Origin of the sequence: Neobacillus sp. GCM10027624, from assembly GCF_042675345.1 — a bacterium.
Classification (GTDB): domain Bacteria; phylum Bacillota; class Bacilli; order Bacillales; family Cytobacillaceae; genus Neobacillus; species Neobacillus cucumis_D.
The window spans coordinates 173015-230685 of sequence record NZ_JBHTHD010000023.1 but is presented as its reverse complement, the minus strand read 5'-3'; the positions used below and the strand labels follow the sequence as shown (position 1 = coordinate 230685).

60 protein-coding genes (2 of these 60 running past the window's edge) are annotated in these 57671 nt (G+C 37.3%); 45 read left to right on the top strand and 15 right to left on the bottom strand.

The annotated features are described in order from the left end of the window. The 3 genes in view from ACFQZ9_RS28090 to ACFQZ9_RS28080 are tightly spaced (at most 56 nt apart) and all read left to right on the top strand, a layout consistent with a single transcriptional unit that may run on beyond the window. Nucleotides 1-197: the final stretch of a glutaminase gene (locus ACFQZ9_RS28090; RefSeq protein ID WP_498946650.1), read on the top strand. It extends 841 nt beyond the left edge of the window; 197 of the gene's 1038 nt are visible here — the last part of the coding sequence; its start codon lies beyond the left edge, outside the window; its stop codon occupies nucleotides 195-197. 30 nt (nucleotides 198-227) lie between these two features. Then, nucleotides 228-1865 carry a glutamate/serine transporter AimA gene (aimA, locus tag ACFQZ9_RS28085; protein WP_498946649.1) on the top strand — a complete coding sequence of 546 codons (1638 nt, stop codon included), beginning with the start codon at nucleotides 228-230 and terminating at the stop codon, nucleotides 1863-1865. A gap of 56 nt (nucleotides 1866-1921) precedes the next feature. Further along, a complete protein-coding gene (locus tag ACFQZ9_RS28080) occupies nucleotides 1922-2071 on the top strand; it encodes a hypothetical protein (protein WP_198311825.1) in 150 nt (49 codons plus the stop codon). A gap of 77 nt (nucleotides 2072-2148) precedes the next feature. Here the strand turns inward: ACFQZ9_RS28080 and ACFQZ9_RS28075 are convergent, their stop codons facing one another. Then, the gene (locus ACFQZ9_RS28075) at nucleotides 2149-2772 is read right to left on the bottom strand and encodes a TetR/AcrR family transcriptional regulator (RefSeq protein ID WP_498946755.1); all 624 of its coding nucleotides are present in this window, start codon (nucleotides 2770-2772) and stop codon (nucleotides 2149-2151) included. Nucleotides 2773-2981: 209 nt separating this feature from the next. Here ACFQZ9_RS28075 and ACFQZ9_RS28070 point away from each other — a divergent pair, with 209 nt between their 5' ends. The 4 genes from ACFQZ9_RS28070 to ACFQZ9_RS28055 all read left to right on the top strand — a co-directional run bounded on the left by ACFQZ9_RS28070 (nucleotide 2982) and on the right by ACFQZ9_RS28055 (nucleotide 6539). Continuing rightward, nucleotides 2982-3422 carry a MarR family winged helix-turn-helix transcriptional regulator gene (locus ACFQZ9_RS28070; RefSeq protein WP_498946648.1) on the top strand — a complete coding sequence of 147 codons (441 nt, stop codon included), beginning with the start codon at nucleotides 2982-2984 and terminating at the stop codon, nucleotides 3420-3422. Nucleotides 3423-3427: 5 nt separating this feature from the next. Further along, nucleotides 3428-4081: an HlyD family secretion protein gene (locus ACFQZ9_RS28065; RefSeq protein ID WP_498946647.1), complete on the top strand. Its 654-nt coding sequence runs from the start codon at nucleotides 3428-3430 to the stop codon at nucleotides 4079-4081. 389 nt (nucleotides 4082-4470) lie between these two features. Continuing rightward, complete coding sequence (locus ACFQZ9_RS28060; RefSeq protein WP_498946754.1) at nucleotides 4471-5952, top strand: DHA2 family efflux MFS transporter permease subunit; 1482 nt, start codon at nucleotides 4471-4473, stop codon at nucleotides 5950-5952. Between the two features lie 188 nt (nucleotides 5953-6140). Then, complete coding sequence (locus tag ACFQZ9_RS28055) at nucleotides 6141-6539, top strand: DoxX family protein (protein WP_498946646.1); 399 nt, start codon at nucleotides 6141-6143, stop codon at nucleotides 6537-6539. A gap of 837 nt (nucleotides 6540-7376) precedes the next feature. Here the strand turns inward: ACFQZ9_RS28055 and ACFQZ9_RS28050 are convergent. After that, on the bottom strand, nucleotides 7377-7781 hold the full coding sequence (locus ACFQZ9_RS28050) for an HAD family hydrolase (protein WP_498946645.1): 405 nt from the start codon (nucleotides 7779-7781) through the stop codon (nucleotides 7377-7379). 54 nt (nucleotides 7782-7835) lie between these two features. Between ACFQZ9_RS28050 and ACFQZ9_RS28045 the strand changes: the two genes are divergently transcribed. Then, nucleotides 7836-8393, top strand: a complete 558-nt coding sequence (locus tag ACFQZ9_RS28045; protein ID WP_498946643.1) for a type 2 periplasmic-binding domain-containing protein — start codon at nucleotides 7836-7838, stop codon at nucleotides 8391-8393. Between the two features lie 197 nt (nucleotides 8394-8590). On the opposite strand, the gene ACFQZ9_RS28040 is transcribed toward ACFQZ9_RS28045, so the two are convergent. Continuing rightward, a complete protein-coding gene (locus ACFQZ9_RS28040) occupies nucleotides 8591-9253 on the bottom strand; it encodes a GntR family transcriptional regulator (protein ID WP_026576149.1) in 663 nt (220 codons plus the stop codon). Nucleotides 9254-9840: 587 nt separating this feature from the next. Here ACFQZ9_RS28040 and ACFQZ9_RS28035 point away from each other — a divergent pair. The 7 genes from ACFQZ9_RS28035 (at nucleotide 9841) to ACFQZ9_RS28005 (ending at nucleotide 18923) form a co-directional block, all read left to right on the top strand. Then, nucleotides 9841-11283, top strand: coding sequence for an aldehyde dehydrogenase family protein (locus tag ACFQZ9_RS28035; protein ID WP_498946642.1), 1443 nt, complete (start codon nucleotides 9841-9843; stop codon nucleotides 11281-11283). Nucleotides 11284-11302: 19 nt separating this feature from the next. Next, entirely contained in the window at nucleotides 11303-12505 is a 1203-nt protein-coding gene (locus tag ACFQZ9_RS28030) for a hydroxyacid-oxoacid transhydrogenase (RefSeq protein ID WP_498946641.1), read from the top strand. Nucleotides 12506-12555: 50 nt separating this feature from the next. Continuing rightward, complete coding sequence (locus ACFQZ9_RS28025) at nucleotides 12556-13734, top strand: iron-containing alcohol dehydrogenase (RefSeq protein WP_498946640.1); 1179 nt, start codon at nucleotides 12556-12558, stop codon at nucleotides 13732-13734. A gap of 174 nt (nucleotides 13735-13908) precedes the next feature. After that, entirely contained in the window at nucleotides 13909-15204 is a 1296-nt protein-coding gene (locus ACFQZ9_RS28020; RefSeq protein ID WP_498946639.1) for an MFS transporter, read from the top strand. Nucleotides 15205-15269: 65 nt separating this feature from the next. Continuing rightward, nucleotides 15270-16733 carry an NAD-dependent succinate-semialdehyde dehydrogenase gene (locus ACFQZ9_RS28015; RefSeq protein ID WP_498946638.1) on the top strand — a complete coding sequence of 488 codons (1464 nt, stop codon included), beginning with the start codon at nucleotides 15270-15272 and terminating at the stop codon, nucleotides 16731-16733. Between the two features lie 691 nt (nucleotides 16734-17424). After that, entirely contained in the window at nucleotides 17425-17625 is a 201-nt protein-coding gene (gene yhfH, locus ACFQZ9_RS28010) for a protein YhfH (protein WP_498946637.1), read from the top strand. An 89-nt stretch (nucleotides 17626-17714) separates the two neighbouring features. Then, nucleotides 17715-18923, top strand: coding sequence for an acetate kinase (locus tag ACFQZ9_RS28005; protein ID WP_498946636.1), 1209 nt, complete (start codon nucleotides 17715-17717; stop codon nucleotides 18921-18923). Nucleotides 18924-19228: 305 nt separating this feature from the next. Here ACFQZ9_RS28005 and ACFQZ9_RS28000 read toward each other — a convergent pair whose 3' ends face one another. Then, nucleotides 19229-19894 (bottom strand): benzoate/H(+) symporter BenE family transporter, encoded by a 666-nt coding sequence (locus ACFQZ9_RS28000; RefSeq protein WP_498946753.1) that lies wholly within the window; start codon nucleotides 19892-19894, stop codon nucleotides 19229-19231. Continuing rightward, the gene (locus ACFQZ9_RS27995) at nucleotides 19882-20457 is read right to left on the bottom strand and encodes a benzoate/H(+) symporter BenE family transporter (protein ID WP_498946635.1); all 576 of its coding nucleotides are present in this window, start codon (nucleotides 20455-20457) and stop codon (nucleotides 19882-19884) included. The genes ACFQZ9_RS28000 and ACFQZ9_RS27995 overlap by 13 nt, the downstream gene beginning before the upstream one ends. Before the next feature lie 92 nt (nucleotides 20458-20549). Between ACFQZ9_RS27995 and ACFQZ9_RS27990 the strand changes: the two genes are divergently transcribed. Together ACFQZ9_RS27990 and ACFQZ9_RS27985 are read left to right on the top strand one after the other, a co-directional pair. Further along, on the top strand, nucleotides 20550-21125 hold the full coding sequence (locus ACFQZ9_RS27990) for a helix-turn-helix domain-containing protein (RefSeq protein ID WP_498946634.1): 576 nt from the start codon (nucleotides 20550-20552) through the stop codon (nucleotides 21123-21125). 712 nt (nucleotides 21126-21837) lie between these two features. After that, complete coding sequence (locus ACFQZ9_RS27985) at nucleotides 21838-22932, top strand: L-dopachrome tautomerase-related protein (protein ID WP_498946633.1); 1095 nt, start codon at nucleotides 21838-21840, stop codon at nucleotides 22930-22932. Nucleotides 22933-23118: 186 nt separating this feature from the next. On the opposite strand, the gene ACFQZ9_RS27980 is transcribed toward ACFQZ9_RS27985, so the two are convergent. From ACFQZ9_RS27980 to ACFQZ9_RS27945, 8 genes are all read right to left on the bottom strand, one after another. Further along, nucleotides 23119-23418, bottom strand: coding sequence for a spore coat protein (locus tag ACFQZ9_RS27980; protein ID WP_498946632.1), 300 nt, complete (start codon nucleotides 23416-23418; stop codon nucleotides 23119-23121). Nucleotides 23419-23436: 18 nt separating this feature from the next. Further along, nucleotides 23437-23631 carry a hypothetical protein gene (locus ACFQZ9_RS27975; protein ID WP_026576189.1) on the bottom strand — a complete coding sequence of 65 codons (195 nt, stop codon included), beginning with the start codon at nucleotides 23629-23631 and terminating at the stop codon, nucleotides 23437-23439. Nucleotides 23632-23647: 16 nt separating this feature from the next. Then, a complete protein-coding gene (locus ACFQZ9_RS27970; protein ID WP_498946631.1) occupies nucleotides 23648-24784 on the bottom strand; it encodes a zinc-dependent alcohol dehydrogenase in 1137 nt (378 codons plus the stop codon). Nucleotides 24785-24802: 18 nt separating this feature from the next. Further along, on the bottom strand, nucleotides 24803-25171 hold the full coding sequence (locus tag ACFQZ9_RS27965) for a spore coat protein (protein WP_098576282.1): 369 nt from the start codon (nucleotides 25169-25171) through the stop codon (nucleotides 24803-24805). Between the two features lie 16 nt (nucleotides 25172-25187). Beyond that, on the bottom strand, nucleotides 25188-25433 hold the full coding sequence (locus ACFQZ9_RS27960; RefSeq protein WP_026576192.1) for a hypothetical protein: 246 nt from the start codon (nucleotides 25431-25433) through the stop codon (nucleotides 25188-25190). Nucleotides 25434-25668: 235 nt separating this feature from the next. After that, nucleotides 25669-26655 (bottom strand): YvdQ family spore coat protein, encoded by a 987-nt coding sequence (locus ACFQZ9_RS27955; RefSeq protein ID WP_498946630.1) that lies wholly within the window; start codon nucleotides 26653-26655, stop codon nucleotides 25669-25671. A gap of 1149 nt (nucleotides 26656-27804) precedes the next feature. Further along, complete coding sequence (locus ACFQZ9_RS27950; protein ID WP_498946751.1) at nucleotides 27805-28050, bottom strand: hypothetical protein; 246 nt, start codon at nucleotides 28048-28050, stop codon at nucleotides 27805-27807. Between the two features lie 1299 nt (nucleotides 28051-29349). After that, the gene (locus ACFQZ9_RS27945) at nucleotides 29350-30015 is read right to left on the bottom strand and encodes a hypothetical protein (protein ID WP_498946629.1); all 666 of its coding nucleotides are present in this window, start codon (nucleotides 30013-30015) and stop codon (nucleotides 29350-29352) included. Between the two features lie 352 nt (nucleotides 30016-30367). Between ACFQZ9_RS27945 and ACFQZ9_RS27940 the strand changes: the two genes are divergently transcribed. The 3 genes from ACFQZ9_RS27940 (at nucleotide 30368) to ACFQZ9_RS27930 (ending at nucleotide 33403) form a co-directional block, all read left to right on the top strand. Further along, nucleotides 30368-31540, top strand: coding sequence for a sulfite reductase subunit alpha (locus tag ACFQZ9_RS27940; protein ID WP_198311818.1), 1173 nt, complete (start codon nucleotides 30368-30370; stop codon nucleotides 31538-31540). A 149-nt stretch (nucleotides 31541-31689) separates the two neighbouring features. Continuing rightward, entirely contained in the window at nucleotides 31690-32526 is an 837-nt protein-coding gene (locus ACFQZ9_RS27935) for a GNAT family N-acetyltransferase (protein ID WP_498946628.1), read from the top strand. A 301-nt stretch (nucleotides 32527-32827) separates the two neighbouring features. Then, the gene (locus tag ACFQZ9_RS27930; RefSeq protein ID WP_498946627.1) at nucleotides 32828-33403 is read left to right on the top strand and encodes a hypothetical protein; all 576 of its coding nucleotides are present in this window, start codon (nucleotides 32828-32830) and stop codon (nucleotides 33401-33403) included. A 45-nt stretch (nucleotides 33404-33448) separates the two neighbouring features. Here ACFQZ9_RS27930 and ACFQZ9_RS27925 read toward each other — a convergent pair whose 3' ends face one another. Continuing rightward, nucleotides 33449-33628 (bottom strand): DUF3896 family protein, encoded by a 180-nt coding sequence (locus ACFQZ9_RS27925; protein WP_498946626.1) that lies wholly within the window; start codon nucleotides 33626-33628, stop codon nucleotides 33449-33451. Nucleotides 33629-33956: 328 nt separating this feature from the next. On the opposite strand from ACFQZ9_RS27925, the gene ACFQZ9_RS27920 reads away from it, so the two are divergent. The 9 genes from ACFQZ9_RS27920 (at nucleotide 33957) to ACFQZ9_RS27880 (ending at nucleotide 42693) form a co-directional block, all read left to right on the top strand. Beyond that, entirely contained in the window at nucleotides 33957-34496 is a 540-nt protein-coding gene (locus ACFQZ9_RS27920) for a CcdC protein domain-containing protein (protein WP_498946625.1), read from the top strand. 18 nt (nucleotides 34497-34514) lie between these two features. Then, entirely contained in the window at nucleotides 34515-35690 is a 1176-nt protein-coding gene (locus tag ACFQZ9_RS27915; protein ID WP_498946624.1) for a sensor histidine kinase, read from the top strand. A 2-nt stretch (nucleotides 35691-35692) separates the two neighbouring features. Continuing rightward, the gene (locus tag ACFQZ9_RS27910; RefSeq protein ID WP_498946623.1) at nucleotides 35693-36364 is read left to right on the top strand and encodes a transcriptional regulator; all 672 of its coding nucleotides are present in this window, start codon (nucleotides 35693-35695) and stop codon (nucleotides 36362-36364) included. Between the two features lie 157 nt (nucleotides 36365-36521). Then, a complete protein-coding gene (locus ACFQZ9_RS27905; protein WP_498946622.1) occupies nucleotides 36522-37013 on the top strand; it encodes a CarD family transcriptional regulator in 492 nt (163 codons plus the stop codon). A gap of 406 nt (nucleotides 37014-37419) precedes the next feature. Further along, nucleotides 37420-37620: a cold-shock protein gene (locus ACFQZ9_RS27900; RefSeq protein WP_026576199.1), complete on the top strand. Its 201-nt coding sequence runs from the start codon at nucleotides 37420-37422 to the stop codon at nucleotides 37618-37620. A gap of 559 nt (nucleotides 37621-38179) precedes the next feature. After that, complete coding sequence (locus tag ACFQZ9_RS27895; protein ID WP_498946621.1) at nucleotides 38180-39652, top strand: L,D-transpeptidase family protein; 1473 nt, start codon at nucleotides 38180-38182, stop codon at nucleotides 39650-39652. A gap of 351 nt (nucleotides 39653-40003) precedes the next feature. Continuing rightward, nucleotides 40004-40420 carry a helical membrane plugin domain-containing protein gene (locus ACFQZ9_RS27890; RefSeq protein WP_498946620.1) on the top strand — a complete coding sequence of 139 codons (417 nt, stop codon included), beginning with the start codon at nucleotides 40004-40006 and terminating at the stop codon, nucleotides 40418-40420. A 31-nt stretch (nucleotides 40421-40451) separates the two neighbouring features. Continuing rightward, entirely contained in the window at nucleotides 40452-41630 is a 1179-nt protein-coding gene (locus tag ACFQZ9_RS27885; RefSeq protein WP_498946619.1) for an NAD(P)/FAD-dependent oxidoreductase, read from the top strand. 382 nt (nucleotides 41631-42012) lie between these two features. Continuing rightward, nucleotides 42013-42693, top strand: a complete 681-nt coding sequence (locus tag ACFQZ9_RS27880; RefSeq protein ID WP_498946618.1) for a hypothetical protein — start codon at nucleotides 42013-42015, stop codon at nucleotides 42691-42693. Between the two features lie 40 nt (nucleotides 42694-42733). Here ACFQZ9_RS27880 and ACFQZ9_RS27875 read toward each other — a convergent pair whose 3' ends face one another. Continuing rightward, nucleotides 42734-44740, bottom strand: coding sequence for a glycoside hydrolase family 27 protein (locus ACFQZ9_RS27875; RefSeq protein WP_498946617.1), 2007 nt, complete (start codon nucleotides 44738-44740; stop codon nucleotides 42734-42736). A 209-nt stretch (nucleotides 44741-44949) separates the two neighbouring features. Between ACFQZ9_RS27875 and ACFQZ9_RS27870 the strand changes: the two genes are divergently transcribed. The 16 genes from ACFQZ9_RS27870 to ACFQZ9_RS27795 all read left to right on the top strand — a co-directional run. Then, nucleotides 44950-45870: a DUF1835 domain-containing protein gene (locus ACFQZ9_RS27870; protein WP_498946616.1), complete on the top strand. Its 921-nt coding sequence runs from the start codon at nucleotides 44950-44952 to the stop codon at nucleotides 45868-45870. Between the two features lie 131 nt (nucleotides 45871-46001). Beyond that, a complete protein-coding gene (locus tag ACFQZ9_RS27865; protein ID WP_498946615.1) occupies nucleotides 46002-46841 on the top strand; it encodes an aldo/keto reductase in 840 nt (279 codons plus the stop codon). A 230-nt stretch (nucleotides 46842-47071) separates the two neighbouring features. Then, nucleotides 47072-47971 carry a LysR family transcriptional regulator gene (locus ACFQZ9_RS27860; protein ID WP_498946614.1) on the top strand — a complete coding sequence of 300 codons (900 nt, stop codon included), beginning with the start codon at nucleotides 47072-47074 and terminating at the stop codon, nucleotides 47969-47971. 175 nt (nucleotides 47972-48146) lie between these two features. Continuing rightward, complete coding sequence (locus ACFQZ9_RS27855; RefSeq protein ID WP_498946613.1) at nucleotides 48147-48482, top strand: hypothetical protein; 336 nt, start codon at nucleotides 48147-48149, stop codon at nucleotides 48480-48482. Between the two features lie 179 nt (nucleotides 48483-48661). Beyond that, complete coding sequence (locus ACFQZ9_RS27850) at nucleotides 48662-49678, top strand: LLM class flavin-dependent oxidoreductase (RefSeq protein ID WP_498946611.1); 1017 nt, start codon at nucleotides 48662-48664, stop codon at nucleotides 49676-49678. A 98-nt stretch (nucleotides 49679-49776) separates the two neighbouring features. Beyond that, nucleotides 49777-51114, top strand: a complete 1338-nt coding sequence (locus ACFQZ9_RS27845) for an LLM class flavin-dependent oxidoreductase (RefSeq protein ID WP_498946610.1) — start codon at nucleotides 49777-49779, stop codon at nucleotides 51112-51114. Nucleotides 51115-51233: 119 nt separating this feature from the next. Continuing rightward, nucleotides 51234-51992 carry an alpha/beta hydrolase gene (locus tag ACFQZ9_RS27840; protein ID WP_498946609.1) on the top strand — a complete coding sequence of 253 codons (759 nt, stop codon included), beginning with the start codon at nucleotides 51234-51236 and terminating at the stop codon, nucleotides 51990-51992. Nucleotides 51993-52301: 309 nt separating this feature from the next. Beyond that, complete coding sequence (locus ACFQZ9_RS27835) at nucleotides 52302-52580, top strand: glutaredoxin family protein (protein ID WP_498946607.1); 279 nt, start codon at nucleotides 52302-52304, stop codon at nucleotides 52578-52580. A gap of 112 nt (nucleotides 52581-52692) precedes the next feature. Continuing rightward, nucleotides 52693-53508, top strand: a complete 816-nt coding sequence (locus ACFQZ9_RS27830) for a transporter substrate-binding domain-containing protein (protein ID WP_498946605.1) — start codon at nucleotides 52693-52695, stop codon at nucleotides 53506-53508. A 35-nt stretch (nucleotides 53509-53543) separates the two neighbouring features. Next, nucleotides 53544-54251: an amino acid ABC transporter permease gene (locus tag ACFQZ9_RS27825; protein ID WP_498946603.1), complete on the top strand. Its 708-nt coding sequence runs from the start codon at nucleotides 53544-53546 to the stop codon at nucleotides 54249-54251. Nucleotides 54252-54267: 16 nt separating this feature from the next. Then, the gene (locus tag ACFQZ9_RS27820) at nucleotides 54268-54978 is read left to right on the top strand and encodes an amino acid ABC transporter permease (RefSeq protein WP_498946601.1); all 711 of its coding nucleotides are present in this window, start codon (nucleotides 54268-54270) and stop codon (nucleotides 54976-54978) included. Then, nucleotides 54975-55745 (top strand): amino acid ABC transporter ATP-binding protein, encoded by a 771-nt coding sequence (locus tag ACFQZ9_RS27815; protein WP_498946599.1) that lies wholly within the window; start codon nucleotides 54975-54977, stop codon nucleotides 55743-55745. The genes ACFQZ9_RS27820 and ACFQZ9_RS27815 overlap by 4 nt, the downstream gene beginning before the upstream one ends. A gap of 29 nt (nucleotides 55746-55774) precedes the next feature. Further along, the gene (locus tag ACFQZ9_RS27810) at nucleotides 55775-56284 is read left to right on the top strand and encodes a GNAT family N-acetyltransferase (RefSeq protein ID WP_498946597.1); all 510 of its coding nucleotides are present in this window, start codon (nucleotides 55775-55777) and stop codon (nucleotides 56282-56284) included. A gap of 63 nt (nucleotides 56285-56347) precedes the next feature. Further along, complete coding sequence (locus ACFQZ9_RS27805) at nucleotides 56348-56569, top strand: Fur-regulated basic protein FbpA (protein WP_327838862.1); 222 nt, start codon at nucleotides 56348-56350, stop codon at nucleotides 56567-56569. A 23-nt stretch (nucleotides 56570-56592) separates the two neighbouring features. Next, on the top strand, nucleotides 56593-57153 hold the full coding sequence (gene ssuE, locus ACFQZ9_RS27800; RefSeq protein WP_498946595.1) for an NADPH-dependent FMN reductase: 561 nt from the start codon (nucleotides 56593-56595) through the stop codon (nucleotides 57151-57153). A gap of 239 nt (nucleotides 57154-57392) precedes the next feature. After that, on the top strand, nucleotides 57393-57671 hold the beginning of the coding sequence (locus ACFQZ9_RS27795; protein WP_198311789.1) for a hypothetical protein. 348 nt of this gene lie beyond the right edge of the window; only the first 279 of its 627 coding nucleotides appear in the window; it begins with the start codon at nucleotides 57393-57395; its stop codon lies beyond the right edge, outside the window.

Genomic DNA, 57671 nt, shown 5'->3' with positions numbered 1-57671 from the left:
TCGGGCTCCCGGCAAAAAGCGGGGTATCCGGAGGGATTCTGGCCTTAGTTCCGCCAAATAAAAATAGAGATCATCCCTTTCAAGACGGTTGTGGAATCGGCATTTATGGACCGGCAATTGATGAATATGGGAATAGCCTGACAGGTGTTAGATTATTAAAACATTTGGCTCAGGAATGGGATCTCTGTATTTTTTAAAGTTATCTAAACAAGAAAGAGGTTGTATGGATGAACAATCAATTACAAAGAAGGATGGGAACGTTTGCCTTAACAATGGTAGGGATAGGTTCGATGATCGGATCTGGCTGGTTATTTGGGGCCTGGAGAGCCGCACAAATCGCCGGTCCTGCAGCGATTTTTTCCTGGCTCATTGGAATGGCGGTTATTTTATTTATTGCTCTTTCTTATTGTGAATTAGGCTCGATGTTCCCTGAAGCAGGGGGAATGGTGAAATATACGCAATATTCTCATGGGTCGTTTATTGGGTTTCTCGCCGGTTGGTCCAATTGGATTGCCATTGTTTCTGTTATTCCCGTTGAAGCCATAGCTTCTGTTCAATATATGAGTTCGTTGCCTTGGAAATGGGCACAGTGGACACATCACCTGGTATTAAATGGTAGTCTTACTCTGAAAGGCTTATCGATTGCTTCTATATTATTACTTATTTATTTTCTCATAAATTACTGGACTGTTAGCTTATTTGCAAAAGCGAACTCTCTAATCACGGTTTTTAAAATCATTATCCCTGGACTGACGATTGGCTCCCTCTTATTTGTAGATTTTCATGGCGAGAATTTTACGTTGAACTCAGGAGGCGAAAGTCATAGTTTATCAAGTGTCTTTACAGCTGTCGCGACATCAGGTATAATTTTTGCATTCAATGGTTTTCAAAGCCCAATCAATATGGCAGGAGAGGCTAAGAATCCCGGGCGTTCCATCCCAATCGCAGTTGTGGGTTCGGTCCTGATTGCAACGATGATCTATGTTCTATTGCAAGTTGCATTTATTGGGTCTGTCGATCCTTCCTTACTTGTCCATGGCTGGAATCTGTTAAATTTTAATTCTCCTTTTGCTGATTTGGCTATTGCACTAAACCTGAACTGGCTCGTCATCATACTCTATTCTGATGCTTTTATTTCTCCTTCAGGAACAGCTATTACGTATACCGCCACAACAGCGAGGATGATCTATGGGATGCAAAAGAATAAGTATTTTCCGGCAGTGTTTGGAAAAATTCATCCGTTGTATGGCGTACCACGTCCGGCAATGTTCTTAAACCTGGCTGTATCGTTTCTATTTTTATTCTTGTTTAGAGGCTGGGGGAAACTGGCGGAAGTCATTTCTGTTGCGACGTTAATTTCTTATATTACAGGACCTGTTACCGTCATGACATTAAGAAGGACAGGGGAACGTTTGTATCGGCCAATTAAGTTAAAAGGACTGAGTATTATTGCACCATGCGGGTTTGTTTTTGCTTCTTTAACCCTATATTGGGCATGTTGGCCGTTAACCGGACAGGTCTTATTATTCATTATGATTGGTCTTCCGATTTATTTTTACTATCAAATAAAAGTGAAATGGAAGGGGTTCCGCCGGAATTTTCTCGCTGGTCTATGGATGGTTGTCTACCTATTATGTATGATGTGTGTATCCTATTTAGGAAGTAACAAGTTTGGCGGAAAGGACATTATCCCATACGGCTGGGATATGCTCTTAATTGCCGGTTTATCCCTAGTATTTTATGTTTGGGGCTTTAAAAGTGGGTATGAGACGGAATATCTGCAAGAGGCGTACAAAGTGAATGAAGAAATTAGGGCAAATAAGGAAACAAATCCCTTGGAAATCAAGAAAGAAACAGCAGTATAGCAAATTTGTTTAGTTAAATCATTTCTATTAATCTATGAAAAGAGGAATATATTTTTATGTGGATTATCACAGTCTATTCAAAAAACAATGTTAACATGTTTGAATTTGACACAGAAAAAGAAGCAAAAGAGGCATTTAAAAAAATTCAAGGCCCGAAATTTCTTACAGAAATGATTTACTTTAATGATGAGCGTTTTATTGTATAATTTATAGAAATAATAAGTGCCAAAAAATAAGTGCCAGGCACCGATCCCGTATACGGGAGGGGCCTGGCACTTATTTTTTATTTCTTATAGAACCCTCTTTTAAGTAAATCCAGCTCCAAAGAAAAGGCCTTCATTGCATCATTTGTATGAATTTCCCTCGCAAAGACAGAAACGAGATTTCGAATCATTACGGCCGTCATGATTTTAAAGATATGGTGTAATTCTTCTTCATTTTGTACATTTAAATTTTCCGAGTTGATCGAGTGAATGATTCCCATGAATCTGCTTTTTGCTTTTTCTTCATAAATATTCTGTGTTATCGCTTTTTCGATTCGATAATTCATGTTTAAAAAGGTATTTTTAAAATATTGGCGATTTTCCTGTTCTTCAAAGGTGATGAGAATGGATTTAAACCAATCGATAAAGGACTGAAATAAATCTCCTTCATTCATTTTTAAGATGGAAATGAAGCGCTCATTATTCCGAGTAGAATGCTCATCTAATAAAAAATAGAACACATCTTCCTTATCCTCAAAATATTGATAAAAGCTCCCCCTGGGTATGCCAGCATCCTTAATGATATTTGAAATGGATGCTTCATTTAATGGAACCCGCGAAAATTCCTTCTTCGCAGCTTTCAATAATCCTTCTTGTTTTTCTTTTGATAAATTTAAAAACGTTGGTTTTGGCAACGATTTCACTCCTTGCATCATATGACAATTTGTCACAATTTATCCTACATATATGATAATAGGCCTATAATTTAATGTCAATGTACATATGACAATGTGTCATTTTTTATATTGACACTTAAATGTCCACTGATTATAATGTATTTCTGTAAAGATTATTTCGCATACGAAATATTCCAGTGGGAAGATTTAGAAGAATAAGAGAAAGGAGTGCAGCGATGGCCGTACTAAATAATGAGATCTATGAATCATATTTAGCGATCAATAAAGCCATCAAAAGACTGATTAAATTTGATGCGGATAAATTAGGACTCACAACAGTCCAATTAAAGGCAATCTACAAGCTTGCGACGAATCCCAATATAAGTTTAGGAGAACTTGCTGAAAAATTAAGAATGACGAACAGTACTGCAAGTAATGTGATTGAACGATTAGTTCAAATGGGCTTAGTCGAAAGAGTAATTCCCCCTGAAAATAGAAGGGTGGTCTCTATTCATTTAACAGAAAAAGGGAAAATAATCTTAGATCAGTTTCATTCTTCGGACTCCCTTTTTATCAATAAAATGAACGATGTCCTTGATTTACCGGAGGAGGATGTCTCGGAGCTGTTACGGTTGCAAAAGATTGTCTTACAGAAGCTAACATTAGAGGAGGAATAAGGTTAATGAGTGCAAAACGTTTACTTTTAATCAACATTATTATGTTACTTGTTCTAGTAGGGGGAGGTTTTGGAATTTATGCCTATTACAATAAATCAGTAAATTATTTAACAACAGACAATGCCCAAATTGCTGGACAACAGGTGACAATTGCTGCAACGGCAAACGGAAAATTAACAAATTGGAATGCCAATGTTGGCAACCGTTTTTCAAAAGATGATAAAGTTGGAACCATTACTACTACGGGTGCGGATGGAAAGCCTGTCAAAATGAATGTGACGCTTCCAACGGATGGAACGATTGTGCAAAGTAATGCCGTTCAAGATTCGTTTGTTGCCGCAGGGACACCGCTTGCCCAAGTCTATAATCTGGATAAATTATGGGTAACAGCGAATATTGAGGAAACAAGTATTGATGAAATCGCAGTAGGACAGGATGTCGATATTTATGTGGATGCTTTCCCCAATAGCGAATTAAAGGGAACAGTAAAACAAATTGGTTTAGCAACTTCAGGGACATTCTCTTTATTGCCTAGTACAAATACCACAGGTAATTACACAAAAGTTACACAGGTTGTTCCTGTAAAAGTATCCATTGATGATAATAAAGGTGTTGCAATTGTCCCTGGTATGAACGTAACCGTGCGAATTCATAAGTAGGTGATAAAATGTCCATATATATCACGGGTTATGTTATTTTAGCCATATTGGTTTTACTTATTATAAATTTTATGATGATCAAACAAAGAAAGCGGAACATGCTTCAAACAAAAGTGATGGATCAAGAGAGTATGGAAAATCCTGTCCAAACGAAAATCAATGATGATGAATTAAAGGAAAAAAGTTTGGAAACCGAAGAGGTTCCGGCGAATACCCAGCAGGATTTATCCCATCAAGTGGAAGAAATGCAGGAAGATTCGGCGATTGCTGAACCGGCCTTGGAATATGTTGCGGATGTACAACAAGAAGAAGTTAGCAAGAAGCGGGAAAAAGAAAAGGCTGCTGACGAAAAGGAGAATTCAGGAACAGGAAAAGTTCTTGTCGCATTAATGCTCGGTGCCTTTGTAGCCATTTTGAATCAAACCTTATTAAATGTAGCGATCCCGCATATTATGAATGATTTAGGTGTTTCGGCGAATACGGTCCAATGGCTCTCGACAGGTTATATGCTGGTAAACGGAATTGCGATTCCTGTTACAGCCTTCCTTATTGAGAAGTTTGGGACTAGGAAACTATTTATCTCTGCTATCCTTCTCTTCACACTAGGATCGTTGGTTTGTTCCTTGTCAGCCAATTTTAGTATGCTGATGATCGGAAGGATTATCCAAGCCAGTGGAGCGGGTATTATTATGCCACTATTGATGACCGTGTTTTTCGCCTTATTTCCTCCGGAAAAACGGGGAAAGGCAATGGGGATCATGGGAATTGTCATGATCTTTGCTCCTGCAATTGGACCAACCCTGTCAGGGTGGCTAATCGGACATTATTCATGGAGATTATTGTTCGACATTGTCATTCCAATCGGTGTACTTGATTTAATTCTAAGCTTCATGTGGATGAAGGACGTAACGAAGGTAACCAATCCGAAATTTGATTTTCCAGGATTTTTATTTTCAACCTTAGGTTTCGGCTTCCTATTGTATGGCTTTAGCGAAGCTGGAAATGATGGCTGGGACAGCGGTACGGTTATCGTTTCCTTAGCAGTCGGTATTATTTCATTAGTTGCTTTCGTCTGGCGTGAATTAACAGCAGATAAGCCGATGCTTGATTTACGAGTTTTTAAATATGATATTTTCGCTTTAACGACGATTATTAGTATGATCGTGAATATGGCGATGTTTGGTGCCATGATCCTGCTTCCGATTTATTTGCAAAATATTCGCGGCTATACGGCATTGGAATCAGGATTATTGATGCTTCCTGGTGCCATCGTGATGGGGATTATGTCACCTATCTCAGGTGCACTTTTTGATAAAATTGGTGCAAGATGGCTGGCGGTTATCGGCTTAGCGATTACGGTCATAACCACATGGCAGTTTACAAGTCTTAGTATGACAACCAGCTATGGTCATATCTTATTTCTATATGTCATGCGGATGTTTGGGATGTCCTTTATTATGATGACAGTTATGACAGAGGGACTTAACCAATTGCCACGTCATCTTGGTGCGCACGGGACAGCGGCCTCTAATACGGCCAGACAGGTTGCAGGTAGTATTGGGACGGCACTTCTTGTAACGGTCATGTCGACAAGGCAAGGGGCTCATTATGGTGATTTTACCAATACTGTTACAAGTTCGAATCCTTTTATTGCTGATAAATTTTCGCAGCTTACACAGGTCTTATCGGGTTATGCCCACATTCCGGCTGCAGCAGGAAAACAACTGACAACCTATTTGGTTTATGGGCAATCGATGCAGCAAGCGACCATTGACGGGATTAATGATGCGTTTATTGTTGCAACGGGTATTGCATTTGCCGCTTTTATTTTAGCGTTCTTTATTAAACGTGCGAAGGTAAAAGAACAGTAAGTGGAAAGAATAACTAGAAAAGGCTCTTCAAAGGGCCTTCTCTAGTTGTTTTTATTTTAGAAAAATTATTTCAAATAAATTTATCTGCGATTCTGGAGCATTTATCTGCGTTGCTAAGGAAAAGGAACAATCTTTTAGAAGTGAGTCAATATTAATGATCTACACTTAAAGAAAGGAGAGGTATGGGAATGGTTAATATGGGCCTTTTGATTATACGTTTGGCTATCGGTCTTACGTTTGTAGGGCATGGAACCCAAAAATTGTTTGGATGGTTTGGGGGACCAGGGGTAGTAAAGTTCGGTGAATTTTTAGGTACGATTGGAATTAAGACAGGCGGAAGAACTTGGGCAATCCTTGCCGGAATATTTGAACTTATAGGAGGTCTCCTTTTTTCCGCCGGCATCCTCACCTGGTTAGGGGCAGTCCTAATCATTATTGTGATGATTGATGCAATCATCACTGTCCATGGTAAAAATGGTTTTTGGCTAACTGATGGAGGATATGAATATAATTTTATTTTAATTGCTGTTGTTCTTGGCGTGGCCCTAACTGGACCTGGTGATTATGTTTTAATTTATAAGCCATAATATGGGGAAATTTAAAATGTTCCTCACCTTTACGGTTTTAAAATGTACAAAGAGATTTTTAAAGAAATGAACAAAAAGAGACAAAACGAGAAACCTTTCTTGTTTTGTCTTTTTTTAAGGCTTTGTTAAAGAACAATATTTATTTTTAAACAGTGTTGATTGGAGCGGAAGGTGCGAGTATCCTGGAGCGGAAATCAACAACCAAGTTTGACACAGCTTTTTTAAAATAATTTCTCAACCGGATTTTTGGAGAAATCATACGATTGGTTTCTTAATATCAGTAACTGTTCTGCCAATGTATGGTTGGGCAAAAGGAATTTTGTTAGGGTTGTTAATTAGCCTCCCAGACGCACTGATTACAAAAGCCTATTTACCAATCATTGGCTTAGGAGTAATCGGAGGAGCTATTATTGGAGGCTTTATTGGCTAAGGTGTTGGAAGAGGCGTATGCAATTGGGGTTGTTTATGTTAGGTGGTTAGGGAAAAATCACCCTTAACTTTTACAAACAACTAATTTGTCCGATGAGAATAATGATAACTCAAGTATCTTAATTTAATTTCCACTATGAATCTTTGACACACCTACATTCTCTTTAAAGTTTAAACAATTTCTTTTTAAATTTGCTGTATGTGTTACTAGGCGAAATACAACAAAAAGGCATCCGAATGGTTTTTTCGGATGCCTTTTGTCTACAATCTGAGACCTGGCGATTTTATCGGAGTCATCCGTTATTCTCCCCATTGTGAAAGATGATTTTGTATTCTACGACTTTTCCGTAACTATCGGCTTTTTGAGATGTAAATTATTCCTAGTGTGAAAATCCTTCTAGAAAAAAACTAAGAAATAAACGAACTGTGAAGGTTAAAGACCTTATTTAATGCCAAAATTACCCCATCGTGGTTATTATCTTCCGTTACAAAATCAGCACTTTCCTTCACACATTCAGGTGCATTCCCCATGGCAATGCCTAAGCCTGCCGCTTCTAACATCCCAATGTCGTTAGTACAGTTGCCAATGGTCACTACTTCTTCAGGGGAAATTCCCAAATGGGTGATGACAGGCAAAATCCCTGTCCATTTAGTTCCCTTCGGAAAAACCTCCAACCGATCGCCTTCATCAAAACTCGCCGCACCGGTTATTTTTTCTTGAAGCATGGAGCGTTGATGTTGATCGAGATATAGGACCAAGCGATGGGCATCCAGATCTGTTTCTGTTAAATTCGACATTTTCGCTGCTGGCAATAAGTACTCAATACCTTGTGCAGGTCGATTAGAGCTGAATGCCCTATACGCAAAATGAGAGGTGCCAGCAATCGTTTGGAAGTGCTTAAAACGAGGCGTTATGATTTTGCGATCGTTTCAAAATTAGCTGCTGAAGAAGGAATCAAATTACACAAAGGCTTAGATATTGTTAAATCTTTTGAATTAGGATCTTATGTTTCGTGCCATAAGGTTTTCTTGGCTGACCCAACGAAAGCAAAAATTGAGCCAGGAATGAGAGTTGGGATTGATCGCTCGTCACCAGACCAAACAAACATAACCATACTTGAATGTGAAGGGTTGGACGTTCAATTGGTCGATTTGAACTATATGCAGCTTTTTGAAATGTTAAAAGAAAATAAAATTGATGCAGCTGTTTGGAATTCTGACGAGGTTCGATCAGTTGAGACTTTTCATACCGTAGACTTTCAATCAGAAAAAGCAAAAAAGTTAACAAAGAAAACTTCAGAAGCGACAATTGTTGTCGACGCAAGTAGAACTGAAGTGAAGAAACAAATCTCTTTACTGAACACAGAAATTGTTCTACATGCACAAAAGATGGTGGAAGCAGGCGAGAGGTTTCCCCAATATTAATCTGAAAATCAATCTAGATAAATGGTAATAAGTATGGAAAATGGAAAGTCATCACCTTTAAGAATCATTTCATACAAACGGAAATGCTAAAAGATCTTGAAGAAGTAAAATTAAAAAACATAATGAGGCTTCTATTTCTTAATAAAGAAGCCTTTTTTGTAGAATTTTAAGTACTTGTCGACCACTCAACCGGATGATTACTTTTTCCGATCTAATAAACGCATTAAGGAATCATTAATATGATGGAAAATAGCCTTTTCAGCTCTATATACGTCACGTGTACGAATCGCTTCAATTATTTCTTGATGTTCCGCTGGTGCCTCTTTTTGGTCGACCTCACCTTTAACATGGTAAAAACGGGCAATGTGAAGATGACAATGCATGCCCTGATATGCTTCGGAAAGGAAGGGGTTTCCCCCTGCATTCATGATAGAATAGTGAAATTGCTGATCTAGATGGGTGAAAATAATTACTTTTTTATTTGTAGACCCCATATTTGTTGAAATCATCATCTTGTTTAATCTGGACATTTCTTCAATAACACTTATTTTATTGAACTGGATAATATTTCGCACTGCATGGGTTTCCATTAAAAAACGAGCTTCTAACATTTTTTTCATATCGTCATCATTTAAAATTTTGCTAACATGATAACCTTTGTTTGGTTGTAAAACTACGAGCTTTTCTGAGTGAAGGCGTGATAGAGCCTCTCTAAGTGGAATTGGGCTAGTGTTAATTTCCTTTGCTAACAGTCTGATATTAATTTTTTCCCCAGGAGCTAACGTCCATTCGAATATTCTTTCTTTAAGTAAATTGTAGACATACTCCGTAGTCTCTCCTCTTTCTTTTTCCTTTATCATCCTATTGCCCCTATCTAAAAAATGTATGAAATATTGTGGGTTTTCTTAAGAAATAGTCTGTAACCGATTATACACGATAAAATCAACTTCTTCTTATTGTAAATATACCTTCCAAAAATAGAACAAATCAAGAAATTTAGGATAATACAAAACTTTTTCATTAAAAATAATATATCACTTTTAATGATTTATTGAAAATAATATATTAAAATATTTAGAAATTAAATCATTAATTTTTTCAGGAAACCTATTAAAACAAAGATTTTTTCTTATTTTAATAGGTTTTCTAGATAAATTGTTAGATTTTAATTTTTAAAAATATTTACAAAATTATATATTATGTGGTATATTTTCTATAAAATAATATATTATTTTTTGGGGATGTTCTTAAAACGAAGAGGAGGATGATAGAGGAGAATTGTTTCTAATCCAAAACTAGTCAATTTCTTGAGCAGGAGAATTAATAAAAATGTAAACGCTTTATAGGATATTTCATTTGAAGTCGTATGAGGAAAGAAAAATTAACTAATGTCAAATATTTACGGCCTTTTAATGTCGGATTTTGATTGTCAGAGGGGGAAAATGTTATGAGCACTGTTGCACTTGAAAATAAGATAAATTATGGACATTTTATAAATGGACAATGGATTCTGGATCAAAATACCATCCCTGTTGTAAACAAATATACGGGAGAAGAAATTTCAAGGGTCGGCAATGCTTCTAGAAGGATCGTTTCTGAGGCAGTAACCAATGCGTTTGAAACATTTCAAACCAAAAAGCTAAGTACCATTCAACGCTATGAGATCTTAATGCGTGCAGCTGAAATTGCCAAAGAAAGAAAAGAAGAGCTTGCTATGATTCTAGTTCATGAAGTGGGCAAAGTATTGAAAGATGCTCGGGGGGAAATTGATCGAGGAATTCAAACCTTGATTGCTTCAGCCGAAGAAGCAAAGCGAATCGCTGGGACAGGTGTTCCACTGGGACAGCCTGGAAATGAGAACAAAATGGCGTTTACCGTCCGCGTTCCGGTAGGAGTTATTGGTGCGATTACTCCGTTTAATTTTCCATTTAATCTCACCATACATAAGGTAGCTCCTGCAATAGCTGCAGGAAATACAGTCGTGTTGAAACCAGCTGAAGTAACCCCTCTTATTGCATGCAAGATTGCAGAAATCTTGTCCGAAGCAGGGTTACCAGCAGGGTTTCTTAACGTGGTGAACGGATTGGGTCAGGAAACAGGTCAATATCTATTAGAGGATGAACGGATTTCGATGTTCACCTTTACAGGCAGCCCAGGAGTAGGGCGGCATATTAAGAATAATACGGGGATTCGCAAGGTTGTCCTAGAATTAGGAAATAACTCCCCAAACATCATTCACAAGGATGTTTCTGATTTGGATAGGGCTGTTGAGCTGTGTGTGACGCGCGGTTATGTGAATGCAGGACAAGCCTGTATCTCTGTACAGCGTGTTTATGTTCACCGAGACATCTACGATTTGTTTGTTGAAAAGTCGGTTAAAGTCGCACAAAGTTTGAAAGTCGGTGACCCAACAGACCCAGCGACAGATATTGGACCGATGATATCTGAGAAAGAAGCGAAACGTGCAGAAGAATGGATCCAGGATTCATTAAGGGATGGGGCAGTTTTGGCACATGGAGGTAAACGGAATGGATCAATCCTTGAACCTACTATTTTAATAGATGTTAAGCCAACAATGAAGGTCGTTTGCCAAGAAGTGTTTGCTCCCATTATCAATATACTTCCGTTTGATGATATTGATGAGGCGTTCATTCAAGCAAATGATACGAAATACGGATTACAGGCTGGTTTGTTTACATCCGATATTAATCTCGTCATGCGGGCAGCGCAGGAACTCCGATTTGGCGGTGTCATCATCAATGATGTCTCAACCTATCGTGCAGATGTTATGCCATATGGAGGCGTGAAGGATAGCGGGATTGGTAAGGAAGGACCACATTATGCTATTCAAGAAATGACCGATGAAAAACTTGTCGTCATCAATTTATAACTGCGGAGGTCAGAAAGATATGAGAAACACATGGGATTTTTTTTCAACGGAGAGAATTGTCTTTGGAAATGGTGCGATTCAGCAATTGGACTCTATCCTGCAACGTTTAAAAGCAAAAAATATACTGTTGGTTACTGACCCTGGAATCAAAAATGCTGGTATTTTAGACAGAGTCCTATCTTTGTTGGAACAAGCCAACTACCATACGGTTGTCTATGACCTGGTCGTACCGGAGCCGCCTGTAGAATCCGCCTTTGCTTGCTATGAGTTTGCTAAATCACAAATGGATATCGATGCAGTCATTGGCCTTGGTGGAGGAAGCAGCATTGATATGGCGAAGATTTCCGCTTTGTTGGTTGCCCATGGCGGACATCCGCTTGATTATGGCGGAGAAAACCAAGTTCCTGGTCCGATTGCCCCTCTGATTGCGATACCAACGACAGCAGGAACTGGCTCGGAAGTGACTTCAGTTGCCGTATTGACAGATGTAGAGAATAACCTAAAAGTCGGCATTTCGGATAATTATCTGCGGCCGACTGTGGCCCTTCTTGATCCAGAGCTGACAATAGGGCTTCCTGCATACGTAACAGCCTGTTCTGGAATTGATGCGTTGGCACATGCGATTGAAGCTTATACCGCTAAACCGTCACCTTATATTCAAGCGGAGGGAAATATCTTATTTCAAGGTTCGATGCCGATCAGTGATGCGCTTGCATACCGTGCGATTGAACTGATTGCTAAAAACCTGCCGCTTGCTGTGCTGCAAGGAAGCAATGTTGGGGCCCGCTCCAATATGCTTTTGGGAAGCCTACTTGCGGGAATGTCTTTTTCAAATGCGGGAACAGCTGCAGCCCACGCGTTAGCATACCCAATTGGCGGTCTTGTTAAGGCACCGCATGGAGAGGTCACAGGTCTCTTGCTTCCATATGTTATGGAGTATAATGCTTCCGTAGAAACAGAAAAAATGATCAACATATCCAAAGCGTTTGATATAGATACTGAAAGACTTTCCGATAAGGAAGCAGCTTTGGCAGCTTCAAAAGCAGTATTGGAATTGCTTCAAGAGATTGGGCTGCCAACACATCTTTCAGATATTGGGATTAAAGAAGACGATATTCCTGAGATCGCAGAGAAGACACTTCAAATTGATCGTCTTATTCGCAATAACCCAAGAGTACCAACGCAAAGTAGTTTAGAAGAATTACTTCGAAAAGCCTTGTAAGAGTCAGGGCATAAACTCTATGAAAATACTATTAAAAGGGGAGAATCTGAATGTCACTAATGCCGTTTACATATTTTATGCCGACACGAGTGGAAAGCGGTAATGGAGTTTCTGAAAAAACGGGAGAAATCGTTAAAGAATTAGGGGTAACGAACGTTTTAATTGTAACGGATCGAGGAGTTAGAGGAGCCAATCTTTTGGAAGGAATAGAAAGATCCCTCCAAGCGGTTAATCTAGATTATCAAATATTCGATGAGGTAGAACCAAATCCTTCGGCTGAAACCATTCATAGAGGAACAGAGTTTCTTAAGGAGCATCGCTGTGAAGCTGTCCTTGCTGTAGGTGGCGGCAGCAGTATTGATACGGCAAAAGGAATTGCCATAATGGCAGTCAATCCAGGCCATATCTTGGATTATGAAGGGGTGGGAAAGATTACGATTCCACCACTCCCGATCATTGCGATTCCGACTACTTCTGGAACAGGAAGTGAAACAACGAATTCAACCGTTATTACGAATAAAGAAACGTCCTTTAAGTTAGGTGTTCTTAGTTCCCATTTGTTTTCAGATGTAGCGATCCTGGATCCTGCCCTTACATTAAGACTGCCTCAGGAAATTACGGCAGCAACAGGTATGGATGCTTTGACCCATGCGATTGAATCCTATACATCCAAGACGGCTAATCCTGTCAGCCAGGCATTTGCGATGCAGGCGATTAAAATGATTGGAGAAAACTTAAAAAAAGCTTACTTTGTGGGAACGGATATTGAAAGCAGGGAAAATATGCTTATTGCCTCTATGATAGCCGGAGTAGCGTTTTCGCAGTCCCGTTTGGGAAATGTACATGCCATTTCTCATACTTTTGGAGGGGTTTTTAATATTCCGCATGGAATTGCAAATGCTGCTCTCTTGCCGTTTGTGATGAAATTTAATTTGCCCGCGTGTGCCGATCGGTATAAGGATATAGCCATCGCTTTAGGGAAAGGTGTCAGCGGATTAACGACTATCCAAGCTGCTGAAAAAGCCATTGAAACGGTTATTGAAATGAATCAAGCGATGAAAATTCCCCTTAATATTAAGGATTTGGGAGTCTCATTAGATCTATTGCCGAAGTTAGTGGAAGATTCGATGAGGAGCGGAAACGTTTTTGTTAATCCTAGATTAACCAAAGCTTCTGATATTGAAAAGATTATTGAAAAGGCTTATTACGGGGATTTGGAAGATTTTTAGCATTATGATAGTAGCAGCCTATACACCTTACAGCTTCGAATTTCTTTCGATACTCATCTTAGAATCTAACAGGATATGAAATTATTGATGTTATGAAAATATTACTAATACACTAGTTAACAACATGTACACGGGGAAATGCAGGGAATATTAATATCAAAGATGGGGTGCCTTATGAAAAAAACAAATGGAAGATGGTTAGTTGTCGTTCTGCTTTTCATTGCAACAACAACAAATTATATGGACAGGGCAATTCTGGGGATTGCAGGACCTTCCATGATGAAGGACCTTTCGATTTCGGTAGTTGAATTTGGAGTTTTGGGATCGGCATTCTTTTGGTCCTATGCCTTGATGCAGATTCCGGTCGGGGTGATCGTGGATAAACTGGGCGCCCGATTAACGTATTCTATCGCAATTGTCTGGTGGTCACTTTGTACATTACTTACAGGATTTGGCAGAACGATTGGAGCACTCATTGGTATTCGCGTTTTAATGGGGATTGGAGAAGCGCCGGCGTTTCCAACCAATACTCGTGTTATTTCAGATTGGCTGCCTTCACACGAACGGGGGATGGCAAACGGGATCTTTAATTCTGGAACGGCAATTGGCATTGGAATAACCACACCTATCCTCGCATGGATTATCGAAAATTGGGGATGGCATGCCTCATTCGTTGTCATTGGATCTGTAGGATTTGTCTGGCTTGCTTTCTGGTTATTTTATTTCAAAAACCACCCAAGCCAAAGCCGTATCGCAAATGAAGCGGAAGTAGCTTATATAGAGGCTGGACAAGAGAAAAAAGAAAGTATACCGAAATTAAACATTTCTCCATTTAAATTTTTCAAACATAGAAATGTTTACCCAATGTTATATGGCTTGTTTGCGCATAACTATCTTACTTACTTAATGATGACTTGGCTCCCTACTTATCTAGTCACTGAACGGCATATGACACTTATAAAAGCCGGATTTTTCACGATGCTTCCTTGGATTATGTCTTTTCTAGGAAATATACTTGGGGGCATTTTATCGGATAGCTTAATTAGAAGAGGCTGGAATTCAATCAAAGCAAGAAAAACGATTTTAGCGATCGGAATGTTATTTCCATTTGCGATTATTCCGACCATTTATACAGAAAATGCTATGACAGCCCTTTTGTTAATTTCTTTAGCCATCGGTGGTGAAGGCTTGGCAGCGGGTATTCTATGGGCAACGGTTTCTGATGTAGCTCCAAAGGGTGCGGAAGGAAAGCTTGCTGGACTGCAAAATCTTTTCGGGAACCTGTCAGGATGGCTTGCTCCGGTTGTTACAGGGGTATTAGTTGCTAAGCTTCATAATTTCACCCTAGCGTTGATTATCCCTGTCGTTATTTGTGCTATTGCTTCGTTTGGATATGCCTTTCTACTTAAAAATGAAAGGATTTCACTTAAAGAGGATCCTACCAATGGAAGTAACGTATCTGGATTTTAACGATCATTCCATATTTATTAAATCCGCAATCTACTTGAGTAAAAAGGAATAAAGGAGATTTAATTATGTTTAAAACACTTGAATTAGTTGATTTAACTGAATTAAAAATGTATGTAAATGGAGAATGGATCCATTCACAGGGTGGAAAAACGTTTCCAGTTAAAAATCCATCTACAGGAAAAGTTGTTGCACTTGTTCCAAACGGCGGACGATTAGAAACAAACCAAGCAATCACTGCTGCTGAAAAAGCCTTTAAATCCTGGTCAAAATTAACCGCAGCCGAGCGTGCTAAATATTTATTAAAATTACATTCACTTATGCATGAGTATAAAGATCAATTAGCTGAAATCATGAGTTTGGAAATGGGTAAACCTTTTACGGAAGCGCAAGGCGAAGTTGTTTTTGCAGCTAGTTATCTAGAATGGTTTGCAGAAGAAGGACGCCGAATTTATGGTGAGACGATCCCTGCATCTGCTCCTAACAAAAGACTGATGGTCATCCGCCAGCCAATCGGAGTTGTTGCTGCTATTACTCCTTGGAATTTTCCTTTAGCCATGATGACTCGGAAAATAGGGGCTGCATTGGCAGCAGGGTGTACTGGAATTGTGAAGCCTGCAAGCCAATCTCCAATCAGTGCAATCGCGTTTGGGAAATTGGTTGAAATGGCTGGAATTCCTCACGGTGTAGTAAGTGTGGTTACAGGTCAATCGGGTCCCATCTCAGATGAAATTTTTGAAAATCCGGCAGTTAGGAAAATTTCTTTTACCGGATCCACGGAAGTAGGGAAACACCTTGTCACTAAGTCAGCTGCACAATTGAAAAGGCTATCATTGGAGCTAGGCGGCCATGCGCCATTTATCGTCTTTGAAGATGCTGATTTAGAGGCAGCTGCTGCTGGTGCTGTTGCAAGCAAATTTAGGAATACAGGTCAGACATGTGTTTGTGCAAATCGAATCTACGTCCAGCGGTCCATTCTTGAGAAATTCTCTGAAATTTTCGTTGAAAAAGTGCAAGCGCTTAAAGTCGGAAATAGTTTGGATCCAAGTGTACAAGTTGGACCGCTTGTAAGCCAAGATAGCTTAGTAAAAGTAGAGGGGCAGGTCAATGATGCCTTGGACAAAGGGGCACGGATTCTTTGTGGCGGACAAAGGATGAATGGGGAATTGGCTGATGGATTATTCTATGAACCTACCGTCCTAGCTGAAGTAAGTCCGGAAATGCTGATTACCTATGAGGAAACATTTGGTCCTGTTGCACCAATCATCCCATTTGATTCAGAAGAAGAAGTGATTGAACTAGCTAATCATACGGAGTATGGGTTAGCTGCCTATTTTTATACACAGAATATTAGTCGTGCTGTTAGAGTTTCAGAAGACCTTGAGTTCGGAATTATTGGTATGAATGATGCCGTTCCTACTGTTGCTCAAGCTCCGTTTGGCGGCATGAAAGAAAGTGGAGTCGGAAGGGAAGGCGGTCATCAAGGCCTTGATGAATATTTAGAAGATAAGTTTATCTCGATGGGGATTTAAGTACCTATAAGATTGTTAGAAACGAAATCTCCTTGATAATCCTAATTATCAAGGAGATTTTTATTTTGTATTTTTTATATCTGAATAAAAAGAGTGAAGATGTAAATAAATGTTATATGTAAAGGTGAGTTTATTATGTCCTTCAGGCGTTTATTTGATAAAAAAACGGAAGCGAAAAGACAAAGAATAAATAAAGAAATTTTAAGGGAAAATGGCGCTCTTTCCCTTCATCATAATTTAAAAGACAACCTTCAGCATATTAGGCAGGAGGTCGGACAGTCATGATGTTGTGTTCCGTGAATTCGAGATTGGAAGACTGCAAGTACAAGCGGCTGCAGTTTTTATTTACAATTTGATTGACAACAAGTTAGTCGATGATTTTTGTCAGGCGTTCCTTGATTAAGGAAGAATCCCTCTTATTCGAGAGGGATTCTTTCCTCGTTTATATGAACTTAAAAACTGCTGCTTTATCCTCCTATTATTCTCTTTCATCCATGAATAGTAAGTTATGTCCAAAAATTCTGATAAGTACAATAATCTACTATACAATAAATTTAAATAAACAGTCTGGTAAAAGACGATTGATCAGAAGGGCGGAGATATGTGTTCGGAGAAGGTGGTTAGGTAGCTTGCTGGTGATAGATTAATTTCTTTTGTACAAACTCTCTAATTTCGAATAACAGTGAGGAAGATGATTATGAGCGTAAAAGTCATTAAGAAACAGAAAGTTTCTAAGAACTTTCAAAAATTATTTCCACCAATTGTTTGCGTTTACTGCGGTTGCATTATAGAAGAGCAACATGAATCGTACTTAACGAAGTGTAACCAGTGTTTAAGTAAAGAAAATGAGAAAATCAAATTTTTCACCATAAGCACTATTGAAAGCGCTTGATTTCAACGAAAAAATATAGTTGTTTTAATGTCGTTAAAAGATTTAATTTAAATGGAATATTCTTATACTCAACTAAAGGAGATGATTAAATGGCTAAAATTCTTGTCATTAATGCTGGAAGTTCCTCATTGAAATATCAACTATTACACATGCCCGAAGAAGTTTTAATAACGAAAGGGTTGGTGGAACGGATTGGTTTAAAGGAATCGATGTTTACGATTGAGGCTTTCGGCAAGAAAATGCAGGTAGTCCAAACAATTAATGACCATCTGGGAGCAGTTAAACTCCTGTTGAATAAGCTGACCAGTTTAGGAATTATTTCATCACTTGAAGAAATCGATGGAATCGGTCACCGTGTTGTTCATGGGGGCGAAAAATTCAGTGAATCTGTCTTGATCCATGATGATGTATTGAGAGAAATTGAGGAAGTATCGGAGCTGGCTCCACTTCACAATCCAGCCAACCTGATCGTAATTAATGCTTTTCGTGAATTATTGCCTGAAGTCCCTTCTGTAGCAGTATTTGACACTGCTTTTCACCAAACGATGCCGGAACAATCCTTTCTTTACAGCTTGCCGTACCATTATTATCAGCGATACGGAATGCGTAAATACGGGTTCCATGGGACAAGCCATCAATATGTATCAGGACGTTGTGCGGAATTGTTGAAACGTCCTCTTAAGGAGCTTCGTTTAGTATCCTGCCATCTCGGAAATGGAGCAAGCATTACGGCCATTGATGGAGGTAAATCAATTGACACGTCGATGGGATTTACGCCGCTTGCAGGGGTGACGATGGGAACGCGGTCAGGAAACATTGATCCAGCGCTGATCACCTATATCATGCAGAAAACGGGTCAGAGCGCTGAGGAAGTGGTGGAGATTTTAAATAAGGAAAGTGGCCTGCTCGGGATATCTGGTTGTTCAAGTGATCTTCGGGATATTCAGGAGGCAGCGGAGAAAGGCCACAAAAGGGCAGAGCTTGCGTTACAAGTGTTTGCACAAAGAATTCAGGAATATATCGGGACGTACGCGGTAAAGATGAAGGGCCTTGATGCGATTATCTTTACAGCTGGAATTGGAGAAAACAGTAACCTGATCCGTGCTCGTGTTTTGGAAGGTCTGGAATTTATGGGGGTGTATTGGGATCCTGGTCTCAATCAAGTGAGCGGAAGAGAAACGTTTGTTAGTTATCAACATTCACCGGTTAAAGTGCTGGTCATTCCGACTAATGAAGAAATCATGATTGCAAGGGATACGTCTCGCCTAGCGATTCGTGAAAGTCTACTCGTTGTATAGAAAAAATAGTACTCTGAATTTTAAGGGGATTTATCATTTAAAAATAATCATTGTTCTGTTTTCAATAAGACTTGCAATCTAGCAGATGACCAGGATGCGCTGATAATGAGATTACTGTTTATTATGTAAATGGAAATAATTTTAATTGAGGAGTACATACATTTTTATTATCATGAACGATTACAAAAAAGACTAAACGGCCTTAGCCCTTAGAATACAGGGCTAAAGCCGCCTAATATCTTTTTATTTCCACTGTCTACTTGACAGGGGGCAGTTCAGAAACTCCAAGCCATTTTTTGTGACTATTAAACCGATTGAGTTGTTTGATTCTGTGAAGCAGAAGGTTTTAAATCTGTTCGATCTAAGAAGAAGGAAGATAAGGTTCCTCCAACCAATCCCCAAAAAGGTGCCCCGATATGAAAGAGAGAAATTCCAGAAATCGTAATCAAAAATGAAAATAAAGCACCTGTTTTAAAACGCCCTGAAAAGCTCGTCTTCAAAGAGTCAATCAGGACATTAATCATGGCCAGCCCGCCCAGCATTTTAATTAATGAGGAGGGAATCAAATGGGGAACGGCTGCCGCCATTGGTGCAAAAACAGCTAATAAACATGACAAAATTCCTAATACGATTGCAGCGGCATAACGATTTTCTTTCAATCCAGATTCTTTACTTGCTAATAATGCAGTCATTGGACCGGCAATACAAGCAGAATGGCCGCCCATAAATCCATTGAGAATCGATCCAATCCCGCTCCATCTCGTCATAGAATTAATGGGCGGGAGATAATTCGTACTCTCCAGAACAGCAATTCCTTGAGCATTTTGTATTGCGATGACCGTAAGCACTAACGGAATAACCAGTTCTCCCATCACAGAGAGATTAAAGGAAGGAAAGACCACGTGCGGTACCGCCAAAGAAAATGATACACCATGAACTTGAATTCCTGGTAATACTTTTAATAAAACAATAGATGTGAGAATAGCCCCAACAATGGGAGGGAATTTTTTGACAGCTTTCCGAAAAAAGAAAGAACAAGAAATACTAGAAAAGGAATTCCATTTAACAAGGGATTGTCGAGAACAGAACGAAACATATCTGTACCAAAAGGAAGAAGGACGCCGGAAACCATTCCCATCATGACTGGCATAGGAAGGACCTTCATTAATTTATCGATCATTCCAGATATTCCTAAAAGAAAAATGACGATGCCTGACACGAGATAGGCACCAACTACCTGGCTAAATGTGTAATGAGATAAGGATGCTCCGACAAGAATTGCACCAGGAATCGAAAAAGCATATCCAATCGGCTGGCGGTAATAAATAGAGAGACCAATCGATAGCAATCCCCCAATTCCATAAATAGCAAAAATCCAGGATGTAATCGCTGAATCAGATAGGTGGCCTTTCGAAGCTGCTTGTAAAACAATCAGTAATGGTCCAGTTGCGCCGAATAGCCAGGCCACGAAACCATTTGAAATATTTCCAATCGATAATAATCGGGGAAATTCAACAATATTCTTCTTCCACAAAGGACTCACTCCTAAAATAAGTTACAGTATAGTATAATATATTAAAACCAATAAAATGTATATAAAAATATACAATAAATATGGAGGACCGAATGAAGGGATTAGAAGATGAACAAACAAGAAAATTAATTCAACAAATGGGCGGGCTGCTTCGGAAAATTAGAAGCGAACAAAAATTGAGCCTCGAGGAGCTTGCCGAAAAAACAGGTGTTAGCAAGCTCACGTTAGGAAAGATTGAAAGGGGAGAAACGAATCCCACATTAGGAGTTGTATGGAAAATTACAGAAGGGTTATCGATCCCTTTAACAAGAATTTTAGTAATGGACGATCATGTCGATCTTTCGAGATGTGGAGAGGGCTTTATAATTTATGGGCCAGATCAAACATGGAGAGTAGAGACAGTTTTTCGGAATACAGATGGACCAACAATGGAAATTTATCGAGCATTTCTTGAACCGCAAGCCATGTACTCGCCGGAGCCGCATCATAAAGGAGCAATGGAATTTGTGACGGTAATGAGGGGAAATATCAGCTTTAAAGTAGAGGAGAGGGTATACCAACTCAAACAGTTTGATTCCATTAAGTTTGAAGCTGCGAGCAAACATCTTTATAAGAATATCGGTGATGAAGAGGCCGTGTTACATGTAGTGGTGAGATATCCTTCTTAACACTTCAAATATTGAATTTTCTATAAAAACCCAAGTGAGTAAACGTGTGTTCCTCTTATATTTATATAAAAGCTTTAGATTGTGAGGAAAGTGGATGTTTATTACAAGAGGAAATTTTTAGAATGGGAGGGATAGGGTGGTCAGTGCTGGTAAATATTTAATTTGATGGTCAGACATTTGTGGAACAGTTTTGGAGGTCCTACACAAACATGGCTGTCAACTAAACAAAGAAACCAAACGCTGTTGAAGATGTTGTAAACAAGCTATATACAAGCTGCTAATATGTAAGGGAAGATCATTTATTTATAGCACTTTTGATTGAAGGAATGTTTTTGTTGGTCTTAATTATCCAACGAAAACAGGTTGGAGGGATATATACTTTTAGGTTATGCGGGTTACTGACTAATACCCCACCCCTGTAAAAAATATCGAAATACAGATATTCTTTACAGGGGGGAGTGGTATTTTCAAAAGGGTATATGCTTTAGTGTGAAGCTGGGAACCAGATGATGCAGCTGTTTAATACATGAATTTCTTCATCTTGTCATTTGCTTATAAAGCATACGCAGTTTCGCCTGACAGACTTTTTATATTTCGAAAACAATCAATTCCATCATCTTTTCGTATAGAAAAACCTATTAAGAAACATGCACTAGAAAAAATATAAATCATATATAGGTGATATCCCGTTTAAATGGTTGAGGAGGATACCATGAAACCTATGCTGCCTATTGAAAATTATTTCGGTAAGTTAGAACTAGTTTATGAATTTTATGGCACTATGCCTACAGGTGTCAGTGTTTCGGAAACTGGTCGTATTTTTATTTGTTTTCCGAAATGGGGAGACGATGTTAAATTTACGGTGGCGGAAATTGTTGAGGATAAATTGCAGCCTTATCCTAATTTACAAACCAATTTGGTTAACCCTGAGAATATCACAATGACTTTCATCAGTGTCCAAAGTGTAGTTGCTGATGGAAGGGGAACGCTTTGGATATTAGATACAGCGGCACCCAATTTTTCTGAACCTATTAAAGGTGGGGCAAAATTAGTCGCTGTTGATTTAATAACCAATACAATTAGAAGAGTATATACCTTTACAGAAGATGTTGTCCTGCCAACAACTTACCTGAATGATGTCCGATTTGATTTTCGTGTTGGAAACGCAGGTTATGCCTATATAACGGACTCTTCTTCCAAAGGACCAGGAGCTATTATCGTCGTAGATTTAGAAAATGGAAACGCGTTTAGACGATTAAATGGAGCAAATTCAACTTCACCCGATCCCTATTTTTTACCGAAAGTAGAAGGTAAAATTTTAATGAATCGAAACAAAGACGGTTCAACCTCACCATTTAGATTGGCTTCTGATAGTCTTGCGATTTCTCCCGATGGAAAGATATTATTTTTTGCTGCACTAACCAGTCGTCATCTGTTCTCGATCTCAACAGAAGCCCTGAGAGACAGAAATATACCGAACATGGATTTACCTTATCATGTGGAGTATCGGGGAGAAAAAGGTGCGTCTGATGGAATGATTACAGATGCAAAAGGGGCAGTTTATGCTGGAGATTATGAGAACAATAGTATTCGAAAGATATTGCCGAATGGCACAATGGAAACCATCGCACATGATCCGAGAATTTTATGGCCGGATACTTTTTCGATTGGTCCGGATCGATACTTATATTTCATTGTGAATCAATTACATCGGCAGGCAAGATTTCATTATGGCAAAGACCTACGACAAAAACCGTATAGTTTACTTCGTATGAATATTGATGAATTACCTGCGCCTACCATTTAATAATAAAAAATAGTTGGTTCATTTTTTTGTAGAATTTGAACTGTAGAGCCAATAGGTCGTAATTTGTAAAAGTAAAAGAAAATGGCGGTTGCAAAAGGAGGGAAATCGTATATTAAATCATTTAAATAAAAATGGTTTATTAGGAACAGTTTAGGTTTGTAATGTTAAACTGCTCCTATTTTATTATTATAGAGTGGGTAAGTTCAATGCTGTATTGATATTTTTCAAATCTAAATTGATTTGTTCGTTTGTATCCCAAGCATGGTACCATCCTTTTTCTACCATATATGCGGATATTTGTTCATGCATATCAAGAGCTTCTACTAAATGGCGAGTGAGCATTTCTTTAATTTCCGGTGTTCCTGCCTCCGTAACTGCCATGGCATAATTTCTAATTCCACTTTTAGCTGAAATGAGCAGATCCATTGCAACCACTTGATCCGATAGTGCGTCCATGCCAGTTAAAGTTTCAACGATTGGATTCATGTTCATTCATCTCCTAATTTACTGCTTAGCGTTGGAAAGGATAGAAGCATATTCTTGTAATTGTCTCGTAGATACATCAATGTCTTGCTGCATAATATCTTTTAATAGCGGATCTGTGACTAACGCTTTCATGGTTTTGGATTTAGTTAAACAAGTGGTCTTAAATGCAGCCATCTCATGGACCTCAAGAACTTCATGTAAGGCGTAATTCATTTTTTTATCTCCTTCCTTAAGGTTTCAACACAACTTTTATACAATCATCCATTTTTGTGTCAAAAATCTCATAGCCACGCTTTGCTTCACTAAGTGGAAGTACATGACTTACGACATCTCCTGGATCAATTTTTCCAGTCGTAACTAATTCAAACATATATGGCATATAGTGGATCACAGGTGCTTGACCGGAGCGGATATTGATATTTCGCTGCATAATATCTCCAAGAGGGAAACCATTATATCTGCCGCCGTAAACGCCGGTAACTTGAATTGTCCCGCCTTTACGCACTGCTTGTGAAGCCATGATAAACGCACTTAATGCTCCGCCTTGAAGCTTCATTCCGCTTGCAAGGAACTCCATATCAGTCATTTTACCGTCCATACCAACTGCATCAATGACAACATCAGCGCCGCCTTTGGTGATTTCCTTCAGGTAACTTCCTACATTCTCATGGTCCTCAAAGTTAACAATTTCTACTTTGTTGGTGCGCTTGGCGTGCTGTAGGCGATAATTGACATAATCAACGGCAATGACTCGCTTTGCCCCTTTTAACCAACAGAATTTTTGAGCAAAAAGACCAACCGGACCACAGCCAAGAACAATAACTGTATCTCCATCCTTTACACCTGCATTGTCAACACTCCAAAAACCAGTAGTCATCGCATCGGCAATAACTGCTAACTTTTCATCCGGTTCTTCACAAGTCTCTGGAATCTTGAAATGAGTAAAGTTGGCAAATGGCACTCTTAAATATTCAGCTTGCCCACCTGGATAGCCACCCGTCGTACCAGAATATCCGAAATAGGCACCCATATCACCATTATCATTTGAATTATCACATTGGCTTTCCAAATGGTTTTTACAGTAAATGCATTCACCGCATGCTATATTAAAGGGAATAATTACTCGATCTCCCTTTTTTAGTTTAGTCACACCTGGACCAACTTCTTCGACGATTCCCATTGGTTCATGGCCAATAACATAGTTTTCTTGCAGGTTAGGAATCATGCCATGAATTAAATGTAAATCAGACCCACATATAGCTGTACTCGTTACTTTAATAATCATGTCATCTTGCTTCTCAATCTTTGGATCTGGAACATCTTTGACTACAACATTTTTAATACCTTGATACGTTACTGCCTTCATTGGTTACAGCCTCCAGTGTTAATGTTCATCAGGTGTCCGGTCAAACATACCTTTTCTATTGGTCTCAACAGGAAATAGATTCATTTTGCCAATCATCAAAGTATTGTTGGCAGAGAGTTGGTCTAATTGATATTGTTCACTTAATTCGTATGGATGGAACCATTTTTTACTAATCATTAATTCTGTAATTTCTTGGTGCATGGCAATCCCTTGCATTAACTGGTTTCGTAAGAGGGTTCTAACATCAGGTGATGCGGATTCCGTTAATGCAACCGCAATATTGCGGACACCTTCTTTGGCACGAAGGAGGAAATCCATGGCAAATGTGGTATCAGCTAGCTCAGGCACATGTAACGAGTTTATAGGGTCTAAATAGTCATTATTCAATGAATTTTACTTCCTTTCAATTTATTATTGGTGTTGGCCGGTTTTGAGGAACAGGGGCTTCAAAAGGTGCACGTTGATAAACTGCCTGTAATTCTCCAAGTGCTTGCATGGATTGTTCAACATCTTTTTGCATTAATGCTCTCAAATCATCATCAAATACCAGTCCTTGCATTAGTTTTGATTTCGCTAAGCATAGGGTTTTAAAATTAATTACTTCATGTAGATCCAATGACTCATGATCGGCTAATTTTTGATTATCCATTTCTAATTACCCTCCTTTTTACTACAATGGTATTGTTCCAAGTATAGGAGGAAACATTCTAAAATTTTTTTAAAGGATAGGTAAAGTATTTTGAGTGTTTAGAATATTTGCGAGGTGAGAAAATTTATTCAGCAATATGTACTTGCTTGGATAATTGATAAGAACTCGAGTTAAAACCCCTTGGTGCTCAAGGGGTTTTTCTACTTCGTAAAATCGCAGTTATGGTGAAGTTTCACTAAGATAATTCTCGCCGATCAACGGAACTTGGAGGTTCCTCAAACCATCCATTGGTAATCAGGATATTTGCGCAGTCTTCCGCAAGCTTGACATCCCTTGCGATGGCAGACGAATATTTGAGCCCGAGGTCGCGCCTCATGGCGCCGGATAAGGCGGTTCCATAATAAGCCATCGCAGCTTGAATTAAAAATGCGCAATGGAATATCATCAACTTATCTGAAAATGGCGCAATCTGAGAATCTGTAACATAGGTGTCCCATGAGATGGCAGAACTGATGAAGTCTTCATGAAGGATGGTAGTAAAAATTTCAATATGTTCAGCTGCGACTTGTACCACTTCCTCCATGAACCGGCGAACCTCTTTTATTTTGGCGGTTTGGCTGAAACCGAGAGCCAAGTCTTTAGTCAAGATGGTTTTCTGCAAATTAAAATAAAGACTAGAGATTTCTATTGTATTCAATGGGCGTTGGTGCCCAAACCAGCCGGCTAAAAAGTTTTGTTTTTCCGCGAATTCGATTTTTTCCGGAAGCGCTATAGTGGGGGGACGTTCCATGAAACCTTTCGATTGCAGCATGCCTAACGTAGTTTCGTACAATTCATAAGATTCCTTGTATGTTTCGAAATAGAATTGACGAACGTCCGGCCTGCGGGAAGCGGTGATTCCAAGTGAATAAGCGGTCAATCCGTGTATCGACATTTGGTGCAGATAGAACAGCCAGAGTTCATCTGAAAACAATCGCGGTGCGTTTAAATGGACATCTTCCTCTGTAAATCCTTGGGGAATCGGAAAATGTTCCTGATTGAAAATGACGGTGATTTTTTGAACAATGTTCTCTGCTATATTCAAAGCATTGCAAAAAACAGCGTTAATTTCTGGATCTTGAATAGTTTGCAATGCATATTTGTTTACGCATAGAGCCATCGTGTTATTCATATAAGGAGTCCATAAATTCGATACATCGAGTGCAACTATTTTTTTCTCCATTGCAATCCTCCATAATTTTCAAAATCTAATTCATGCTAATAACCCGAGTTTTACAGAAATGTACTTTAAATGTTAGGCTTCTATTTTTTATTGGTTTTTATGTAGTTTAGTCAAAAGTTTGTCATCCAACCAATGTAAGTCGGCATGGTGTTTCTCCGCTGGCACATCAATTTCATCCGGACGCAATATCTTAGGTAACAGAACTAAATCAATGAAATAAATTTGTAAGAAGGTAATTCAACTTTTTTCAAATGAAAATAAGATTGTGAAGAAATGTACTGTGCAAAACGTTTCCTTATAAGTGCTAAAGCATGAAATAGGAGGATTGCCAAAGGCAATTACAACTGATTAATCGAAACTCGGAATGAAAGCCGTCGTTAAGCTGAAACGAGTTATCTTATACTCCTACATGCACGGAATGGGTAGTAGTCCAAACGTGTAGGAAGCTGGGTGAAGTCGGCTGAAATGAACCTAAGTTCTTAAACAGAATATGGTTCATGATAGGTCAGGATGCTACAAAATATCTAAGGTGAGAATGTCCAGATGGACTGACGAACTTGCGAATGTACGGGTCTAGAAATTAATACGCACGAAAGACGTATGCTGTAAATGCAGTGTCAAACAGCGAAAAGTACGATTAGTACATAGGGACTTCGGAATATCTCGGTTTTTCTCAAAAGTTACTATTTAAATGTGCTTGTGTTAGCAATTTTGAAAAAACATTTACGAAATTTAAAAATAATAACCAACGTAAATGTGACGTGTGCCAACCGCCAAAAGCGTCACGCTAAACGTATATCGAATAATCAAAGTGCCGATTTCTATTAAATAGAAATTGATGCTAATACGAGGGACGATCTTCAATTAAAGGGCGCCTTAATTGAATAAAAGAAGAGCACTTATTATGCATGACTAATATGTGCTCTTCTTTATTTTTAAGGATTTTTATTAATTTAGATTAAAAGCATCCTTTCGGTCATTCCGTACATATCGCTTCGACATTAAATGGACAGATAACCACGGTCTCCCCTAAGTCATTGGATTTATCCGTTTTTGTTCGATAACGAAAAAAGTAGTCCTGTTACCTATGCTATTAAGCACCTTATTATCTGGTTAGTTACAAGTATAGATTAAAGAAGCCACTATGTTTTACAGGTCGCGCTTCCACCTCTGCAGCTGTTTTACTAATGTGGAGTTGTCAATTCCTAGTGATTTGGCGGCCTGGCGCAGCGATGAATTGTTGGCAATCGCTTCGTTAATAATTCGTTTTCCTAGTTGTTCTAATTTACTTTTCAAATTCGATGACGATCCATTTTCCATCTGTTGAAGCTGATAGGGTAAATGATAGGGTTCAATAGTTTGCTCTAGCACTGAAGTAACAAGATTCTCCGTAATATTTTTTAGCTCCCTTACATTTCCAGGCCAGTGATACTGGATAAGGCAATGCTTGGCGTACTTGAATCAATAAAGGTTGTTGAGGCAGGTTACGGAATGGCACTCGTACCAGCTTGTAGCGTAAAGGCATCATTAGCATAAGGAAAGCTTGCTCGAATCTTTGTGGAGCAGGCAGAAATAAATCAAAGTTTGTATATTTGTACGAGGAAAGTGGATAAGAGCGAGCATCCGTTCATTCACTATTTGAGAAAGCATTTAATCGAGCCAGAGGCTTAACATCCTGGCTCGATTTTTGCTGTTATTTGATCCTTCACCGATGTTCAGTATTTCTTGCTATAAAATAAACAACGTACAGCCGAATATGCAATGATTGTACCGATTCCTTGAACAATTGTAATTTGTTTATGTAATGAAATTACAGTGACTGCTGAAAACACAGGAATAAAATTTAGGGTTCTGGTACAAATACTTAGAAAATATAAGAAAGTGAAAGATTTCCAGCGACCTTCCTCACCCAGCCGTAGATTCATTTGACGGTTTGTGAACATTTTCATTCTCTGTTAGTGAGGCGCTGATTTTTGCGCATCATGTTAAAGGATTAGTTTAGTGAAATAATATCTACTAATAAAACGAGAAGTGTTATTCTATTATTGTTTATTTCAAATTTTAAAAGGGGTTATATATTATGAGAGTAGTTTCACCAAAGCCATTTACATATAGAGGAGGAAATAAAGCGAAATTCGAGCAGGGATCATTTTGTTTTTTTTATGGTGGAAATTTTATGTCAAGCCCTGATACAGATACCTAAGGTCTTCAGGTTCTTTAAGGATATCATGACATCTAGTGTAATTTTGACATTAATAGTTTACAAATGCTGGGTATAAGAATTTCTATTAATCTATGGTAACAGGTGAATTTTCATGTGGATTATCACGGTCTATTCCAAAAACAATTTTAACATGTTTGAATTTGACACAAAAAAAGAGGCAAAAGCAGCATTCAGAAGCATTCGAAAAAATTTAGGACTATAAATTCCTTACTGAAATGATAAGCTTTAATGAAGATTGTTTTATAAACGCATAATCATAAAAAAGGTGCTTAACCCGATTGGTTAAGCACCTTAAATTTATGATTAGCAAAAAGTTTCTTTTCTTTATCACGTCCTTTTATCCATGAATTTATCTAATCGAAAGGATTACCTTTTTAATCCTTTTGCTTCGATTAGGTATTGTATGAAGTTGTATATTCCTGTTAAAAATAATCCCTTCACCATCCCTTCATGATAAAAATGGTTTCGTTTTAATCACCCGGACCGATAAAATCTAAAGCGGCAGGAGAAAATAGTGCAACTTTTTTCTTAGCACCCTCCAAAAGAATTCGGATTGGCTCAAAAACTACGTTATCCTGAAAGACATGGCCTCCCAAGAAGATCCTCTTTCTTTCCCTACTTGAGAGGACAGCTTTATTTTTTGAAGAAACGGTCTTAACTGTGACAGGCTCTTTCTCTTCTTCTTGTGTTGTCAATGAGGCGTTTACAGTTTGTAAAACTTCCTCTTCAATCGAAGCGACGATTCCGATTTCGCGCTCATTTAATATCAAGACGAAGTGATATCCTGTTTCTGTTTTCTTTTGGACAACAGACACTTCATCTGTGATAAACGTGACAAAATCTTCAGTTTCGTTCATGTCGGAGTCTTGAGAGGCTCCTTTTTTCTTGATGACTCGATAATAGGCTTTTGCTCCCATTTCATCATCTGTGAAGTCGAACGGTTTGATACTCTCAGTGCGCACAAAATACAAATGATTGACTTTTTCATTGCGGTTTAGTTGGACACATAGAGCAATATCTTCTTTCACCGCCTTTCCCTCACCGCTCGAAAGCATTGGGACGTTCATTTTCATTCCTGGAAACTGAACGAAGATGTAGCTGAAGCTTTTCTTAGGTTGTACATTCTGAAGTCTCATCCACTCACAACCTTTCCGAAATTGTTCTAAGGTTTTTAACCCTGATGAAGTATAATTCAATATTTTTTCGTTCTTTCCTTTCTAAGTATGCGGGGTTTTCATCGTCACTTTCTTATGAAATACGAGTATTGCTCTCAATTGTTGAGGAATTATGAGCAGAAACACTATCGAAAAACATAGAATAAAACGGTTTTTGTCGTTTGATTTTCCGGTTAATTTTTGATTATTTGGAATTTTTTTAATGTAAGTGTGACCAAGAATAAAATTTTTGAAGATTGTGTGTTAAAAAACATACCTGATTTCTTTTCTCTGTGTTATCCTAGCATATATACAACTTTGGGAGGTAAGAGAAATGCAAGTTACTGCAGATAATGCAAAAAAAGACAAACCTACGCCTACATTTTCAAGAACAAATCCATTTCCAGCAAGGATTCTTAAAAATGTAAATTTAAATGGAGAAGGCTCTAGTAAAGAAACAAGACATATTGAGTTGTCGTTAGAAGGTTCTGGTCTTTCTTATGTACCAGGGGATGCCCTTGGCGTTGTTCCTGAAAACGATCCAGAACTTGTGGCTGCCCTTCTTGAGGAAATGCATTGGGATGAAGAAGCAGTTGTCACTATTAATAAGCAAGGTGAAACACTGCCATTAAAGGAAGCGCTCACAAGCTTCTTTGAAATTACCCTGTTGAATAAAAAGATTTTACAGCAGGCAGCGGCATTCACTGAAAATGAAGAGCTTCAAAAGCTTGTGGTGGTTGAAAACGCTGCACAACTAAAGGAATATTGCTATGGCCGTGATTTGCTTGATATGTTACGTGATTTTGGTCCATGGAAAGCTACTGCCCAAGAAATCGTTTCTCTTTTAAGAAAAATGCCGCCACGGCTTTATTCGATTGCTAGCAGTATTGCAGCTCATCCAGAGGAAGTGCATCTTACTATCGGTGCTGTTCGTTATACGTCTAACGGACGGGATCGTAAAGGGGTTTGCTCGGTACAATGTGCGGAACGCGTTCAAGAGGGCGATACGATTCCAGTATTTGTCCAACCAAATAAACACTTCCATCTGCCGGAGTCCGGGGAGAGTGACATTATCATGGTTGGCCCTGGGACAGGCATTGCACCATTCCGTTCGTTTATCGAGGAACGTGCAGTAAATAAAGCAACAGGCAAGACATGGTTATTCTTTGGAGACCAGCATGCTGCGTCGGATTTCCTTTATCAGGATGAGTTAGAAAAATATCAACAGGATGGAGTTCTGACAAAACTTGATGCTGCATTCTCCCGTGATACGGCTCAAAAGGTTTATGTTCAGCACAAAATGCTTGAACATGGCAAAGAATTATTTGCATGGTTAGAAAAAGGCGCAACCTTCTACGTTTGTGGTGATAAGGAACATATGGCGAAAGACGTTCATGAAGCCCTAATTACTGTGATTGAAAAAGAAGGCGAAATGGCCCGTGATGCAGCCGAAGCGTATCTAAAAGATATGCAATCAAATGGCCGTTATCAGCGTGACGTGTATTAAAATAAATTGATATTAGCTAACGCTAACGAAAAAGACAACGAAACCAATTTTTTGGTCGTTGTCTTTTTGCTTTTTTATTTTCCAAAAAGCAGGAATGTCAAGAGTTTGTCCAGAATAAAAATAAAGCGTTGTGAAAGGAGTGATTTGAAATGTTAACAAAGATAGATTTACTTGATATTAAAGCTCTTCAGAAGGTCTGTGAATTAGAGGGCGGCTTTCACCTGAAGTTGAATTTTGATATGCTTGAAAACCGGAAAGAAAATAGTGAGGATGATTTCTTCCATTATGAAGATGGCCGACTCGTTGGTTTTCTCGGAAGCTATTATTTTGGGAATAAAGTGGAACTCTGCGGAATGGTGCATCCTAATTACCGAAGAAGAGGTATTTTCTCTAAATTGCTTAAAATGGGACTTGAGGAAACAAAGAAACGAAACGTCAGAACTATTTTGTTGAATGCTCCAACCAGCTCCAATACGGCAAAAGAGTTTTTAAAAAATATCCCTTGTACCTTTTCTGTTGCAGAATATCAAATGAAATGGCACAAAACAGAACTGACAGAGGATCCGTCTATTATCGTAAGGCCATCGATTTCGCATAATGATTGGGAAGCCGAAGTCCAACTGGATGTCTTAGGTTTTGGGCTAAATGAAAATGAGGCACGTAAGATGCAACAGGAGATTAGGAAGAACAGTGATGAACAATGGCTCATTATTGAAGCCAACGGAAGAACGGCAGGGAAAATGCGTGTGGATGAAAAAGATGGCGAAGCCTGGATCTACGGTTTTGCTATTTATCCCGAACTTCGAGGAAAGGGAATTGGAAGAAAAGCTTTATCTAAAGTGGTAAAAATGGAGAATCAAAAAGGATTTTCTATTTTTCTTGAAGTAGAGGCCAAAAATGCCCGTGCACTTGGACTCTATGAATCATGCGGATTTAGGAGCTTTCATTCACAGGATTATTACGAATATCATAATGTTGGCCGGTAAGTAATGAAAAAGTGGAATATGGACAGAAATTTGACTTGCCAAGGCTGCTTCGGCAGTCTTTTTTAATCCTATTAACGAAATTTTTTAGAAAAAATAATAGGACTTTATAATTAAAAACATGAAATTTGTGGATTTTTGGAAGAAAAAGAAGGATTCTTGGTTTTAATAAAGAAATATATATATTTAAATACAACTACGATTCATCTGCCATCTAAAATATTTTGAAAGATAACAAGAGAAATGCGATATAGAAAAAGATAATAGCATCCATTTCATCAAGGTATGAAGGAAGGTAAAGGATATGAACGATAATTTTTTTGCTGATTATAAAAATTTTATAGTAGTACCAGAAGAAGTAAAGCAAGCTGGTAAAGAAGGATTTGAACCAAAAAGTTATGCCGCGCATTATATAGTGACACTGTCCATTTATGATTCCCGTTTATCAGCCTTGAGAGATGCGAGCAAATATGAAATTGATGTTGAAAAAAGTATCAAAGCGGTTTTGAAGGACTTCAATCAAATGCAGTCCAAGAGGTACCATCTTCAATTACTTGAATTAGACAAATTTCAAAACTATTTTATTTTGGCTCTTTCTACTAAAACAAAATTTGAACCAGAGGAAGAAAATGAACAAGTTTCTTTTATCATTGATAAAATGCTGATGAACTCTTTTTATGTCGGCCAAAGCTGGTTTACCCTTATTGGGGAAAAAGGAAGAGTCGAACGCAAACTCTTTTGCTGGTCTTTTGCTGAATATAAAGTGGAGAACCAAGACGATTCAAAAAAGGACGGAAAATACGAAAACATCAGTGAATTAATCCCTAAAAATGGGCAAATTACGCTGGTTAAAACATCCTTGAAACAGGAAGTTCTTTAATCTGAATTCACCGTAAAACTAAAGGAGCGAAACCCTCGCTCCTTTTTAATGTATATTTCCTCTTTCAAAGTGATTCATTTCTGTTAATTCAATAATATAATTATAGTTATCAATCGAGTGCTGGATTGAATCCATTTGCTCTTTCGATAAGTCCCTCCCCTCTAGCATCTTCACTAAATTCAGTTTATTTTTCTCAATGATCGAGATCACTTCTAAATAGTCCATACTTCAACATCCTTCCGTGTTTAAGAATAGAATTACAGAAAATTATTTGTAAGCGTTATCTGTGGTGTTATCTTTATTTTATACTGACAAGTAATAGATGGACTGTGGCAGCTGTTGCAAAATGGTGTCACCTTCGTTACGAAATTGGTACAGATTACTTGCTTAAAGGCTGCTAGTTAGTCTTTATACATGCTCATAACTTGATCTCTATCTAGAGATATAGATTTTAAAATAAATTTTCTATCCAAGGTTAGTCGATATTTACAATTAACGAATATATGATAATAACAACGGTTTAAATAATCATTCCTTTTAATGGGGGATAAACATGAATCAGCATTCTTACTCAATTATTATCATCATCGCTCTTATCGGTTTAAGTATTGTTAGACGCGTCCGTAGAAATATAGGCTGGCAGCAACTGAAGCAAGGAAATCTGTTGTTTCGAATTGTTTTGTTTCTGATTATTGGGTTAATCTTTTTAGCGGGAGGTGTTATCCACCCAATCAGCTTAATATCAGATGTGGTGGGAATACTTTTAGGGAGCATTTTGGCTTTTTATAGTATAGGTTTAACCACATTTGAACAAAGAGAGGGACGTTTGTTTTACCGCCCGAATATTTGGATTGGCAGCATGGTGACACTTCTTTTTCTTGTTCGTTTTATTTATCGCTTTTACGGAATGCTTACCGGCGGTGCACTTACTGGATTACAACCAGGACAAACAAATGGATGGCAAAATATCGGATACACCACTGGGAATTCATGGACAGCCGGGCTGATGCTCATCATGTTTGCCTATTATGTTATTTACTATTTGATTTTGTTGAAAAAACAAAAACAATTATATCAAAGGAATACGAATTAATATAAGGGGTTCATTCGCATGTTACATGAAGAATTTCAACAGAATAGAAGGAAGATGATTGGTCTGGCAGTCATCTTTTTTCTTATGTTTACCTATCGATTTTTTTCCGGATCTTTTCCGAAAATTTTCCTAAACCTTTTGATTTGTTTAACCTATTCTGTCATCCTGTTTATTCCTAAATCATGGTGGACGAGGAAGAAATTATTCTTAACAGCTTTGATACTCATAACTGAAACTGCGTTTGGTGTCTTTTGGTTTCATGAAATGAACCTCATTTATCTGATTTCCATTTTCATTTTTAATGTTACGATGCAAATATCCTTATCAAAATCGTCGATTTCTGTGGTAGTAACAATGTTTATAACCGCCCTGCTTTATATTCGATTCGGCAAAGAAACTATATTTAGTATTCTTTCTTTCATCTTCTTAACCATTGTCCTTTACTTCACGATTCGATTACGGTTGCAGCGGAATGAAATGTATCGTGTGAATCAACAGCAATTGGCAGAGTTGCAGAAGGCCTATGAACAATTGCAGGAAGCATCTGTCACTTCCATGCAGTATGCGGTATTGGAGGAAAGGACTCGCATAGCCAGGGATATTCATGATGCGATCGGCCATAGTTTGACTTCTTTAATTGTTCAAATGCAGGCATTAAAATTTATGATAAAAAATGATCCTGAAGAATCACAAAAGTCACTTGAAATGATGCTAGGCGTAGCTCGTCAAGGTTTAAAGGATATCCGTACTTCAGTCCATTCTTTAGCTGATAATCAAGAGTATTCAGGGATATATCCTTTGAAAGCTTTACTTTCAAGAATGGAGGCCACAACCGCTATCCAATATACGTTTCAATCTGAATTAAATACAGAGGATTTGACAACCAGTATGAATGGAATTTTGTTTAAGATTCTCCAAGAAGCGATTACTAATGTCATCCGTCATTCTCAAGCAACATTTGTAATGATTAGCTTGAAAAAAGTGTCTGCGGTCATTGTGATGAGTATTCGTGATAACGGTATTTTGGATTCAAAGCAAAAGATTAAAGAAGGATTTGGTTTAAGAGGAATGGCGGAAAGGCTTAAGGAGAGAGGCGGACGGCTGAATTATACGATTTTAGAACCAAGCGGTTTTGAAATCCTGGCGGAAATTCCTATAGATTACGGTGAAAACAATGGTGTAAATGAGGGATAAATATGGACAAAAAAGAAAAAATCAAAGTTTTGCTTGTGGATGATCAGACGATGGTTCGGCAGGGTTTTGGTTATGTCATCGGTCTTCAAAACGATATGGACCTAATAAGTGAGGCATCTAATGGAAAAGAAGCCATTGAAAAGGCCAATGCATGCAAGCCGGATATCATCCTAATGGATGTACAAATGCCTATCATGTCGGGAATTGAAGCGACAACGGCAATATTGGAACAGTATCCAGGAACAAAAGTGGTTATTTTAACAACCTTTGATGACCAAGAGTATATTTATCAAGGGATTCGCGCAGGAGCTGTTGGGTATTTGCTTAAGGATGCGGAAGTCGAAGACATGTTAGAGACTATTCGTGCTGTCTTTCGCGGTGAGGCAGTATATAAAACAAGTTTGGCTGCTCATGTGCTTTCGAGGGTAGTGACCAAAAGCTTACAAGTTTCTGGAGTCAAACACAAAAATATTTTTGTTGAACCTTTAACGGAGCGGGAAAAGGAAATTCTTCAAGAAATGGCCTATGGATTACGGAATGATCAAATCGCTCAAAAACTAATGATAGCAGAAGGAACAGTCAAGTCACACGTACATCGGATCCTGCAAAAGTTTGGGTGTGAAGACCGAACCCAAGTTGTAGTTATAGCACTTCGCAATGGAATGGTGCAATAAAATGAATACCAGGAATTATCAGCGGAGGTAAATTAATTTTTCTCAAAAAAATTTTGAAAAATAAGCAAAAATATATTGACTCTAAATATTATTTGGTGGTAAAATAATAAATTTGATTAAAAATTATAATTATGATATGCTTAAATAGGTTTAAATTTTGGAGGTGTTTTATTTGTTTCAAGTTGGTGATTACATTGTTTATCCAATGCAGGGTGCCGGTGTTATTGAATCGATAGAAGAAAAGGAAGTCTTAGGTGAGAAACATCAATACTATGTAATAAAAATGCCAATCAGTAAAATGCAGGTAATGATTCCTATTGGAAAAGAAAAAAAATCACGTATTCGCTTAGTTTCTGATATACCTACACTTGAAAACGTATTGCGAATTTTTCAGCATGGACAAACCGATACCAATCTTTCAATGAAAGAAAGATACAAAATTAATTCAGAAAAATTGAAAACAGGAAATATTAAAGACGGTGCTGAAGTTGTGCGTGATCTAATGCGCATCAACAAAAATAAAGCACTTAATTCAAGTGAAAAACAAATGCTAGAGAGTGCACGGAAAATATTCATAAGTGAATTAGGATTAATTAAAGGACTCACTGAAAATCAGGCAACAGATTTGTTGAATAATAAAGTCGGATAGTTTTTTCTCTGGCTTTTATTGTGATTAAACGGAAGAAATGTAACCTATTCAAGTATTTTTCATCAACAACTTCTTTATTTCCTCACATTATTCAGACGTTTCTACTTATATTCAATTCCGATTTTTATCAAACGTTTTAATTTTGGACAAATATATATTATGCCTAATTCAAACTGGCACGGCCATTGGAGCCGTAAGGATGAAAGAGAGGTAGGGCTTTCGTTGTTTTAGGAAATTTAATAAATTTTATTGTCCCCTTGTAATTTTTTTGAAGAAGTGGTATATTAAAAAAGAATTATTTTTGTCCGGTGTAAAGAAAGTGGATTTTTAACTTTTCGTCTTGATGATCACTGAGAGCAAGGATAGTAATATATTGTGTGTAATTACACACTAGGAGGCAACACAAATGGAAAATGGTAAAGTAAAATGGTTTAATGCAGAAAAAGGTTTCGGATTCATCGAACGTGAAGGCGGAGAAGATGTATTCGTTCATTTCTCAGCTATCCAAGGCGAAGGTTTCAAATCTCTTGAAGAAGGTCAATCCGTAACTTTTGATGTTGAGCAAGGTCAACGTGGAGCTCAAGCAGCAAACGTTCGTAAAGCATAATAATAAAAAAGACAGACTCTTACTTTAGAGTCTGTTTTTTTATTTAAGGATAAGAAATATTAAAGTTTTGACTTTGAGAATTGTCCAGCTCGAGGTTGCTTCGGTTCTGTCAATGAAGTAAAAGAACGACTTCACTGCCAGAACCTCCAGCGCTTGTCGGTGCTGACCAAGGCGCTTGCGCTTTTCCTATTCAAGGCAATAAAAAACACCACTCACGTATGAGCGGTGCAGATAAAACGGTAAATCAAATGGTAATGCAAGTATAGCATATAAATTTGGAAAAACCTAAATAATACTTAAATTTATAAAAAATTTCATAAAAAGGTAGAGAGTGGGATTTATTTTCCTTTTATAATGGATATGAAATTTAAGACGTTTTCTTTTGAAAGCGTCTTTTTTTTGTCTAAATTTAGGAATGATTTGAATAAATAAAAATTAATTATATTTTTATACAAATTTTGACAAAATTCGTAGTATTCAATCAAATAAAATAGTACCAAGGATATAGACAAACCAATCAAAGGCTTAAGCTGTAATGGAATCCAAAAAAAGGGTGTCCATGTTTGCAACTAAGGGGGAAGGTTCATTGAGAAATACGGTATACATGCCAATTAGACAAATTCATAAAAGGCGGAATAACTCTTTAAGAATGTTAATAAACGGCAAATCTATAGTAATAGCCATTATCGTTTTAATAGCGTTAGTATTTGCTGGTGTTTATTATTATCAGGCAACTCGATTCAATCAGTATATCAAAATCAATGGTACAAACGTTGGTGGACTGACTGCTGATCATGCTTTAAAGAAATTACAATCAACTGTATTAAAAAACGAAGTCTTTATTGGAAAGAATAGAATTTTCAATGGAAAAGATACAAAGACGGGATTTAGCAATAAAGACCTAAATAATGTCAAGGAAATATTAAAAAAGCAAAAGACATTTTTACCTTCTTCAAAGGAAAAAAATTATACGTTGCTGCCAAGTAATGTGGATCAGTATCACAGTCAAACTATTAGGAAAAATGTAGAAAATCATCTCAATGCTCTAAATAAAAGCTTAAAAGGGTCCAGAGATTCGGTGGTCTTTTTGAAAAATGGGAAGATTATTACCCCAAACAGCAAAGCTGGTCATTTAGTTGATGTTGACGGTACCATAAAGGATTATCTGAAAAAGGAATATAATAGTGTCATTCATTTGAATCCCGTATACATAAAAGCTAATAAAGTGGATACTACGATGGTAAAAAAAGAAGAGAATTTGCTGCAAGAACTTTTGCAGCGAACCGTAGAATATAAGCTACAGGATAAAATTTATTCTTTAAAAGCGAGTGAAGTAATCAAGAATGCATCTCTTTCCAAAAAAATGAAGTATATCATTGATCCGAGCGAGATTAGGAACAAGATTGCTGAAATGAATCGTTTGCAATCAACTTTAAATAAAAATTACAAATTTAAGACACATTCGGGTAAGGTTATTTCAGTAAAAGGAAAGTCCTACGGTTGGGCAATCAATGTTGATGCAGAAACCGAACGAATAGTGAAGGCCTTTGAAAAAGGGGAAAACTCAATCAAAGCCTATAATATTTACGGAGTGGGTTGGAGCACATATGGTGTTGGCTATCATGTTACATCAAATAATGGCATAGGTGATACGTATGCGGAAGTGTCCATTAAGGATCAACGGATTTGGATTTATAAAAATAGCCAATTAAAAGTGACATCTTCTGTGGTTACAGGCTGGCATGGAGTCAACCAAGATACACCAAAAGGCGTATGGTATGTCCAGTATAAAAAAACACCATCCATTCTTAGAGGAAGCGAAGTTGGAAATCCGAATTATTCTGTTAAAGTCACGTATTGGGCCCCGTTTACGTTGGATGGCGTTGGGTTCCATGATGCCAGCTGGCGGAGAAACTGGGCGAGTAATGCCTATTTATCAAATGGATCGGGTGGATGTGTGAACATAAAGCCAGATGTGATGAAAACTGTGTACGCCAATCTTGTTCAAAATGAAGCTGTTATTGTTTATTAAGAAATGGTAATTATTGCTAGATTGGACTTTATCTAAAAATAGGGTGAAAACCTGTTTCGATATTAAAATATCACTATACTAATGACGAATGAGAAAAAAGCCTTCTTGAGAAGGCTTTTTTTAATCATTTCGATGGCAGTTATTTGCAAAAAGAGTCAAAATTTCGAGCGAACATCTTGAAAAATATCGTTAATAGGTATAAAATTTTACCTTGTGAAATCAATTTTATTATTATGATTATAGTAATTATTTATGAATGAATCGCACCAGTAAGTTGAAAAGGCAGGTTCATAGGGATATAGAGTTGTTTCATGTATTCCAAACAGCCGCCTAACGAAAGGGGAATTCGCTATGTTAGATGTTATGGAAAAACCTGTAGAAATGAAACAAGAACGACTCGATGTGCTTGATCAGCTTTTAAACCCAGAGGTTCAGGAATCTTTGACTACATTAGTTGAACAGCTTCCAAAATTGACTGAACTTGTGAATTTATTAACGAAGTCCTATGATTTTGCTCAGTCCGTTGCAACAGATGAGATTTTAAAAAATGATACAGTTGGAGCCATTAAAGAAATTGCAGAACCCGTGAAAGATTCTGTGAAAAATCTTGCTGCAACTGTTATTGAAGCGAAAGACCGTGCGGAAGAAAGCAACGAAGTAATCGGCCTATTTGGAATTTTGAAAATGTTGAAAGACCCACAAGCACAAAAGCTTTTCCGTTTCTTTAATGCTTTCCTAGAAGTTTCTGCAGAACGTTCAACTAAATAATTTTAATTACATTACGGACGGGGGAAATACTATGTCAAAAAAAATCGTCATTTTAGGGGCCGGTTATGGCGGACTATTGGCTGCAATTAATATTCGTAAATATTTAAATAAGGATCAAGCAGAAGTTACCGTAGTAAATCAGTTCCCTACACACCAAATCATTACAGAACTACACCGTTTAGCAGCTGGGAGTGTTGCAGAGCAGGCGGTGGCTATGCCATTAGCGAAGCTTTTTAAAGGAAAAGATATTGATCTCCGAATCGCAAAGGTTGAGTCTTTTTCCGTGGATAAAAAAGAAGTTAAACTTTCAGACGGTTCCTATTTAACTTATGATGCGTTAGTTGTAGCGTTAGGAAGTAAAACAGCTTACTTTGGTATTCCAGGATTAGAAGAAAACAGTATGGTATTAAAATCTGCAGATGATGCCAATAAAATTTATCAACATATCGAAGAACGTATTAGTGAATATGCTAAAACGAAAAATGAAGCTGATGCAACCATTCTTATTGGCGGTGGTGGCTTAACCGGTGTTGAACTTGTTGGTGAAATTGCCGATATGATGCCAAAGCTTGCTAGAAGTTATGGAGTGGATCCGAAAGAAGTGAAATTACTTCTAGTCGAAGCAGGTCCTAAAATTTTACCAGTGTTACCGGACCCATTAATTGGACGCGCAACAGCAAGTCTTGAAGCTCGTGGTGTTCAATTTTTAACCGGTCTTCCTGTTACCAATGTTGAGGGAAATGTTATTGATTTAAAAGATGGACAAAAGATTGTTGCCAATACATTTGTTTGGACTGGCGGAGTACAAGGTAATCCTCTAGTTGGTGAATCAGGTCTTGAAGTAAATCGAGGACGTGCAACGGTTAACGAATATCTTCAATCAACATCTCATAAAGAAGTATTTGTTGTAGGGGATAGTGCTGTTGTCTTTGGTCCAGAAGGCCGTCCATTCCCACCAACTGCACAAATTGCTTGGCAAATGGGTGAACAAACAGGATACAATTTATATGCGTTCTTGGAAAATAAATCCTTTAAGGAGTTTTCTCAAGTTAACTCAGGTACACTTGCAAGCTTAGGACGTAAGGATGCTGTTGCCACCATTGGCGCAAATGCAATTCCGCTTAAAGGGCTGCCAGCGTCTCTAATGAAAGAAGCAAGTAATGTACGATATTTATCACACATTAAAGCATTGTTCAGTTTAGCATATTAATTTTGATTGTATTTCAACTCTAAAGTACTAAAGCAAAAAGGTTGCTATCTACAACTTTTTAGGACTATAATAACAATGGCTTTCTTAAAGGATAAACCACAGTGCCCCGACAACACTGTGGTTTTCTTTTTTTCTAGTCTTTTTTGAGTTTCCTTAAAGCCCGAATTAAAATGGATAGGTAAAATGGAGGAACAGCAAAATAAAACAGGAAAATCCTCTTGAAATATAGAATATAGTATAAATATGAATTATTAACCAAAACAACTTTTAGAATGTGAAAGCGAATTTTTAAGTGGATTGATTAAACATATAGGATTTAGGATTAGAATATGAATGGGATAAATGAAAAATTGGAATTCTTCATACTTGATTAGGAGGTCCTATGAAACAAAGTAAATATTCCATTGCAGATTACTGGAGAAATAAGATAAGACTAGAAGAGGAGTTATGGGGTTGCCTTTTTGAGAACCAACCTATAACACAGAACTCTGTGATTATTAATCCAGTAATACTTAACTCTTATAGTGACCAATCAGAAAACGCTTGGGCTGTTTATCCCAATCCACAAAGTGTCCACGGATTTTTAAAATTTATCTATCTTCCTACGGCCTTTATAGGAGTAATTAATCCGGAAATGGAGTATCAATATTATTTTGAAGAAGACCTTGGAGAGCTTTTGGACGAATTCAAGGATGAATACCCAGATCAAATAAAATTAATAACTAAAATGGAAGAAATTTATTTTGCGTTAAATAATAGTTGGGATGACCAAAACTATTTATGTATGGAGAAAATAAAACAGTGGTCAAGAAGTTTTAATGAAGACTGGCTAAAATTAAATGGAACTGCGTTTTCTTTTCATGTTTTTAGCTCGCCTGAAGATGCTGCAAAATATATCATCCAAGTTTACGAAGAAGACTTGGGAATCGATTTCTTAGAAAATGATCTTGGTATCACCAAAAATGATTTATTAAGCATCACAAGTCAAGAAATCTTTCAAAATGCATTTATGAGAAGGCGGTTTACTGACATATTAACCAATCGATTAAAAGTTGCTTTTTGATATGGAAAGAAAAGAAACATGGGGTCCGCCCCCCGGCGGATTAAAGCGTTCGCACCGGGGGAGTGACCCCATGTTTTCTTTTTCTTGCTATACTAAAGAAGATAACAAAAATAACTATGAAAGAATATCCAATTAGAAGGACTGCCATTTTAACAGATGAAAGGTTATTTGTTTGAACCTCTGTAGACTTTGTACTTTCGCCTATTGCGTTCTTTGCCGTTACGGTGTAGGAATAGGTAACGCCCAGTTGGTTAGTGGCTGTTTTATCTATAAAGGTTGGTTCCGTTAAATTGGATGCAATGGGTTTGTACTTGCTGTTGAATCCAAGGATATTCACCTTTTTCCGATAAACGGTATAAAAAGCAGCTCCAGCTGTCGGATTCCATTTAACCAAAACAGAATCAGATTCTTTCTTATTCCTGTTTGACAATATCCAGTCTGGAGAATCTGGAACAGTTGTCATTTTTGTATGAAAGGAATAAATCCCTAGTTGCTTTTCCCTTGCACCCGATACGGAAGAAACTTTCCAGAAGTAACGTTTATCATACCCAAGGTTCTTAATGTTTACAGATGTTGAAGATACAGTTTGATCAAACGCGATATTTGTAAAGCTGGAATCTGTTGCCACAAGCACATGATAGCTGCCCGCACCTGAATTAGTACCCCAGTTTAAAGAAACATGAGCAGGATCAACCTCGCTAGCCCCACTTTTAGGAGAAACTGTAAGGGATGAAGCCGGTACGACTTGGATCATCTGAGAAGCATGAGGGGACAGATGTGCGGTAAGTCCTGAATTCTTGTTTCCTAAATCTTGATGGCTCCACATATCATGAACAGAAGCGGAACCGTGAATTCCTAAATCAGACCAATTGACTTCTACGTTTTGTTTAGATGAGCCGGTATTAAAGAGGCCTATGTTGTATGACCCGTCAGGTAGTTTTTGATAGAATACTTGAGAGGTAGGGGTTTTGAATAAACGTTTTCCGGCCACCCCACTTTGGTTCACACCAATAATTTCGTTATTCGTTAAGAGGCTTATCCCAAAATCGTCTAGTTTGGTCAAGTCGCTTCCGATAACGAAGTGGGAGGCGGCAATTGCCCACAAAGAAACATATGAACGTTTCTCCTCTTTTGTAAGACCATCCTTATTTCCGTTGGCCACATTTAGTGAATCAAAGTCATTCCAGCCGCCTGGACCGGCATGGGGCTGCCATTTTGCGGCATGCGCAAATCTTCTTGAAACATGCTCCCAATCAGTAGTTGTTGGCTTTCCGTAACTTTCCACATCATGATCGGTCCGCCAGCCATTGGATATTTCCTTCCAGGTTGGAACAGCGTCGATATCGAGGTTATTAGACAACTCCACATGAATCGGTCTTCCTGTTTTCTTCAGTGCTTTGGCCCATGCATTGATATCTGGAATATCAACGCGACGTACACCGTCAATTTTTAGGTAATCCACTCCGTAGGAAGCAAACAGTTTTGCCCAAGAATCAATATATTCTTGGGCCCCTGGCTTGGAATAATCGATAGAATACATATGATCAAAATTAAAACTTACTTTTTGGCCTTTGCTCAGGTCTACGATGTCTTTAGCGTGGTAGGGCGTCCCTTCAATTGGTGTATTTTGATCGATTGCTCCTTTCGGAATACCAAGAGTGACGTACAGACCAAATTTCAATCCTTTTTGGTGGATATAATCCCCGAGGGCTTTCATACCGTGTGGGAATTTTTTAGGGTCCACCGCCCATCTGCCGTATTTGTCGACGGTCGTGTTCCAATCAAGCTGATAGTAATCATCAAGGTTGACATATTGATAACCGTGCGATTTAAATTTTGCTGCCATAATATCAGTTGCCGATTTAATATTTTGCTCCGTTGGGTGTTTACGAATCGAACTCCAGCTGCTCCAGCCCATGAAAGGGAGTTGAGCTAAATTGTTATATGAGGAGGCTTTTACTTCCTCTGGATTTAATATGGAAACAGAGAAATTTCCACAAAGTACAGTGGAGCACGCGAACAAGGCTGTGATTATTTTCTTTATCATAAAAACTTCCCCCAAACTTCTTGCAAAAAAAATAGCCCAACACCGCTTAAATTGTGCATTGATAAGGGGGGCGGCACTATTTCAAATTTTTTTAATGATGAATTCTATGATAATACAGAATACTCGATATTTTAAGGAGCAATTTGTTCCAATTTACTTGGTTATGATTATAGGTAGAAAATAGTCAGAAAAAAAGGTGAGTGTATTTAATGATTCATATTGTAAATGGCGATGTAGTTGGTAATAAAATTAAACAAATAGAGGGGGACATCCTGGTTTGGAGAGAAATGTATGATTTTGGTCCCTTAAATTTAACCTGGTCAAAAGAAGAGCAAATAAAAAAACGTGCTCATTTTTTTGAAGAAAAACTTGAAATTCCTTCAGAAACTTTTATTCAAAATTGTCAAAATCAAGATCGCATATTATATGAGATACCGAAATCAGAGGAGGTTATTCTCTGGTTTGAGCATGACCGATTTGATCAAATCATGCTTATGTACTTACTAACAGAATTATCCTCTAAAAGCTGTGAAAATCTTTCGATGATCAGTATTGATCAGTATCCTGGTATAACACCTTTTTATGGATTAGGGCAATTATCATCAGAACAATTATTGGGACTGCTTGATAGTAGAATAAAGATAACAACTGAACAAATCCATGAGGCGACCACTGGATGGACTGCCTATAACTCCATTGAGAAAGAGGATATTGAAAAATGGATTTTATCTAAAAACCATACTTTACCGTTTCTCCTTCGGGTACTCCAAGATCATAAAAATTATTTTCCCTCCTTTCAAACCGGTTTAAATGAAGTTGAATATTTAGCGCTATCCTTCATTCGTGAAGGGGGATGTTTATTTTATGATTTGTTTTCTCGCATTATGGAAGAGAGAATTAACGATGGTTTAAGTAACTTGCATTTAGCAGCTATTATAAAAGAATTAATGAAAGGACCGTATCCGTTGCTTATAAGTGATATTCCATTGCCAAATTATCTCCAACCCGTTTCCAATCCAAAGTTGGAATTAACCTCTTATGGGTTAGATGTGTTAACAGGGGAGCAAAATCGAATGAATTTAGTGGGAATTGATTGGTGGGTCGGAGGAGTACATTTACATAACAGTTAGTTCAAGGGTCTGCCCCAACCTCCGGAATATAAGCTGAAATATAGTCTATTTACTGAAAAATTTAAATTGTTAAAATAATACATATTTATGTTAATCTTAAACTATCAATAAACAAGGAAGTGAATCACTTAATGAAAACTATTCCAGAAATTCTATTAAATGATGGGCTTACTTTGCCTGTTATTGGATTAGGTACATATAAACTAAAGGGAAATGAGGGAGTCCATTCTATCCTAAGTGCAATTGATACTGGCTATCGATTAATTGATTCTGCGTATAATTATGAAAACGAAGGTACTGTGGGTGAAGCAGTTAGATGCAGTTCCGTTCCAAGAGAAGAATTAAGAATTACATCTAAATTACCTGGCCGATATCAATCGTATGAGAATGCGGTTACCACCATTCAAGAATCCTTATATCGCGCAAATCTTGACTATTATGATTTATATCTTATTCATTGGCCAAATCCGAAACAAGATCAATATGTTGAGGCTTGGCAAGCATTAATTGACGCTAAAAAATCAGGACTGATTCGTTCGATTGGCGTTTGTAATTTCTTGCCTGAACATCTGGAACGTTTGCAAAAAGAAACAGGCGTGAAGCCAAGCGTCAATCAAATCGAATTACATCCATTTTTCAATCAAGCCGAGCAAAGAAAATGGCATGAAGAGAATAATATTTTTACAGAATCATGGAGTCCACTAGCTCGAGCAAATGAAGTATTATATAATGAAACACTTCAAACGATTGCTGGCCGTCATAACAAATCTATTTCTCAAATAATTTTACGCTGGCAATATCAGCTCGGGGCCATATCCATTCCTAAGTCTGCATCTCCTGAGCGGCAACTTGAAAATATATCGATTTTTGACTTCTCCTTGAATGAAACCGAGATGTCGCTGATTTCTGAACTAACCCGTCCAGATGGGAGAATAAACAATCAAGACCCTGCAGTATATGAAGAATTTTAAGTCAATGTAGGAGTTTTTAAAATTTTATCCAATTCTTACTTTACTTATTGGATTAATTGGAGTAGAATTTAGAAAATCATAAATATTGGAAATTTGCCGATTGGTCACCCAAAGGCTCCTAAACGTATTACACGTAGAGGAGCCTTTTTTGCATTTTGTGAATGCAGTAATCCCTTATAGGATTCGTTAAACAATGGTATTCGAAAAAATCAAGAGAGGGGTTGGAGAAAGTGAACATTGATCATCTGGAAGCTTTTATGTATGTAGTACATTTGGAAAGTATTCATAAAGCAGCTGAAGCTTTGTATTTATCTCAGCCAACCGTAACAGCAAGAATCAAAACATTAGAACGTGATCTTGGTATCGAATTATTTTTAAGAAAGGGGAGGAGTTTAACATTATCCGATGAAGGGAAAGCATTTATCCCCTATGCTGAGCAAATTATCAATACCTATAGTGAGGGGAAAAAACGTTTGAAAAGGGAAGAAAATCCTGAAGAAACTATTATTGGGGCAAATATGATAACTTCCCAATATTTTATACCTTTTGCTCTTCCTTTCATAAAGAAGGAAAATCCTGCATTGCGATTTAAATTTATATCCGCACCAAACGAAGTATTGCTCGATAAACTTCTTCAAAACCAACTGGATATCGCCTTTATGAATGATGTTAATCATCGTGGTATTCAAAAGCATGAGCTGCTAAATAATTCTGTCCGGTTAGTTGTGTATCCTGGACACTCTTTTCAATTTCAAGAAAATATATCTGTACAACAATTAGCCATGGAGCCATTGGTATTTTTTGAATGCGGTGCTTTTGACTGGAATCGGGTTCATAAATTGTTTGAAGTGGCAAATGTTGAACCAAATATCGAATTTTTAGTTGACCATCTTGAGGTAGCAAAATCGATTATTCTTAACAAAAATGCCATTGGATTTTTACCTTACCTCTGCATTAAGGAAGACCTTGAAAATGGCAATTTAATTGAAATAGATGTTTCTCATATTCTTCAAATCAATCAACGTATTTTTGCGACTCATTTGAAAAATGGTTTTCAGTATTCCAAGTTATGGAATGATATTCTTTTATCTGTTAAAGAATTTGAGAAGAAAAATATGATGGTTTATTAATTTAATTTTCTAAAGTGAACATTAAATTTTTCAATCAGTTAATCTATTACCATTTCAATCTTCTCGGTGGTAGGATAAATTTCAATCATAACTTTAAATATAAAAAAGGAAAAGTATCGTTTTAATTCCTAGTGTTCTGATTTGTGTTATTGGATATAAAAGGAGGAGGTTAAATATGCAAACACAAAAAAGTAAGAGTTCAGCTTGCTTTTTTTCAAAAACAAATAAATCAAAATCTTTTGAAAGTAGTCAATATCTTAATTTGCCTGATTTACAGTTTTTTATTTGGTGCAATCAAAAGTATAAGGTGAATAGAGGAGTCTATAATACGATAGATCAATGGTTTTATGAGTACGGCATTGTCAATATTCATTATCGGAGGATTCAGCTTTTGGCATTCTTGGATTTTTTCAAAGATAAAATTCTCGAAAAAGATAGACAGAAGTTTATCCGATTTGGCCATGGAGGACTTGCAAAAAGTCTGAATGAATTTATTAATGTTTTGCGTTAAAAAATGAAATTCTCTGTGCATCGTTTCTTCTCTTTATAAAATTTTTTAATTAAGATTAAATATTTTCCTATCAACGAAAGTATTGCCAGTTTAATATTTTCAGTGCTAGGATAAACATCATCAAATATAAACAGACTTTTCATATTTGTTAAGTCGGAATAAAATGGAGGGGAAAATATATGAGCTATAAGCTTAGTATTTTAGATCAAAGTCCGATTTTTCCAGGAAGCACAGCTTCTACTGCTTTACAAAATACAGTTCTGCTGGCTCAAAAAGCAGAAGAATGGGGGTATACACGTTTTTGGGTATCAGAGCATCACAATACGGATCAATTGGCAGGCTCCTCCCCTGAAGTACTAATTTCCTACTTATTGGCACGGACGAACAAGATTCAGGTTGGGTCAGGAGGAGTCATGCTTCAGCATTATAGTCCCTATAAGGTAGCTGAAAACTTTCATGTTTTATCCAATTTGGCACCTGGAAGGGTAAATCTTGGGGTTGGGAAAGCCCCAGGCGGACTTCCGTTATCCACAAAAGCGCTTCAGTATGGAAATGTTAATGATGGTAAAGATTTTAAAGAACGAATGATTTTTTTATTGGAATTAGTTCATAATTCGATTGATGTCAATCATCCTCTTGCAGGTATTCAAGCAACACCAATTCCTCAGGAAAAACCAGAAATTTTCCTGCTCGGAGCAAGTGCAAACAGTGCACAGCTTGCTGCTGATTTGGGTATATCATTTGTTTTTGCTAAATTTATCAATAGTGATGAACGAGTACTGGAAAAAGCTGCAAATCTATATCGAGAGGGTTTTCCACATGGAAGATTTATCATTTCATTATCCGTTATTGCTGCACCTACTCAGACAGAAGCAGAACAATTGAAAGGGGACAAAAAAATAGTCAAAGTCCATCTTCAGAGCGGAAGAACGGTTACGGTACAATCCATTGAGCAAGCAGAAGTTTTTGGAAAGCAATCCGGTGAATCATATGAAATCACTGAACAAGAAGCAGATATTATTGCGGGTACACCTCATTTTGTAAAGGAAGTTTTAAACCATCTTCACAAAACTTATCAGGTGGATGAATTTATTTTACATACACCAATTGAACAAGAAGTAGATAGATTTCAATCATTTCATCTATTAAGTCCCTTAAATTATGCAAATACGTTTGTCCAGCCTATAAGAAGGTAAGATTGACAATGGAGAGTTCATATATTTTTTTAAATAAAATACCAACTATTCAGGTGTGAATAATAAAGTATTTAGAAGCTGAAAGGAAGGAAAGTGAGATGTCAAAGAAAAGACAATTAAAATTGGGAACGATCATTCATGGTGTGGGAGGGAATATTGCGGCTTGGAGACATCCTAAGGTATTAACTGATGCCAGTGTGAATTTTGAATTTTATAAGGAGCAAGCCCAAAAATCAGAAAAGGCAAAATTTGATTTTGTTTTTATTGCGGATGGCTTGCATATTAACGAAAAATCATTGCCTCACTTCTTGAATCGATTTGAACCGCTTACGATTCTATCGGCACTGGCGGCTGTCACTTCACGAATTGGCCTTGCTGGAACTGTATCGACATCATATAGTGAACCGTTTACTATCGCACGGCAATTTTCCTCCCTTGATCATATTAGTCATGGCAGGGCAGGCTGGAATGTTGTAACTTCCCCATTAGAGAAAACAGCCTTAAACTTTAGCAAAACGATTGAAGAGCATCCAAAACATTCAAAAAGATACCGAATCGCCTCTGAATACCTAGATGTTGCCAAAGGATTATGGGATTCATGGGAAGATGATGCATTCATACGTAATAAAAAATCAGGTGCATTTTTTGATCCTGAAAAACTGCATCAATTAAATCACAGAGGAGAATTTTTCTCAGTACAAGGACCTCTAAATATTGGCAGATCAAAGCAAGGGCGGCCCATTATCTTTCAAGCAGGATCATCTGAAGATGGGAAAAACCTTGCTGCTAAAGATGCCGATGCTATTTTTACTAGTCAAGAAACGTTGGCGGATGCACAAAAATTCTACCAAGATGTCAAACGCAGAACTGCTGAATATGGTAGAAATCCGGATCACATTTTAATTTTGCCAGGAATCGAGCCGATTGTTGGTAAAACAGAGGAAGAAGCTGAACAGAAATATCAAGAGATTGCTAATTTAGTATCGATTGAACAGGCTTTGAACTATTTAGGGCGCTTTTTTGAACATCATGATTTTTCACAGTATTCACTCGATGAACCATTTCCAGAAATCGGTGATTTGGGTTCAAACAGTTTCAAAAGTGGTACAGATCGAATTAAGCAGGAAGCGAAAGAAAAAAACCTAACCCTTCGGCAGGTAGCACTTAGGGCGGCCACACCAAGAACTCCGTTTATCGGGACACCAGAAAAAGTAGCAGACCTTATTCAACAATGGTTTGAGGAATTTGGAGCAGATGGATTTATTATTCACTTTAATCTCCCAAGCAACTTAACAGGATTTATAGACCATGTTGTTCCGATTCTGCAGGAACGTGGTTTGTTTCGAACAGAATATGAATCTAACACATTGCGGGGTAATCTTGGACTCCCATTCCCGGTTAACCGTTATGCACAATCCATAGTGAAAAATGGATAAATGTGTTTTTATAATAAAAATATATAGCTTTATCATTAATCGTATTTTATACTTTTTTTATACTATTAATTCATACTTATTAAATAGGATTAGTTGGACATAAAAAGGGGTAGATATTGATGAAAGAAAAGTTTCCAATTATTAAGGGGGCAGAAAATTTTAAATTCAAGGGTAACAAAATTGGGATTCTCATTTCACACGGTTTCGTTGGTACTCCGCAAAGCGTCCGTTACCTGGGTGAAAGACTAGCTGAATTTGGGTATTCTGTTTTGGCTCCTAGATTAAAGGGGCATGGAACCCATTATACAGATTTAGAGAAATGCACGCATGAAGAATGGTTTGAGTCATTGGAAAAGGGTTATCAAGAATTAAAACAGGAATGTAGAGATGTTTTTGTATTGGGCCAGTCGATGGGTGGTACACTATCGCTTTGGCTTGCTCATAAATATAAGGAAATAAAAGGGATTATCTTAGTTAATCCTGCTTTGACGCTTCCTTCTTTTGAACAATTCAGAGGAAAAGGATTACCCCGTTATATTAATGAGGGAAATCCTGACATAAAAGCAAGGGGTGCTTACGAAATCACTTATTCAAAAGTACCAATTAAAGCCATTCATCAATTGCAAACACTTATGGACATAACGCCTGCCATAATACCAGACCTACATTGTCCTGTTCTGGGAATGAAGTCAGCAGTAGATCATGTCGTACCACCGGAAAATACGGATTATATTATTAAACACATAGAGTCAACAGAAAAGGAAACGATTGTTCTGCCAAATTCCTATCATGTAGCATCATTGGATCATGACAAAGATGTAATTGTAGAAGGGTGCCATCGTTTCGTTCAACAACAAGTAAGTCATCGTGTGGTATAGCTTTGGATTAATGAATCACCTATTCTTCTGATAGTTTTTATAAATGAAAACAATATATTTTTCTATCAGGTAAACTGTAGAATTCCTTTTCTTTACGTGTTAGGATAAAGCACAAGATTAAAAGGTATTCCTATAAAATAAATCAGAATTAAAAAGGAGGATCCTAGAATCAGCAGTCATGACACCAACTGAACAATTTAAGAATTTATGCCGGCTAGACAACTAGAGGCTCTCTATTTAAGATGATAAATCTTTAATGGGGAGCCTTTTTTGTTAATAAAAATTGAAATCTGATAGGGAGGAATAAAAATGGGAAAAGAATTATCTGTAGTGGTTTGGGCGAAAGAAGGTTGTTACTATTGTGGAGAGGTAAAACAATATTTACAGGATAAAGGAATTAAATACAAAACCATTGATGTTACGAATCATGATGAGCGACGTGATATTTTAGAGATCAAGTATGGAGTTCGTCATGTACCAGTTGTTGAAGTAGGCCAAAATGAAGTGTATGAGGGAGTAACAAAAGTAGGAATCGAACATTTAGAAAAAGTTCTTGAGAAAGTTAAGAAGAGTAAAATTTTGGTATAATTCCGACAAAAAATATATGTTTAGTAAGTGAATGCTTGAGAATTAGTATTTATACTACAATCCTGGCGCTAGTTGACGATAATTAGGAATTTAAGGATGGGTGGATTTCGAGATGAAGAAAACAATTGCTATATTTATGACTTTACTACTGGTTCTAATGCTTGGGGCATGCTCCTCACAAGAAACGAAAACAACATCGAAAGTTAGCTCCAAATCGAAAGTACAAAAAATATTCGTGGGAACAGGAACACAGTTTCCGAATGTCTGCTTTATTGATAAGAATGGAAAGTTAACTGGATATGATGTGGAATTAGTTCGAAAAATTGATGAGAAGTTGCCTGAATATCAATTTGAGTTTAAAACAATGGAATTCTCTAATCTTTTGCTAAGCCTTGAAACGAACAAAATTGATTTTATCGCTCACCAAATGGAAGTGAATAAAGAAAGACAGGAGAAGTTTCTTTTTAACAAAGAACCCTATAATATTTTTCCTCTTAATGTAACAGTTAATAAAGATAATAATGAGATTCATTCTATTAAGGATTTAAAAGGGAAAAAGGTAATCGTGAGTCCGACTAGTAACTCAGCAGTATTTATCGAAAAGTATAACAAGGAACATAATGCTGGCATACAAATTGTTTATGCAGGGAATGGGCCAGATTCTACCATTAATCAAATAAAAACAGGCAGAGCAGATGCCACTATTACCACACCATTTTCAGTAGATTTTAATAATAAGGCAGTTGATGCTCAGCAAAAAGTAGTCGGTGAACCGCTCTTAAATTCAAAAGTTTATTTTCTTCTAAGAAAAGATGAAACACCACTGCAAAAGAGAATTGACGAAGCGCTTGTTGAATTGAAAAAAGAAGGGGTAGTTAGCGAATTAAGTAAAAAATGGTTAGGAGCGGACTACACCGTAAACTTTTAAATAATGAGAAGTTAGTGTTTGGAGGTTGTCAAAAAATGGGGAAATCATTTGATCCTTTATTAATTATCGAGTTTTTACCAACACTCTTGCATTACCTAGGGGTAACGCTTCAGATCTTAGCGGCATCTATTTTACTGGGACTTATCTTCGGTGTAGCAGCCGCTATACCGAGGTTGTTTAAAATTCCTTTATTAAATCAATTGGTGATTCTATATGTTTCGTTTATTCGCGGGACACCGATTTTAATCCAATTATTCCTAGTATTTTATGGTCTCCCTGCTGTTCTTATGATCTTCCATCTTGATATTTCTAAGATGGAGGCCATCTATTTTGTCATTATTACTTATGCAATTAGTAATGGAGCAGGATTTTCAGAAATTTTTCGGGGAGCGATACGCGCAGTTGATAAAGGACAGACGGAAGCAGCCTATTCAGTTGGAATGACCAGCACTCAGAACTTCTTTCGAATCGTTTTACCACAGGCTATCCGGATTGCTTTTCCGAATATAGCAAACTCAGTTATTGGTTCATTAAAGGATACTTCACTTGCCTTTACCATTGGTGTGATGGATATGGTGGGCAGAGGTGATACGCTTATTTCAGCAACTGCGCATGCCCTGGAGGTATATATTTCCCTCTCGATTATCTATTATGCAGTTGTTCTACTATTTGAGAAGATATTTAAAATACTAGAAAAATATTTCAATCGTTATCAGAAAGCTGATTTATCAGTTGCTGCATAAAAAGGGGGAGATTTAAATGACAATTGATATTCCTTTTATTTGGATCGCTTTTAAAGAAATTATTAAGTCTCTTCCCATTACGCTCATTTTAACAATTGTCCCCTTATTGGTTGGTTTTTTAATCGGAATGGGTGTTGCACTAGTAAGGATTTATAAAACAAGGTTTGTATACCAGGCTGCTAATGGGTATGTTTCCTTTTTTAGAGGGACCCCTATTATCATGCATATTATGGTCATTTATTATGGAATTCCATTACTAGTGGACCAAGTATCGTCAAGATTTGATTTAAATATCCAATCCAGTAAGATTCCAATTGTTTTGTTTGTTTTAATCGCCTTGTCGTTAGCAGCAGGTGCCTATTTATCAGAAATTATCCGCTCAGGGATTATCAGTGTTTCAACAGGTCAATTGGAAGCAGCTTACTCAGTAGGGATGACTAAGCTTCAAGCAATGGTTCGGATTGTACTTCCACAGGCGTTGGCACAGTCAGTTCCCAATTTTACAAATGTCTTTGTCGGGTTTTTACACACTTCGTCAATGGCCTTTCTTGTATCTGAAAAAGAATTGACAGGAGCTGCCAATATTGTTGCTTCAACCAATTTGAAATTCTTTGAAGCATTTATCGCGGCAGGAATCATCTATTGGGGACTTACAATCATTGTGGAGGGTATTTCTTTTTTACTTGAAAAACGAGTGACAGCATATAGTCGAGGAGGCGTAGCATGATTATTTTAAAAGGAATAAAAAAATCATTTAATCAATTTCCTATTTTAAAAGATATTAATCTCAGAATTAATCGAGGAGAAGTTGTTACCATCCTGGGACCAAGCGGTTCAGGAAAAACTACTTTATTACGATGCTTGAATTTATTAGAAAGACCCGAATCTGGAATTGTTCAAATTGGAAATAGTCATGTTAACGCTGAAAAGATTACAAAAAAAGAAATGTTATCAATCAGAAAACAATCAGCAATGGTTTTTCAACATTATAATTTATTTGCTCATAAAACTGTGCTAGAAAACGTAATGGAAGGGTTAATTGTTGCAAAAAAAGTAAAGAAAAAGGATGCAAAAATGGTAAGTGAACAAGTGCTTGCAAAAGTCGGTCTCAGTGATAAGTTACATTACTATCCGTCTCAACTATCAGGGGGACAGCAACAGAGAGTAGGAATTGCAAGAGCGTTGGCATTAAATCCTGAAGTTATTCTTTTTGATGAGCCAACGTCGGCATTAGATCCCGAATTAGTTGGGGAAGTGCTTTCAGTAATTAAAGAAATTGCACAAGAGGGGATTACGATGGTGGTCGTTACACATGAAATGAGTTTTGCTAAAGAGGTGTCTGATCGTGTTTTGTTTATGGATGGGGGAGTAATAGTCGAGGAAGGAACCCCATTGGAGATTTTCCTTGCACCAAAGGAAGAACGGACGCGACGCTTCCTACAAAGAATATCGGGAGAATCATTTTTTACTCCCTTAAAAGAGCGGGTGAATTAGTTCATTTATAAGAAAGGGTGTTATATGTTGTGATTGATCAAATTGTTATAAAAGAATTACTAGAAGAAGAAAAAGAGGCAGTACGGCAATTATTGGTCGAAAGTTATCAACAATATAAGAATGAATATAAAAATGCTCGAGTTTGGGAAGAGTACCTAACTAATATAAAGGCATCTGTTGATAATCCTGAAGTAGAAAAAATCTTAATTGCCAAAAGTAATGACTATATCCTTGGTACCTTACAGTTATTTCTTTCCTCAGAAAAGGCATATCAAAGACCCGATTTACAGATTTTCTCACCGATTATACGGCTATTGGCAATTCACCCGGAAGCCCGGGGTCGTGGCATTGCACAAGAATTATTAAAAGCAGGTCTTCAATTTGCAAAGTCTCAAGGAGCAAACAAATTGTATTTGCACACAGGTGATAAAATGCAAAAAGCGATTCGATTGTATGAATGGTTTGGCTTTAAACGAGATCAAACGAAGGAATTTTTTAACCATGATATTTTAGTTAAATGCTATCGTTATGATTTATAAAGTGTAGGTACCAAACGAAAAAGTTTCATTTATAGACTAATGATATAAATAGGAGTGATTCGGATGGGGAATATACTTCGAGATGCTGTGGAAAAAAAACGCAAGAAATTAATTGAGAAATTAATTGCTTTTAATGTTTATAAGAAAGAAGATAAACACCTTTTTGAGTTATCACTAACTGAACTAGAAAACGAGTATAAAGCATTCAAATCACTTCAACATCCCCATTGTAATTTGGGGTCCATAAAATTTGCGAACAAAAAAAATAATAAATCGAGTATTTAAATAGAAGAAAGGGCGATTAAATCATGAGCAATATTACAATTATTTCCGGAAGTCCTTCAGAGGAAACACGATTAAATGGAGTTTTCCAAGAGGTATTAAACTATTTTCATGGGATAGGAAGTACTTCTGAAATAATAAATGTACGTGAGCTTCCTCCAGAAGCTTTGATTCAAGCAAAGTTTGATCGTAAAGAAATTTTGGAGGCAAATAAGAAAGTAGAGAATTCGAATATCATTGTTATTTTGACCCCTGTTTATAAAGCATCTTTTTCAGGTGTGTTAAAAACCTACTTGGATCTCTTGCCACAAAATAGTCTGGAGGATAAGACCATTTTACCCATTGCTGTTGGTGGCACTTTCGGGCATCTATTAATGATTGACTATGCCCTGAAACCTGTACTTACAACGTTGGGAGCAACCCACATTTTAAAAGGAGTATATGTTTTAGATAATCAAGTAAAGAAAATAAGCGATAATCGTTTTGAATTAGATTCAGAAGCCAAGAATCGGATAACTACTTCACTAAATTCACTAAATTTCAATAATCCCTCATTATCTACTGTAGGTGTTGACATAACTATTTAATAATGGATGTACCACACCAATATTTTTCTAGTAATGAGTTGGCTGGCTATATATTCATTTTTCATATTCCTTTGATAAAAAAATGGGATAGCCGGTAAGCGCTGTCCCATTTTTAAATTTTTGGAGCGAACATAGCATCTTATCACCTAATCGGGTGATATAATAAACTTGGAACTTTCATGTAAGTTGAAATGAATGCTAAAAATAGGAAGAAGTTTAATAGAGTTGGGTGATTTATTATGGATAAAGCGAAACAATATGTCTGGTATGCGAGCTATGGATCAAATCTAAATTCTGAACGATTTTTATGTTATATCAAAGGAGGAAGTCCTGAAGGGTCTACTAGAGTAGAGTCAGGATGTAGAGACCGTTCCCTGCCAATTGATGTGTCGGCTTTTACCATACCCTATCCTCTTTATTTTGCAAAAAAGGCAGCAGGCTGGGATTCCCAGGGTGTTGCCTTTATCGGTTTAAAACAAGATCCCGCTAACATGACCTATAGCACGAAATATCTTGTC

What these genes read in the sequence shown, in the direction of transcription:
- aimA (WP_498946649.1), top strand. Translation starts at nt 228, where the DNA reads ATGAACAATCAATTACAAAGAAGGATGGGAACGTTTGCCTTAACAATG.
- ACFQZ9_RS28080 (WP_198311825.1), top strand. Translation starts at nt 1,922, where the DNA reads ATGTGGATTATCACAGTCTATTCAAAAAACAATGTTAACATGTTTGAA.
- ACFQZ9_RS28070 (WP_498946648.1), top strand. Translation starts at nt 2,982, where the DNA reads ATGGCCGTACTAAATAATGAGATCTATGAATCATATTTAGCGATCAAT.
- ACFQZ9_RS28065 (WP_498946647.1), top strand. Translation starts at nt 3,428, where the DNA reads ATGAGTGCAAAACGTTTACTTTTAATCAACATTATTATGTTACTTGTT.
- ACFQZ9_RS28060 (WP_498946754.1), top strand. Translation starts at nt 4,471, where the DNA reads ATGCTCGGTGCCTTTGTAGCCATTTTGAATCAAACCTTATTAAATGTA.
- ACFQZ9_RS28055 (WP_498946646.1), top strand. Translation starts at nt 6,141, where the DNA reads ATGGTTAATATGGGCCTTTTGATTATACGTTTGGCTATCGGTCTTACG.
- ACFQZ9_RS28045 (WP_498946643.1), top strand. Translation starts at nt 7,836, where the DNA reads ATGAGAGGTGCCAGCAATCGTTTGGAAGTGCTTAAAACGAGGCGTTAT.
- ACFQZ9_RS28040 (WP_026576149.1), bottom strand. Translation starts at nt 9,253, where the DNA reads ATGATAAAGGAAAAAGAAAGAGGAGAGACTACGGAGTATGTCTACAAT.
- ACFQZ9_RS28035 (WP_498946642.1), top strand. Translation starts at nt 9,841, where the DNA reads ATGAGCACTGTTGCACTTGAAAATAAGATAAATTATGGACATTTTATA.
- ACFQZ9_RS28030 (WP_498946641.1), top strand. Translation starts at nt 11,303, where the DNA reads ATGAGAAACACATGGGATTTTTTTTCAACGGAGAGAATTGTCTTTGGA.
- ACFQZ9_RS28025 (WP_498946640.1), top strand. Translation starts at nt 12,556, where the DNA reads ATGTCACTAATGCCGTTTACATATTTTATGCCGACACGAGTGGAAAGC.
- ACFQZ9_RS28020 (WP_498946639.1), top strand. Translation starts at nt 13,909, where the DNA reads ATGAAAAAAACAAATGGAAGATGGTTAGTTGTCGTTCTGCTTTTCATT.
- ACFQZ9_RS28015 (WP_498946638.1), top strand. Translation starts at nt 15,270, where the DNA reads ATGTTTAAAACACTTGAATTAGTTGATTTAACTGAATTAAAAATGTAT.
- yhfH (WP_498946637.1), top strand. Translation starts at nt 17,425, where the DNA reads ATGATTATGAGCGTAAAAGTCATTAAGAAACAGAAAGTTTCTAAGAAC.
- ACFQZ9_RS28005 (WP_498946636.1), top strand. Translation starts at nt 17,715, where the DNA reads ATGGCTAAAATTCTTGTCATTAATGCTGGAAGTTCCTCATTGAAATAT.
- ACFQZ9_RS27990 (WP_498946634.1), top strand. Translation starts at nt 20,550, where the DNA reads ATGAAGGGATTAGAAGATGAACAAACAAGAAAATTAATTCAACAAATG.
- ACFQZ9_RS27985 (WP_498946633.1), top strand. Translation starts at nt 21,838, where the DNA reads ATGAAACCTATGCTGCCTATTGAAAATTATTTCGGTAAGTTAGAACTA.
- ACFQZ9_RS27980 (WP_498946632.1), bottom strand. Translation starts at nt 23,418, where the DNA reads ATGAATCCAATCGTTGAAACTTTAACTGGCATGGACGCACTATCGGAT.
- ACFQZ9_RS27975 (WP_026576189.1), bottom strand. Translation starts at nt 23,631, where the DNA reads ATGAATTACGCCTTACATGAAGTTCTTGAGGTCCATGAGATGGCTGCA.
- ACFQZ9_RS27970 (WP_498946631.1), bottom strand. Translation starts at nt 24,784, where the DNA reads ATGAAGGCAGTAACGTATCAAGGTATTAAAAATGTTGTAGTCAAAGAT.
- ACFQZ9_RS27960 (WP_026576192.1), bottom strand. Translation starts at nt 25,433, where the DNA reads ATGGATAATCAAAAATTAGCCGATCATGAGTCATTGGATCTACATGAA.
- ACFQZ9_RS27955 (WP_498946630.1), bottom strand. Translation starts at nt 26,655, where the DNA reads ATGGAGAAAAAAATAGTTGCACTCGATGTATCGAATTTATGGACTCCT.
- ACFQZ9_RS27945 (WP_498946629.1), bottom strand. Translation starts at nt 30,015, where the DNA reads ATGAGACTTCAGAATGTACAACCTAAGAAAAGCTTCAGCTACATCTTC.
- ACFQZ9_RS27940 (WP_198311818.1), top strand. Translation starts at nt 30,368, where the DNA reads ATGCAAGTTACTGCAGATAATGCAAAAAAAGACAAACCTACGCCTACA.
- ACFQZ9_RS27935 (WP_498946628.1), top strand. Translation starts at nt 31,690, where the DNA reads ATGTTAACAAAGATAGATTTACTTGATATTAAAGCTCTTCAGAAGGTC.
- ACFQZ9_RS27930 (WP_498946627.1), top strand. Translation starts at nt 32,828, where the DNA reads ATGAACGATAATTTTTTTGCTGATTATAAAAATTTTATAGTAGTACCA.
- ACFQZ9_RS27925 (WP_498946626.1), bottom strand. Translation starts at nt 33,628, where the DNA reads ATGGACTATTTAGAAGTGATCTCGATCATTGAGAAAAATAAACTGAAT.
- ACFQZ9_RS27920 (WP_498946625.1), top strand. Translation starts at nt 33,957, where the DNA reads ATGAATCAGCATTCTTACTCAATTATTATCATCATCGCTCTTATCGGT.
- ACFQZ9_RS27915 (WP_498946624.1), top strand. Translation starts at nt 34,515, where the DNA reads ATGTTACATGAAGAATTTCAACAGAATAGAAGGAAGATGATTGGTCTG.
- ACFQZ9_RS27910 (WP_498946623.1), top strand. Translation starts at nt 35,693, where the DNA reads ATGGACAAAAAAGAAAAAATCAAAGTTTTGCTTGTGGATGATCAGACG.
- ACFQZ9_RS27900 (WP_026576199.1), top strand. Translation starts at nt 37,420, where the DNA reads ATGGAAAATGGTAAAGTAAAATGGTTTAATGCAGAAAAAGGTTTCGGA.
- ACFQZ9_RS27895 (WP_498946621.1), top strand. Translation starts at nt 38,180, where the DNA reads ATGTTTGCAACTAAGGGGGAAGGTTCATTGAGAAATACGGTATACATG.
- ACFQZ9_RS27890 (WP_498946620.1), top strand. Translation starts at nt 40,004, where the DNA reads ATGTTAGATGTTATGGAAAAACCTGTAGAAATGAAACAAGAACGACTC.
- ACFQZ9_RS27885 (WP_498946619.1), top strand. Translation starts at nt 40,452, where the DNA reads ATGTCAAAAAAAATCGTCATTTTAGGGGCCGGTTATGGCGGACTATTG.
- ACFQZ9_RS27880 (WP_498946618.1), top strand. Translation starts at nt 42,013, where the DNA reads ATGAAACAAAGTAAATATTCCATTGCAGATTACTGGAGAAATAAGATA.
- ACFQZ9_RS27875 (WP_498946617.1), bottom strand. Translation starts at nt 44,740, where the DNA reads ATGATAAAGAAAATAATCACAGCCTTGTTCGCGTGCTCCACTGTACTT.
- ACFQZ9_RS27870 (WP_498946616.1), top strand. Translation starts at nt 44,950, where the DNA reads ATGATTCATATTGTAAATGGCGATGTAGTTGGTAATAAAATTAAACAA.
- ACFQZ9_RS27865 (WP_498946615.1), top strand. Translation starts at nt 46,002, where the DNA reads ATGAAAACTATTCCAGAAATTCTATTAAATGATGGGCTTACTTTGCCT.
- ACFQZ9_RS27855 (WP_498946613.1), top strand. Translation starts at nt 48,147, where the DNA reads ATGCAAACACAAAAAAGTAAGAGTTCAGCTTGCTTTTTTTCAAAAACA.
- ACFQZ9_RS27850 (WP_498946611.1), top strand. Translation starts at nt 48,662, where the DNA reads ATGAGCTATAAGCTTAGTATTTTAGATCAAAGTCCGATTTTTCCAGGA.
- ACFQZ9_RS27845 (WP_498946610.1), top strand. Translation starts at nt 49,777, where the DNA reads ATGTCAAAGAAAAGACAATTAAAATTGGGAACGATCATTCATGGTGTG.
- ACFQZ9_RS27840 (WP_498946609.1), top strand. Translation starts at nt 51,234, where the DNA reads ATGAAAGAAAAGTTTCCAATTATTAAGGGGGCAGAAAATTTTAAATTC.
- ACFQZ9_RS27835 (WP_498946607.1), top strand. Translation starts at nt 52,302, where the DNA reads ATGGGAAAAGAATTATCTGTAGTGGTTTGGGCGAAAGAAGGTTGTTAC.
- ACFQZ9_RS27830 (WP_498946605.1), top strand. Translation starts at nt 52,693, where the DNA reads ATGAAGAAAACAATTGCTATATTTATGACTTTACTACTGGTTCTAATG.
- ACFQZ9_RS27825 (WP_498946603.1), top strand. Translation starts at nt 53,544, where the DNA reads ATGGGGAAATCATTTGATCCTTTATTAATTATCGAGTTTTTACCAACA.
- ACFQZ9_RS27820 (WP_498946601.1), top strand. Translation starts at nt 54,268, where the DNA reads ATGACAATTGATATTCCTTTTATTTGGATCGCTTTTAAAGAAATTATT.
- ACFQZ9_RS27815 (WP_498946599.1), top strand. Translation starts at nt 54,975, where the DNA reads ATGATTATTTTAAAAGGAATAAAAAAATCATTTAATCAATTTCCTATT.
- ACFQZ9_RS27805 (WP_327838862.1), top strand. Translation starts at nt 56,348, where the DNA reads ATGGGGAATATACTTCGAGATGCTGTGGAAAAAAAACGCAAGAAATTA.
- ssuE (WP_498946595.1), top strand. Translation starts at nt 56,593, where the DNA reads ATGAGCAATATTACAATTATTTCCGGAAGTCCTTCAGAGGAAACACGA.